Origin of the sequence: Rhodopseudomonas palustris, assembly GCF_007005445.1 — a bacterium.
Classification (GTDB): domain Bacteria; phylum Pseudomonadota; class Alphaproteobacteria; order Rhizobiales; family Xanthobacteraceae; genus Rhodopseudomonas; species Rhodopseudomonas palustris_G.
This window is the reverse complement of sequence record NZ_CP041387.1, coordinates 4989178-5042906: the sequence shown is the minus strand read 5'-3', so window position 1 is coordinate 5042906 and position 53729 is coordinate 4989178. Positions and strand designations below refer to the sequence as shown.

Annotated in this window: 47 protein-coding genes and 2 pseudogenes (1 of these 49 running past the window's edge); 24 read left to right on the top strand and 25 right to left on the bottom strand. The window is 65.2% G+C overall.

Translation table 11 applies throughout. The features are described 5' to 3' along the window. Window positions 1-112: 112 nt before the first annotated feature. On the bottom strand, window positions 113-355 hold the full coding sequence (locus FLL57_RS23220) for a helix-turn-helix domain-containing protein (RefSeq protein WP_142884136.1): 243 nt from the start codon (window positions 353-355) through the stop codon (window positions 113-115). Between the two features lie 82 nt (window positions 356-437). Here FLL57_RS23220 and FLL57_RS23215 point away from each other — a divergent pair, with 82 nt between their 5' ends. Next, window positions 438-770: a hypothetical protein gene (locus FLL57_RS23215; RefSeq protein ID WP_142884135.1), complete on the top strand. Its 333-nt coding sequence runs from the start codon at window positions 438-440 to the stop codon at window positions 768-770. Window positions 771-1253: 483 nt separating this feature from the next. On the opposite strand, the gene FLL57_RS23210 is transcribed toward FLL57_RS23215, so the two are convergent. The 9 genes and pseudogenes from FLL57_RS23210 to FLL57_RS23455 all read right to left on the bottom strand — a co-directional run bounded on the left by FLL57_RS23210 (window position 1254) and on the right by FLL57_RS23455 (window position 7938). After that, the gene (locus FLL57_RS23210; RefSeq protein WP_185966172.1) at window positions 1254-1838 is read right to left on the bottom strand and encodes an Arm DNA-binding domain-containing protein; all 585 of its coding nucleotides are present in this window, start codon (window positions 1836-1838) and stop codon (window positions 1254-1256) included. A gap of 63 nt (window positions 1839-1901) precedes the next feature. Continuing rightward, window positions 1902-2120: a hypothetical protein gene (locus FLL57_RS23205; protein ID WP_142884133.1), complete on the bottom strand. Its 219-nt coding sequence runs from the start codon at window positions 2118-2120 to the stop codon at window positions 1902-1904. 122 nt (window positions 2121-2242) lie between these two features. Next, the gene (locus FLL57_RS23200) at window positions 2243-2524 is read right to left on the bottom strand and encodes a DNA-binding protein (RefSeq protein ID WP_142884132.1); all 282 of its coding nucleotides are present in this window, start codon (window positions 2522-2524) and stop codon (window positions 2243-2245) included. A 105-nt stretch (window positions 2525-2629) separates the two neighbouring features. Further along, the gene (locus tag FLL57_RS23680) at window positions 2630-3634 is read right to left on the bottom strand and encodes a tyrosine-type recombinase/integrase (protein WP_433962625.1); all 1005 of its coding nucleotides are present in this window, start codon (window positions 3632-3634) and stop codon (window positions 2630-2632) included. Window positions 3635-3661: 27 nt separating this feature from the next. Beyond that, window positions 3662-3835, bottom strand: a pseudogene (locus FLL57_RS23715) (Arm DNA-binding domain-containing protein); the annotation flags it as partial. Window positions 3836-4272: 437 nt separating this feature from the next. Next, window positions 4273-5214, bottom strand: coding sequence for a sensor domain-containing diguanylate cyclase (locus FLL57_RS23190; RefSeq protein ID WP_142884130.1), 942 nt, complete (start codon window positions 5212-5214; stop codon window positions 4273-4275). A 177-nt stretch (window positions 5215-5391) separates the two neighbouring features. Then, window positions 5392-6810: a hypothetical protein gene (locus FLL57_RS23185; RefSeq protein WP_142884129.1), complete on the bottom strand. Its 1419-nt coding sequence runs from the start codon at window positions 6808-6810 to the stop codon at window positions 5392-5394. A gap of 158 nt (window positions 6811-6968) precedes the next feature. After that, on the bottom strand, window positions 6969-7673 hold the full coding sequence (locus FLL57_RS23180; protein WP_013500608.1) for a Crp/Fnr family transcriptional regulator: 705 nt from the start codon (window positions 7671-7673) through the stop codon (window positions 6969-6971). Between the two features lie 91 nt (window positions 7674-7764). Continuing rightward, the gene (locus FLL57_RS23455) at window positions 7765-7938 is read right to left on the bottom strand and encodes a hypothetical protein (protein ID WP_190273374.1); all 174 of its coding nucleotides are present in this window, start codon (window positions 7936-7938) and stop codon (window positions 7765-7767) included. A 131-nt stretch (window positions 7939-8069) separates the two neighbouring features. Here FLL57_RS23455 and FLL57_RS23175 point away from each other — a divergent pair, with 131 nt between their 5' ends. Together FLL57_RS23175 and FLL57_RS23170 are read left to right on the top strand one after the other, a co-directional pair. After that, entirely contained in the window at window positions 8070-10433 is a 2364-nt protein-coding gene (locus FLL57_RS23175; protein WP_142884271.1) for a TonB-dependent receptor family protein, read from the top strand. A 20-nt stretch (window positions 10434-10453) separates the two neighbouring features. Further along, window positions 10454-10888: a hypothetical protein gene (locus FLL57_RS23170; protein WP_142884128.1), complete on the top strand. Its 435-nt coding sequence runs from the start codon at window positions 10454-10456 to the stop codon at window positions 10886-10888. Between the two features lie 201 nt (window positions 10889-11089). On the opposite strand, the gene FLL57_RS23165 is transcribed toward FLL57_RS23170, so the two are convergent. Next, on the bottom strand, window positions 11090-12691 hold the full coding sequence (locus FLL57_RS23165) for an ABC transporter substrate-binding protein (RefSeq protein WP_142884127.1): 1602 nt from the start codon (window positions 12689-12691) through the stop codon (window positions 11090-11092). A gap of 187 nt (window positions 12692-12878) precedes the next feature. Here FLL57_RS23165 and FLL57_RS23160 point away from each other — a divergent pair, with 187 nt between their 5' ends. The 7 genes from FLL57_RS23160 to FLL57_RS23130 all read left to right on the top strand — a co-directional run bounded on the left by FLL57_RS23160 (window position 12879) and on the right by FLL57_RS23130 (window position 20258). Beyond that, window positions 12879-14540, top strand: a complete 1662-nt coding sequence (locus FLL57_RS23160; protein WP_142884126.1) for an ABC transporter substrate-binding protein — start codon at window positions 12879-12881, stop codon at window positions 14538-14540. A 196-nt stretch (window positions 14541-14736) separates the two neighbouring features. Beyond that, the gene (locus FLL57_RS23155) at window positions 14737-15690 is read left to right on the top strand and encodes an ABC transporter permease (protein ID WP_047309287.1); all 954 of its coding nucleotides are present in this window, start codon (window positions 14737-14739) and stop codon (window positions 15688-15690) included. Between the two features lie 19 nt (window positions 15691-15709). After that, the gene (locus FLL57_RS23150; protein WP_142884125.1) at window positions 15710-16600 is read left to right on the top strand and encodes an ABC transporter permease; all 891 of its coding nucleotides are present in this window, start codon (window positions 15710-15712) and stop codon (window positions 16598-16600) included. A 4-nt stretch (window positions 16601-16604) separates the two neighbouring features. Continuing rightward, a complete protein-coding gene (locus tag FLL57_RS23145) occupies window positions 16605-17663 on the top strand; it encodes an ABC transporter ATP-binding protein (protein WP_142884124.1) in 1059 nt (352 codons plus the stop codon). Between the two features lie 13 nt (window positions 17664-17676). Beyond that, the gene (locus FLL57_RS23140; RefSeq protein WP_013500600.1) at window positions 17677-17871 is read left to right on the top strand and encodes a hypothetical protein; all 195 of its coding nucleotides are present in this window, start codon (window positions 17677-17679) and stop codon (window positions 17869-17871) included. After that, window positions 17868-19280 (top strand): amidase, encoded by a 1413-nt coding sequence (locus FLL57_RS23135; RefSeq protein WP_142884123.1) that lies wholly within the window; start codon window positions 17868-17870, stop codon window positions 19278-19280. The genes FLL57_RS23140 and FLL57_RS23135 overlap by 4 nt, the downstream gene beginning before the upstream one ends. Beyond that, a complete protein-coding gene (locus tag FLL57_RS23130) occupies window positions 19281-20258 on the top strand; it encodes an ABC transporter ATP-binding protein (RefSeq protein ID WP_142884122.1) in 978 nt (325 codons plus the stop codon). 27 nt (window positions 20259-20285) lie between these two features. On the opposite strand, the gene cysC is transcribed toward FLL57_RS23130, so the two are convergent. Together cysC and cysD are read right to left on the bottom strand one after the other, a co-directional pair. Continuing rightward, entirely contained in the window at window positions 20286-22196 is a 1911-nt protein-coding gene (gene cysC / locus FLL57_RS23125) for an adenylyl-sulfate kinase (RefSeq protein ID WP_142884121.1), read from the bottom strand. A gap of 21 nt (window positions 22197-22217) precedes the next feature. Beyond that, the gene (cysD, locus tag FLL57_RS23120; RefSeq protein WP_142884120.1) at window positions 22218-23012 is read right to left on the bottom strand and encodes a sulfate adenylyltransferase subunit CysD; all 795 of its coding nucleotides are present in this window, start codon (window positions 23010-23012) and stop codon (window positions 22218-22220) included. A gap of 394 nt (window positions 23013-23406) precedes the next feature. Here cysD and FLL57_RS23115 point away from each other — a divergent pair, with 394 nt between their 5' ends. The 8 genes from FLL57_RS23115 to FLL57_RS23080 all read left to right on the top strand — a co-directional run bounded on the left by FLL57_RS23115 (window position 23407) and on the right by FLL57_RS23080 (window position 33539). Beyond that, the gene (locus FLL57_RS23115) at window positions 23407-24147 is read left to right on the top strand and encodes a phosphoadenylyl-sulfate reductase (protein WP_142884119.1); all 741 of its coding nucleotides are present in this window, start codon (window positions 23407-23409) and stop codon (window positions 24145-24147) included. Between the two features lie 124 nt (window positions 24148-24271). Next, window positions 24272-25261, top strand: a complete 990-nt coding sequence (locus FLL57_RS23110; protein ID WP_013500594.1) for a sulfate ABC transporter substrate-binding protein — start codon at window positions 24272-24274, stop codon at window positions 25259-25261. Between the two features lie 333 nt (window positions 25262-25594). Next, on the top strand, window positions 25595-26431 hold the full coding sequence (gene cysT / locus FLL57_RS23105) for a sulfate ABC transporter permease subunit CysT (protein WP_013500593.1): 837 nt from the start codon (window positions 25595-25597) through the stop codon (window positions 26429-26431). A gap of 4 nt (window positions 26432-26435) precedes the next feature. Continuing rightward, window positions 26436-27353: a sulfate ABC transporter permease subunit CysW gene (gene cysW / locus FLL57_RS23100; RefSeq protein WP_047309296.1), complete on the top strand. Its 918-nt coding sequence runs from the start codon at window positions 26436-26438 to the stop codon at window positions 27351-27353. Then, a complete protein-coding gene (locus FLL57_RS23095; protein ID WP_013500591.1) occupies window positions 27343-28389 on the top strand; it encodes a sulfate/molybdate ABC transporter ATP-binding protein in 1047 nt (348 codons plus the stop codon). The genes cysW and FLL57_RS23095 overlap by 11 nt, the downstream gene beginning before the upstream one ends. A 547-nt stretch (window positions 28390-28936) precedes the next feature. Beyond that, window positions 28937-30589 carry a DmsE family decaheme c-type cytochrome gene (locus FLL57_RS23090; protein ID WP_142884118.1) on the top strand — a complete coding sequence of 551 codons (1653 nt, stop codon included), beginning with the start codon at window positions 28937-28939 and terminating at the stop codon, window positions 30587-30589. Between the two features lie 96 nt (window positions 30590-30685). Continuing rightward, window positions 30686-33118, top strand: a complete 2433-nt coding sequence (locus FLL57_RS23085) for an MtrB/PioB family decaheme-associated outer membrane protein (protein WP_047309298.1) — start codon at window positions 30686-30688, stop codon at window positions 33116-33118. 139 nt (window positions 33119-33257) lie between these two features. Further along, entirely contained in the window at window positions 33258-33539 is a 282-nt protein-coding gene (locus FLL57_RS23080) for a hypothetical protein (RefSeq protein WP_013500588.1), read from the top strand. Window positions 33540-33627: 88 nt separating this feature from the next. Here FLL57_RS23080 and FLL57_RS23075 read toward each other — a convergent pair. The 11 genes and pseudogenes from FLL57_RS23075 to FLL57_RS23025 all read right to left on the bottom strand — a co-directional run. After that, window positions 33628-34452: pseudogene (locus FLL57_RS23075) on the bottom strand (AMP-binding protein); the annotation flags it as partial. A 206-nt stretch (window positions 34453-34658) separates the two neighbouring features. Beyond that, window positions 34659-35372, bottom strand: coding sequence for a phosphate regulon transcriptional regulator PhoB (gene phoB / locus FLL57_RS23070; protein ID WP_013504596.1), 714 nt, complete (start codon window positions 35370-35372; stop codon window positions 34659-34661). Window positions 35373-35445: 73 nt separating this feature from the next. Further along, window positions 35446-36162, bottom strand: a complete 717-nt coding sequence (gene phoU, locus FLL57_RS23065; protein ID WP_013504597.1) for a phosphate signaling complex protein PhoU — start codon at window positions 36160-36162, stop codon at window positions 35446-35448. A 23-nt stretch (window positions 36163-36185) separates the two neighbouring features. Next, window positions 36186-37010, bottom strand: a complete 825-nt coding sequence (gene pstB / locus FLL57_RS23060) for a phosphate ABC transporter ATP-binding protein PstB (RefSeq protein ID WP_013504598.1) — start codon at window positions 37008-37010, stop codon at window positions 36186-36188. After that, window positions 37007-37870 (bottom strand): phosphate ABC transporter permease PstA, encoded by an 864-nt coding sequence (pstA, locus tag FLL57_RS23055; RefSeq protein WP_142884117.1) that lies wholly within the window; start codon window positions 37868-37870, stop codon window positions 37007-37009. The genes pstB and pstA overlap by 4 nt, the downstream gene beginning before the upstream one ends. Continuing rightward, window positions 37871-38872, bottom strand: a complete 1002-nt coding sequence (gene pstC / locus FLL57_RS23050) for a phosphate ABC transporter permease subunit PstC (RefSeq protein WP_142884116.1) — start codon at window positions 38870-38872, stop codon at window positions 37871-37873. A gap of 220 nt (window positions 38873-39092) precedes the next feature. Further along, window positions 39093-40103: a phosphate ABC transporter substrate-binding protein PstS gene (pstS, locus tag FLL57_RS23045; RefSeq protein WP_142884115.1), complete on the bottom strand. Its 1011-nt coding sequence runs from the start codon at window positions 40101-40103 to the stop codon at window positions 39093-39095. Between the two features lie 132 nt (window positions 40104-40235). Beyond that, window positions 40236-41600: an ATP-binding protein gene (locus FLL57_RS23040; RefSeq protein ID WP_142884114.1), complete on the bottom strand. Its 1365-nt coding sequence runs from the start codon at window positions 41598-41600 to the stop codon at window positions 40236-40238. A 3-nt stretch (window positions 41601-41603) separates the two neighbouring features. Further along, window positions 41604-42638, bottom strand: coding sequence for a lysylphosphatidylglycerol synthase domain-containing protein (locus FLL57_RS23035; RefSeq protein WP_013504603.1), 1035 nt, complete (start codon window positions 42636-42638; stop codon window positions 41604-41606). 232 nt (window positions 42639-42870) lie between these two features. Further along, on the bottom strand, window positions 42871-43167 hold the full coding sequence (locus FLL57_RS23030) for a hypothetical protein (protein ID WP_013504604.1): 297 nt from the start codon (window positions 43165-43167) through the stop codon (window positions 42871-42873). A 3-nt stretch (window positions 43168-43170) separates the two neighbouring features. Then, complete coding sequence (locus tag FLL57_RS23025) at window positions 43171-44565, bottom strand: OmpA family protein (RefSeq protein WP_047306999.1); 1395 nt, start codon at window positions 44563-44565, stop codon at window positions 43171-43173. Window positions 44566-44719: 154 nt separating this feature from the next. Between FLL57_RS23025 and FLL57_RS23020 the strand changes: the two genes are divergently transcribed. The 3 genes from FLL57_RS23020 (at window position 44720) to FLL57_RS23010 (ending at window position 47785) form a co-directional block, all read left to right on the top strand. Further along, window positions 44720-45778 (top strand): polysaccharide deacetylase family protein, encoded by a 1059-nt coding sequence (locus FLL57_RS23020; protein WP_013504606.1) that lies wholly within the window; start codon window positions 44720-44722, stop codon window positions 45776-45778. A gap of 60 nt (window positions 45779-45838) precedes the next feature. Continuing rightward, entirely contained in the window at window positions 45839-46645 is an 807-nt protein-coding gene (locus FLL57_RS23015; RefSeq protein ID WP_142884113.1) for an SDR family oxidoreductase, read from the top strand. Between the two features lie 141 nt (window positions 46646-46786). Beyond that, on the top strand, window positions 46787-47785 hold the full coding sequence (locus tag FLL57_RS23010; protein ID WP_283811127.1) for a helix-turn-helix transcriptional regulator: 999 nt from the start codon (window positions 46787-46789) through the stop codon (window positions 47783-47785). A 7-nt stretch (window positions 47786-47792) separates the two neighbouring features. Here the strand turns inward: FLL57_RS23010 and ugpB are convergent, their stop codons facing one another. Further along, window positions 47793-49121, bottom strand: a complete 1329-nt coding sequence (gene ugpB / locus FLL57_RS23005; RefSeq protein ID WP_142884111.1) for a sn-glycerol-3-phosphate ABC transporter substrate-binding protein UgpB — start codon at window positions 49119-49121, stop codon at window positions 47793-47795. A 205-nt stretch (window positions 49122-49326) separates the two neighbouring features. Here ugpB and FLL57_RS23000 point away from each other — a divergent pair, with 205 nt between their 5' ends. The 3 genes in view from FLL57_RS23000 to FLL57_RS22990 are tightly spaced (each overlapping or abutting the next) and all read left to right on the top strand, a layout consistent with a single transcriptional unit that may run on beyond the window. After that, on the top strand, window positions 49327-51408 hold the full coding sequence (locus FLL57_RS23000) for a sensor histidine kinase (protein ID WP_013504610.1): 2082 nt from the start codon (window positions 49327-49329) through the stop codon (window positions 51406-51408). Beyond that, window positions 51378-53117, top strand: coding sequence for an ATP-binding response regulator (locus tag FLL57_RS22995; RefSeq protein WP_013504611.1), 1740 nt, complete (start codon window positions 51378-51380; stop codon window positions 53115-53117). The genes FLL57_RS23000 and FLL57_RS22995 overlap by 31 nt, the downstream gene beginning before the upstream one ends. Beyond that, window positions 53114-53729, top strand: partial view of a response regulator gene (locus tag FLL57_RS22990; RefSeq protein WP_013504612.1) — the 5' portion only. 125 nt of this gene lie beyond the right edge of the window; only the first 616 of its 741 coding nucleotides appear in the window; its start codon is at window positions 53114-53116; its stop codon lies beyond the right edge, outside the window. The genes FLL57_RS22995 and FLL57_RS22990 overlap by 4 nt, the downstream gene beginning before the upstream one ends.

Here is a 53729-nt window from a genome sequence, read left to right as displayed (position 1 = left end):
AGCTGGGTCTTTAGCTTTAGCTTGTGCGATTAGGTCCGTTAGTCGCGACACGTTTTGATTGCCCCTTAGCCACCATGCATGGATGGCAGTCCCCGCCGCAATGCGCGGCGATCTAGTTTCTACTTCCGACGATCTGCCGGATTGCCTTTGCCGGGTCGAAATTCAGCAATTCCGCCAACTCCAAGAACTCCACGACGTCCACCCTTCGCTGCCCGCTTTCCAGCCGCGCCACGAAGGACTGATATTCCCCCAGCTTCGCGGCCAGCTCGGTCTGCGTCAGCCCCGCCGCTTCGCGCTTCTCGACAAGCAGCGCGATCAGGGCTTTGTGCCGCTCCGTTCCGAGGGTCTTGACCACGAATCGCCCCACCTGGTGCCAGATGGGGGCTTCAGTTATATCTGATTTTCAGGTATCTTAAATTCAGATAATTGACGGCGGTTTGGGGCTGCTGGTGGAGCTTTCTGGCTGGATCATTGGCGGCATCGCCACTTCACCCATTTGGGGCACGTTGCTCTGGCACACATGGGAGCTGAGCATCCGGCCCCGGCTGATCCCGGTAGGTGATATCAAGGCGTTGGCTGACGATTTAATTGCCAAGTACGGCCCGCGTGCCGAGGAGATCGCCTTTATCGAAGAAGATCGGGCTTGGCGCTATTCCGAAACCTTCGAGCAAGGCAAGTGGCATCGGGTCCGGCGGGAGCTATGGCGGCGATACGAGACCGGGGAATGGGAAGGGCCCCAACAACTGGAGGCAGGAAGCCCTTCGCCCTGAAGTATCAACAGGTTGAAGGGCTATGCCGCTCTATTCTGGTCCGTTGTTTCTGCTTGGTTCCTGATTTTTAGCCAGACTATTAGATGTGTTTGCTTCCTACATTTTTGTTGGGAGAGAAAGACTTTGCTTTCTGAGTTTTCCTAGGTTGGGTTGTCGGAGTTCCCTCAGAAGGATAATCATTGGCCGCCGGGGATCCGACGTCGGCAGAAACAATGACTGAAGAGAGCAGTGCGGAAACTTCTCTCTTCAAGATACAGTCTTACAGACTCGATAACCGGCATCGAAATGCCGACTCCACGGCGGCGATGGCGCGTTTCACGGTGTCTCGCTGGCGTTTTGCCTCTGTTTCTCGTGTTTCATCTCCCCGTTTCAGCAGCTCGGCAGGTAAGAGCGTCACGGGGACTCGCTGGTGCGGTTCCGCGTTTCAGCGGCATTTCGCATGGCCGGGGTAACAAGGGGGAACCGGGCCGTGACGGAACCGGATCACTTCGCCCGGCGCAACAACTCGCCGCTCCTGTGCATCGGACGAGGATCGTTTCCCGCCAAGGCTTCCAATCTAGCCTCCTTAGCCATGCGTCTAGCGAGGTCGAATGAGAGGATGCCCGGTTTGCCAAGGCTGATCTTGCCTTGCCGACCACGCCCCCCAATGCGGAACATCACAATATAAGTTCTGACGCCTGTTGGCCGAACACGAAGACCAAATCCCGGCACTGCCTCCGACCACATCGTATATTCGGTGGAGCGGGGTGGTGCATTCAAGGCGATCTCTTCCGACAGGTCAGGCCGCACCACGACGGCCAGCTTCTGAATGTCCGCATTCATGTTCGGGACAAAGAGAAGGTCTGCGTCATCGATATCGGCAACGTATTCGCCTGATAGAGTGACCTTTTCCTTGTAGTATCGGGGCAGCATGTCCCGAAAAGCCCGGCGGGCGAATGCGTCGGAATAGCCCTGATGCCGCAATGCCCAGTAGGGATCGCGACGGACGCGGGGATCATGCGACGTGATAGGTTCCCGCTGCAATCGCCTTAAGAGCTGTTCGTCGGTGGGGTTGTTGCGGGCCTTCATGCGCCAGCCCTCCGGCAAGACCATGCACCATCGAGCGGACCCGATGGTGCATGGCGGTGCTGGTTACTCGCGGCGGATGTCCGCCACCTCCGCGCCGAGGTAGCGCGCGAGCTGGGGAATGGTCGCGGTCGTGTAAACGCTCGGCCCGGCTGCCAGATAGACGATTGCGCCATCCGCGCCATTCGCGCGTCCGCCCGCGATCTGGCTGCGACGCACCAGCGCGCCGCCGCCCGAAGCGGCAGGGATGAGAATGAAATTGTCGTCGGTGTCGAAGTCGGCCATGGGAATGGTCCTTTCAGTTGGCGTTGAAAGGGCGAGCCGTCCTCGCCCCTCCAATACAAACCAGACCCCCATATGGTGTCAACTAATTGATTTTCCCCAGAAAATTTTTCCTCGTGCATCTTTTAGGCCTCCTCGAATGGCAGGCCTTGGCCGCTCTTCAAATAAGAGAAAGCTCGAAGGTGCAAATGAGCCTCGCTTGAGGAGGCGAAGGGGCCAGTCATGCGACCGAACACCCATGCATCCAGGGCGTCAGCGCGATAACGGACGGCACGTCCCCATTTCCAATGCCTCGGGCCGCCGCCGACGACAACGAGCTTGGCCAGCCATTTGTAGGAACACGGCACGCCCCACATCTCTGTAACGTAGTGGGCGGCCTGCTTGCGATTGAGGTAGATAGATTTCATCCCGGTTCTCCTGATTGAAGAGCGCCGGGGCTGTTCCCCGACTGTGGTATATACAGTGGACGCTGGATTCTACCGGGTGTCCGGCGACGATGATCTACGGTGATTTTAAGGTTGTTGCTCTGAGGGCACACTTCCGATGGCGGCAGCGATGGTATTGGCAATCTCCTCCGATGCTCGCCGCAGCGGATCGTCGGCAAGATGCGCATAGCGCTGCGTTGTGGACGGATTGTTGTGACCGAGCAGCTTTCCGAGCGCTGGCAGTCCGATCCCGCTCGCCGCTCCGATAGAGGCGTAGGAATGGCGCAGATCATGAAGGCGTAGCCCATCAAGCTCCGCGTGCTTGATGATGCGTGCCCAGGGACGATGCAGATCGGCGCGTGGCTTCTCCGGATCGTTTCCGGCAATGACATAGACGCCGCTGCGTGGCAGGTCCGACAGGACCGCTAAGGCCGATCCGGCGAGCAGCACCTTTTTCTGGCCGGTCTTGCTGTCCGGCAAGTTCAACACGCCGCGTTCAAAGTCGATATCCTGCCAACGCAGATGCAAAATTTCGCGCAAGCGGCACCCGGTGAGCATCAAGAGCCGGATGGCGGCTGTGACGTATGGGGAAAAGACCTCGCGCTGGTTCTCGGGGCGAACGGGACGATGCTTGGCCTTCTTGCCTTCGTTGAAGGCCCAAGGCAGGCCTTCCGTTTCCGCAAGCGCCAACGTTTCGCCCAAGCGCCGGAACTCCTCGGTCGTCAAAAAGCGCTCGCCTTTGCGATCCTTGTAGAGCAGCATGTTCCGGCACGGGTTCTCTTTGAGATAGTCGCGGCGCACGGCGTAGGTGAACATGCCGCCGAGCAAGCGAACTGTCCGGGTGGCGGTGCCTCGCCCGCCTTTGACGCCGCTGCCACGCCGCCCGGGCTTTTTCGGGCGTGCAGTCTTTCCCGATGCAACATCGCGCAGGAATTTACTGATATCGCCGCGCGTCACCGCACCGATCCGTTTGGTGCCCAAGAGCGGACGGATATGGGCTTCGATCCGGCTTTTGTCGCTCTCGATGGTGGAGGCCTTTTTGTGATCCACGCCTTCGCGCAAATACTCGTCGCAGAGCTGCGAGATCGTCATTTCGGCTCGCACGCGGGCGCGCTCGACCGCGACATCTTCACCCAGCTCGGCCTTGGCGAGAACCTTGTTCGCCTCCTCCCGCGCCTGCTCGACGGTGATCTTCCCATAGGTGCCGATGGTGACTTTACGCGGTGTCGCGTTCCGTCCGCCAACCCGGTACATCACGATGAAGGATTTCGTGCCCGTCGAGCGCACCCGGCATCCGAAACCGGGTAGCTTGCCGCACCAGACGACATAGTCCCCGCCTGCGGGAGAAGACCGTCCACGACCTTCTTTGTCAGCTTCTCATTTGCCATCTCTTGATCGCTCCGGGTAGCACCGGGGTAGCACGGGGGCGGTAATCTCCAGGGTTCACCACACCGCCGTTCAATCAAGAGAAACAGCAATATTTCAAATAAATCAACTATTTAGGTATAGTCGAGCGACCACTGGAAATCTCGGGAAAACACAAGAAGTCACGCTCCGAAGGCAAAGGTCACACGTTCGAATCGTGTCGGGTGCGCCAGTCTGGCTTTGCGCAGACACGTTTGGCGACCTCCCAATCCCATCTCTGAACAACCGAGGCCGCGCGCGGCTGCGGATGCAAAGCGGCTCGTAGGCAAAGCGGCGCGTGTGGGCCCGGCCGACGCCGGCCGCCCCTAAGCCGCCCTGCTCTGCGCCTGATCCCCGATCAGGTGCACGCGATTCCGGCCCGCAGCTTTGGCCTGATACAGCGCGAGGTCGGCTTCTTCGAACAGGTCGGCGATCCGCCTGCGATGCGGGCGGCCGATCAGGGCGGCGCCGATTGAGGCGCTGACCGCGATCCGATGACCGTTCCAGAACAGCGGGCGGCTGAGCATCACGATGGTCCGCTGCAGCACCTCTGCGATCCGCGCCGGATCGGTCGGCGCCCGCAGGATAATGGAGAATTCGTCGCCGCCGAGACGGCTGATCAGACCGGCGTTGTGGAACGCCCGCCGCAGGCGCTGCGCGACCTCGCACAGACATGCGTCGCCGGCCAGATGACCGAGCGTGTCGTTGAGCTCCTTGAAGCCGTCGAGGTCGATCAGCACCAGCGCCGAGGCGAAGCCGTGATTGAGGCTGTCGTCCACCACCTCGCGATAGCGCGCCTGAAACATCGCGCGATTGGCGAGCCCGGTGAGCGGATCGGTTTCGGCCTGCCGCCGGAGCTGTTCGATCGACAGCCGGTCGGCGGTGACGTCCTGCTTGCAGCCGAACACCCGAACCGTCCGGCCGTTCTCTCGTGCCGCGTTGATCGACAACCGCATCCAGCGCGCTTCGCCGCGCCACGTCCTGATCTCGGTATCGAGCGTGATCGGGCAGCCGGTCCTGATCGCCTCGGCGCGGGCGAGCTCCATGTGGCGCCGGGATTCGTCGACATACAGATCGACGATGCTGGCGCGCCGCAGCGGATTGCCGACCGGATAGCCGAACAAGGCATAGACGCCCGACGTCCAGCTCAGGCGCTCGGTGTCGAGGTCGCACTCCCAGGCGCCGATCCGAGCGGCGTTCAGAGCCTCGTCATAGAGCCTTACGCGTGCTTCGTCTGGGAAAAGCGAGGCAGCAGGGTCTTTCCTCATCGGCGATCCGGCAGCATCTCACGACTTCATCTACCAACTTTAGGACTAGGACGGCGGTGTTAATGAACTCTATATGCCGGCCGGCATCGGTCCGAAACGGCGGCGGTCGAACGTTGGCGCGGCGCTGCCGGACGATCCGCGGCGTCGCCGATTTGGGCCGAGCAGGCGGAGCCCCGTTCATCGCCGCAGGTTTGCGACGCCCAATTCGGCCCAGAGCCAGCCGAAATCGTAATCCGCCATCGGACCATCGGATTTCGCCGTCCGATTTTCGATCAGCTTCAGCCAATCGACGACTTTCGCCCGCCCGCTTTCATCTTCGACAGCCTGTCTCGGCGTCTGTCCGTCGAGCATGGCGACGGGTTGATCGAGCACCTCGCGATAGTGCCGCTCCAGATGCTGGTGGACGACGGCGCGCCGCTCGTGTTCGGGGATCTCGTCGGGGGTCGGCATTGCGGCGCGGCTCGACTCCAGCATTTCCTCGACCGCCTCCGTCCTGATCAGAGGCAGGCCGACGCGGGGGCCGAGGATCTCGGTCAGCAGCGCGCAGCCACGGTTGCAACGCTGCTGCGAGTTGACGCAGAGCACCAGCGTGTCGTCCTCCAGCAGAAGTTCGCCGAGCTGAAGCATGCCGTCCTCCTGCAGGGTTTCGAACATCAGCGTTTCTTCAGGCGAGTCGTCGTCCGGGGCCGTACCGCCCCGCTCGCGCTGACCGACCCACGACCAGGAGGTCGCGCTGGTCGGACGAAACTCCGGGCGCGCCTGCAGGCATCGACCGATCTCGTCGCCGGTGATGCCGGTACCGAGCCGAAACGACACCTCGCACAGCAGCAGCTCGTCGCCTTCGGCGTTGCGCAGCTCGGGAAGCCGGGCCGACTCGATCCGGTCGATCGCGTCGATCAGCCAGAACGACGAGAACATCGGAGCGACCAGCCGCAGTCGTTCCGCAGGAGCCAGTGCCGCCAGTGCGGCCTCGCCGTCGAAGTCGTCGTCGAACTCCTCTCCGGCCTCCTCCGCCAGTTCCCTCTGCTCCTCGATGCTGAGAGTGCCTAACTGATTGAAGGCCGTGATCAAGGCCTCCGCGACCTCGCGTTCGAACGGCAGGACGCCGCCGCTGATCTGCATCTTCGACCCGACCTGAACGATGCGGGCGGCGATCCGATCCCAGCACTTCAGAGTTTGGGTCGCGCTCCGCTCGCTGACCAGAACCGGCTCGCCGCCGCGGATCAGATCGCGCGCGCGGAACGAAGTGTCACGGACGACGTCGCTCACCTCGTAGAGACTCATCGTCGAATCGCGCAGCGCCGCGATATAGGCGCGGACCGACGCCGTTTCCTTCCAGCCGCGGCGCTTGAGATAGTCGTCGACAACGTTGCCGCCGTCTTCGAAATCCCGGGTGAGGAAATCTTCGAACGCGCACGCCCATATGGTGCTCGCGAACAGATCCTGGCCGATGATCGACACCGCGTCGTCCAGATCGACACCGGCTTCCTCGCAGGCGGGCATGGTGTGGCTGGCGAGGACGACTTCGAACCGATCGACCCACGGATCGCGCAACGCATGCTTGATCAGTCCCCTGAGCATATGCTTGTCGGCCATGTTTCGACCCGCATCACGCAAGTTGCATCCAGGCGCGTTTCCACGCGTCGCACGCCAGTCTAGCAAGCGCGCGCCGCCGCCTCGACCCCGAACGTCGGCAGTCCTGGCGCAATCCTCGGAATATCAACGGTGTTCGAAGGCGAGGCCCTGCGTCCGGCTCACCCCCGGGCAGCCCGCGGCTCGGCGATCTCCGAAATCCGGGCCATGTCCAGGATCGTCAGGCGGTGGCGGCCGCTTCTGACCAGGCCCTGTTTCTGCCAGGCGCTCAGGGTGCGGCTCACGGTGAAATAAGTGACCCCGGCCATCGAGGCGAGATCGACCCGGGTCACCGGGGATTCGATATGGATGCCGTCCACGGTGGTAGTTCCGGCCTGGGCCGACAACCGCAGCAGCGAGGCGGCGATCCGCTGCGCGATGCACTTGCCGGTCATCTCGGTCGCGCGCTGCAGCATCTCGCGCGTACGATCGCCGGCGATACACACCACGTTGTCGGCAATCATGGGATGTTGCCGGGTTAGCGCCACGAACGAACCAATTCGCCACGCCAGCGCCGTGGTGTCCTTGATCGCGGTTGCGGTCGCCGGATAGGTCTCCTGGCGAAACGCCGCCACACAGCACAGATCGCCCGGCCGCATGATCCGCAGTGTGATCTGCTCGCCCTCACTGTTGATCTGGGTGATACGCACCAGTCCGGACACGATCTGAAACAGATATTCCGGGGCGTCGCCCTGATGAAACAGCACCTGACCCGGCTGAAACTGGCGCGGCGTCGACGCCGCCAGCAGCCGCGACGTCTCGGCCGCAGGCAACTGCGAGAACAGCGCGCTCCGCGTCGCGGCCGCGCGTAGGACACCCTTTTGCATCGTCGATCCGTGAATGTGCGGCGTTTGTCGTCGAGCGTTCCCTACGACGCTCTCCCTATCAGCACGGAGGCCGGCTGTGTTTTGAAGCCCTCTAATCGGCGCGTGAATAAATGTCACACTTGCAAGGATTTCCAGCTTCGCCGCGTGCGACGTCGCGCGTTGTTTGCTCGAAAGCAAACAGCGCCGCGGACGTGCTCGATATGGTCGAGGCCGATCGAGAAAGCCGGGTTGCCATCGAGATCACATCCGAAAGATCGCTCGTCATCGCCCCTCCTGTGCTGTTGCCGGCACGGGGGTCGGCTGGGACGGCCGGTCTTTCGTTCGCGAGGAGGGCGAGCACATCGCCGCTGCGCGCGTCGACACGACGGGCGATCATCGAATGGACGGGGCATGGGAATGAAAGCGGATGCACATCCGGAATTGCGCGGCTTGACCGAGGGGGTCGAGACGGGGGCACGACGGCGATCGGTGTCGACCATCGCGGTCGCGGCGCTGTTGACGTCGAGCAGCCAGCTTTGCTTTGCGCAATCGGCTACGCCCGGCGCCACCATCACGCTCGACACCATCGTGGTCGAGCAGCGCCGTGAAGCCGTCCGCAGCCCGGCACGTCCGCAATCGGTAGTGCGCCGCGCCGCGCCGGCCGCGACGCCCAGCACCGCGCCGGCGGCTTCCGCAACCCGGACCGTGGACCTGGTGCGCGAGCGCTTCAACGTGCTGGCGGGCGGCGTCGCGCTGGTGTCGCAGAAGGACATGCCGAACGCCGGCAACCCGACGCTGGCCAATACGCTGTCCGGCGTTCCCGGGCTGATCATCCAGAATTTCCTCGGCGCCAATGACCAGCCGCGGATCCAGATGCGCGGATCGGCACAGCAGAATCCGGCCGAGCGCGGCGTGCTGGTGCTGTACAACGGCCTGCCGATCAATCGCGCCGACGGCTCCTACATCGTCGGCTTCGCCAATCCGCGGCAAGCCGAGGCGATCGAAGTGTATCGCGGCTACATGGCCAACCGGCTCGGCGCCACCGTGCTGAGCGGCGCGATCAATTTCGTATCGCCGACCGGATCGAGCCAGCCCGGCGTGCAGATGTCGGTGAGCGGCGGCAGCTTCGGCCAGATCAACAGCAGCGCCCAGATCGGCACCAAGAAGGACAATGTCGACGCGTTCCTGCAGTTCGACACCACCCGCCGCGACGGATTCCGCGACTACAATGCGTCGGACCGCACCAGCCTCAACGCCAATGTCGGCATCGCGCTGTCGGAGAACGTCAAGACCCGGTTCTTCCTGGGCTACACCGATCTCGGATTCGACGTCGCCGGGCCGATCAACAAGGATGCGCTGTTCGCCAATCCGCGGCAGACCGCGACCGGCCCGACCGTGGTCAACGGCGTCGCGATCAATCCGGGGCCGAACGCGGTGCGCGACAAGCCGCGGCGCGACGCCAGCCAGTTCATGATCGGCAACCGCACCACCGCGACCTTCGATGCGCATCTGATCGATATCGCGCTCGGCTACACCTACACCGACGACACCTTCCGGTTTCCGATCTCTTCGGGGGTGCGCGCCACCAAGGGCGGCGACTTCACCGGCTTGGTGCGCTACGCCTACAACCCGGCCGACGCGCTGCTGCCGCTGTTCGAAACCACCGCGCAGTACAGCGTCGGCTCGGCGGATCGCGACTACTACCTCAATCAGAGCGGCATGACCGGCGCGCAGTTCGGCAGCAACCGGCTGGATGCGCAGACGCTGTCGCTCTACGCCGGCGCCAACGTGCCGGTCTGGCAGCAATGGACGGTGTCGCCGGCGATCTCCTACGCCTATGCGACGCGCGACAACGACGATCTCTACACCGCCGCGACGCGGCCGACCATCGCGTACAATCCGTCCAGGCCGAACGTGCTGCTGCCGAACGGAGCGGTGCCGACTCAGACCAACAGCTATGCGCGATCGTACTCGGGCTGGAATCCAAGTCTGGCACTGTCGTACCGGCCGGACTCGACCCAGACCTTCTTCATCGCCGGCAGCCACAGCTTCGAGCCGCCGACCCACGACGACCTGATCGCCACCATCAACGGCACGCCGAATTCGAGCCCCGGCCGCCCGACGCCACCCAGCCCGACTCTGGCGGCCGCGGCGTTCGCGACACCAAACCTGTCGGCACAGACCGCGGTCACGGTGGAGGGCGGCTGGCGCGGCCGCGCCGACCGGTTCTCGTGGGACGTCGTCACCTACTACTCCTGGATCGACAACGAACTGCTCAACCTGCGCGACGTCACCGGCGCCTCGCTCGGTGCGATCAACGCCGACCGCACCACGCATTTCGGCATCGAGCTCGGCGCCGGCATGAAGTTCACCGATCGGCTGTCGGGCCGACTCGCCTACACCTATCAGGACTTCCGTTTCGTCGACGATCCGCTGCGCGGCAACAACAGGCTCGGCGGCGCCGTGCCGCATCTGATCTACGCGCAGTTGCAATTGCAGGCGACCGACGCCTGGATGATGCAGGGCGCGGTGCGCTGGAGCCCGGCCAAGGTCGCGGTCGACAACATGAACACGCTGTATGCCGACCCTTACGCCGTGGTCGACCTGCGCAGCGAGTACCGGATCAACAAGACCTTCCGGGTGTTCGGCGAGATCACCAACCTGTTCGACAAGACCTATGCGGCGACCACGCTGGTGGTGGATCAGGCGCGCCCCGATCAGGCCGCCTTCCTGCCCGGCGACGGCCGCGGCTTCTACGCCGGCATCAAGGCGTCGTTCTGATCAACCAGCAAGGATACGATATGACCAAACGCCTTCTCGTGGCGGCCGTTGCGGCCGCTACGTTTCTCACGCCGGCGATCGCCGCGGACTCGGCCAGCCTGTCCCACTTCCTGGAACAATGGGACATCAACAATGACGGCGTCGTGACGCTGGACGAGATCCGGGAGGGACGCGCACAGCGGTTTTACGCCTTCGACGCCAATGCGGACGGTTCTCTCGACCGCGACGAATACGCCCGCTTCGACAAGGTGCGCGACGCCGGAATCGCGCGGTTCTCGCCTGCGGAGCAGGCCAAGATCCGGCAGATAGCCGACGGCCTGACTCTGCCGCGCAACGACGCCGACGGTGACGGCCGGGTGTCGCGCGCCGAGTTCATCGACGGCAGCGTCGGCTGGATGAAGGAGATCGACAAGGACGGCGACGGTCGGCTGACGGCCCGCGACTTCCCGGAGTGACAATTCACCGGATGCGCTCGAACGGATTCGGAATCGGGCCGCGCCAACATTAGGCAGATGCTGCCGCAATGTTGGGCGGGCATCCGGAAGCGATAAGACCAGCTTTGCACAAGCGATAAGCAACAATCTTCAGCGATAAGAAAAGGGCTGCGCACCATCATGCGCAGCCCTTATCGTCGTCGAGAATTTACGGACGCCCGACTACTGCAGGCCGATCGTCGTCAGATCCTGGAACCAGTGCTGGGCCTGGACGAAGCTCTTCACCTTCGGCGACAGCGCATGCGGATTGGTGTCGTGCACCACCCACACCAGCGCCGCATCGTCGACGATCTGGGCATGCGCTTGAGCCAGCAGCTCGTCCTGCTTCTTGTCGTCGAAGGTCTGCTTGGCCTCGTCAATCAACGCATCGACCTTCGGGTTCTTGTAGCCGCCCCAGTTGACGCCGACCGGCGCCACCTGACCGGAATGGAAGAACCGCACGATCGCATACAGCGGGTCGGAGGTGACGTAGGCGATGTTGTTGGCGGTGATGCCGGCGTTGGATTCGTCGGCCGCGCCCTTGCGCCAGGCGGTGTACAGCACTTCGAGTTCAACCACCTTGAACTCGACGTCGATCCCGATCTCCTTGAAGCTCTGCTGCAGGAACTCGTTCATCGGCAGCGACAGCATCTGGCCGGTGCCGCCGTTGGCGATGATGAAGGTGGTCTTGAGCGGCTTTTCCGGCGAATAGCCGGCTTCCTTCACCAGCTTCTTGGCTTCGGCCAGATCGTATTTGATCTTGAACGACGGATGACCGAACCACGGGCTCGACGGATCGACCTGACCGATCGCCGGCTTGGCGAGGCCGTTCATCAGCCCGACCACCGCCTCGCGATCGATCGCGAGATTGAGCGCCTTGCGCAGGCGAACGTCCGTCCACGGCGAGCCGGGCAGCACGCTAAGGTGATAGTTCCAGACGTGCGGCGTGACGTTGTCGACGATCTTCATGCCGGCGGCCTTGAGCTGCGGCACCGCGTCGGGCGCGGGCGTTTCGATCAGATCGACCTGCCCGGCCAGCAGCGCATTGGTGCGGGTCAGCGCCTCCGGCATCGGCACCAGCACCAGCTTGTCGGTCTTCGGTAGCCGCGACTTGTCCCAGTAATCGCTATTCTTCGTCAGCTCGGCGAGTTCGCGCGGCACCAGCTTGGTGAGCTTGAACGGACCGGTGCCGGACGGATTGGCGGCGAACTTGTCCCAATCCTTGCCGACCTTCTCGTACTGCGCCGGGCTCGACACCAGGAACCACAGCATCTGATACGGAAAGAACGAGTCGACCGTCTTGGTGGTGATCTCGACGGTGGAATCGTCGATCTTGGCGTAGCTCTTCACCGAGGGCAGCCGCGTCTTGACCTGCGCGCTCTGCCGCTTGTCGAATTGCGGCGCCTTGTCGTTGAGGACCTTGTCGAGATTCCAGATCACCGCGTCGGCGTTGAAGTCGCTGCCGTCGTGAAACTTGACGCCCTTCCGCAACGTGAAGCGCCACTTGGTCTTGTCGGCATCGTCGACCTTCCACTCGGTCGCCAGCCCCGGCACGAGTTTGCCCGGCCGATCGCCGACGTTCATCTCCCACGCCACCAGCGGATCGTAGATGGTGTAGCCGGTGAACTGATACGCGCCGGCGCCGCGATCCGGCTGACCGGTGGTCAGCGGAATGTCGGCCATCGAGATCCCGTAACGCACCACTGTTTCCGCACGCGCCGCACCGATTGCGCTCGCCGCGGCAAACAACGCGCCCAGCACCCATGAACTCTTAAGTCGCACCATCGCAACTGATCTCCTGATGACGATGGGCGAACCGCTTGCAACGGACGCGCCACGCCGGACCTGCAGTTTTGCATTGGGGGTCTGCGCGTCTTCTCCGGCGCGCCCCGCGGCCGACTGCCGCTTTGGATGGCACATGCATTGCATTGACCAGCCTGCCAATTAGTCACTGCATAGGGACTCTCGTCGAATGCGTAATTTTGGTCGTAACAACCGCCGTGCTGTGCTGCTCGCTCTGTCGATGGCAAGCGTCTTCATGGTGCCGTCGCTGGCATCCGCCGAATCCGTTCTGCGCATCGGCATGACGGCCGCGGACATTCCACGCACGCTCGGTCAGCCCGATCAGGGCTTCGAAGGTAATCGCTTCACGGGTCTGACGATGTATGACGGCCTGACGATGTGGGACCTGTCGTCGGCAACCAAAGCGAGTGTGGTCATCCCCGGCCTCGCCACCGAGTGGAAGGTGAAGGACGATGATCACACAAAGTGGATTTTCAAACTGCGTCCGGGCGTGAAGTTTCACGACGGCAGTGACTTCAACGCCGACGCTGTGGTGTGGAACGTCGACAAGGTGCTCAACAAAGATGCACCGCAATACGACCCCAGCCAGATCGGCGTGACAGCATCGCGGATGCCGACGCTGGTGTCGGCGAAGAAGATCGATGACCTGACCGTCGAGCTGACCACCAAGGAGCCCGACAGCTTCCTGCCGATCAACCTCACCAACCTGTTCATGGCGAGCCCGACCAAGTGGCAGGCGCTGTACGACAAGGCCGAGGGCGCCGACGCCAAGGCGAAGTCGACCGCCGCCTGGGCCGCCTTCGCCAAGGACGCGTCGGGCACCGGCCCGTGGAAGATGGCGAAGTTCACGCCGCGCGAACGGCTGGAGCTCACCAAGAACGACGGCTACTGGGACAAGAAGCGCGTCCCGCATGTCGACCGCATGGTGCTGCTGCCGATGCCGGAAGCCAATGCCCGCACCGCGGCGCTGCTGTCCGGCCAGGTCGACTGGGTCGAAGCGCCGGCGCCGGATGCGGTGAAGGAGATCGAGGCCCGCGGCTTCAAGATCGAGAAGAACGAGCAGCCGCACGTCTGGCCGTGGCAGTTCTCGCGAATCGAAGGCTCGCCGTGGAACGACATCCGCGTCCGTCGCGCCGCCAATCTGTGCATCGATCGCGAGGGCATGCGCGACGGCCTGCTCGCCGGCCTGATGGTGCCGGCGACCGGCACGTTCGAGCCCGGCCATCCCTGGCGCGGCAAGCCGCAGTTCCAGATCAAGTACGATCTGCCGGCGGCGCAGAAGCTGATGAAGGAAGCCGGCTACGGCCCGAACAAGAAACTCACCGTCAAGGTGCAGACCTCGGCGTCCGGCTCGGGCCAGATGCTGCCGCTGCCGATGAACGAGTATCTGCAGCAGGCGCTGGCGGAGTGTTACTTCGACGTCAAGCTCGACGTGATCGAATGGAACACGCTGTTCACCAACTGGCGCCGCGGCGTCAAGGATCCGTCGGCGAACGGCTCGGATGCGATCAACGTCACCTACGCGGCGATGGATCCGTTCTTCGCGCTGGTGCGCTTCCTGCAGTCGTCGATGGCGCCGCCGGTGTCGAACAACTGGGGCTACATCAACAATCCGAAGTTCGACGAACTGGTGAAGAAGGCGCGCACCACCTTCACCGACAAGGAGCGTGATGAAGTCCTCGCCGAGCTGAACGCCGCCTCGATCGACGACGCCGCGTTCCTCTACGTCGCCCACGACGTCGGGCCCCGCGCGATGAGCCAGAAGGTCAAGGGCTTCGTGCAGCCGAAGAGCTGGTTCGTCGACTTCTCCCCGGTGTCGATCGCACCGTAGGAGACGGCTTCCCTCTCCCCTTGTGGGAGAGGGTGGATGCGCGCCGCCAGGCGCGCAGACGGGTGAGGGGTAGACGCGGTGACGCACCTCTCCCGCCTCGCCCCCTCATCCGGCGCGGACTTCGTCCGCGCCACCTTCTCCCACGAGGGGAGAAGGGCAAGGAAGTCGTCCTGATCTGCTGAATCGAAGGTGCACCGTGCTCGCCTATATCGCCCGCCGCATCGTCTATGTCGTTCCGATCGTCCTCAGCGTCGCGCTGGTGTGTTTCCTGCTGGTGCACATCACGCCCGGCGACCCACTGGTCGCCGTGCTGCCGGCGGACGCGTCGCAGGAACTCGCGGCGCAGCTCCGCGCCGCCTACGGCTTCGACCGGCCGTTGCCGGTGCAGTTCGGGCTGTGGCTGTGGAAGGCGGTGCACGGCGATCTCGGCACCTCGATCGCCACCGGCCGGCCGGTGCTGGCCGAGGTGATGCGCGCCGTCAGCAACACCGTGATGCTGGCGATCGCCGCCGCGATCATCGGATTCTCGTTCGGACTGCTGTTCGGCCTGATCGCCGGCTACTTCCGCGACACCTGGATCGACAAGCTCGCCACCGGCATCGCCATCGCCGGCGTCTCGGTGCCGCATTACTGGCTCGGCATGGTGCTGGTGATCGTGTTCTCGGTGCAGCTCAACTGGCTGCCCGCGGTCGGCGCCGGTCCCGGCGGCTCCGGACAATGGGCCTGGGACTGGGAGCACCTGCGCTATCTGATCCTGCCGGCGATCACCACATCCGTCATTCCGATGGGCATCGTCACCCGCACGGTGCGGGCGCTGACCGGCGATACCCTGTCGCAGGATTTCGTCGAGGCGCTGCGCGCCAAGGGCCTGCGTGAGACCGGCGTGTTCGGTCACGTCATCAAGAACGCGGCGCCGACCGCGCTCGCGGTGATGGGCCTTCAGTTGGGTTACATGCTCGGCGGCTCGATCCTGGTCGAGACGGTGTTCTCCTGGCCTGGCTCCGGCCTGCTGCTCAACTCGGCGATCTTCCAGCGCGACCTGCCGCTGCTGCAGGGCACGATCCTGGTGTTGGCGCTGTTCTTCGTGCTGCTCAATCTCTCGGTCGACATCGCCCAGGCGCTGATCGATCCGCGGATCAAGCGGGCCTGACGTCATGGGAGCACCGACGATGAGTTTGACCGCTGCCGACGCCGCACCGCAGACCGCCCCCGCCGGCAAAGCGCGCGGCTATTGGGCCAATGTCGGCCGGCGCCTGATCCGCGACAAGATCGCGATGACTTGCGGCGTCATCCTGCTGCTGATCGTGCTGGCGGCCGTGTTCGCACCTTGGCTGCACCTCGCCGACCCGTATCAGGGCTCGATGATCCGAAGGCTGAAGCCGATCGGCACCGCCAACTATCCGCTCGGCACCGACGAGCTCGGCCGCGACATGCTGGCCCGGCTGGTCTATGGCGGCCGGCTGTCGCTGTTCATCGGCGTGCTGCCGGTGATCTTCGCCTTCATGATCGGCACCTCGCTCGGCCTCGTCGCCGGCTATGTCGGCGGCAAGGTCAACACCGCGATCATGCGGACGATCGACGTGTTCTACGCCTTCCCCTCGGTGCTGCTGGCGATCGCGATCTCCGGTGCGCTCGGCGCCGGCATCACCAACTCGATCGTGTCGCTGACCGTGGTGTTCGTGCCGCAGATCACCCGCGTCGCCGAGAGCGTCACCACCAGCGTCCGCAACATGGACTTCGTCGAAGCCGCACGCGCCTCCGGCGCCGGCGCCTTCACCATCATGCGGGTGCACATGCTCGGCAACGTGCTCGGACCGATCTTCGTCTACGCCACCGGCCTGATCTCGGTGTCGATGATCCTCGCCGCCGGCCTGTCGTTTCTCGGCCTCGGCACCAAGCCGCCGGAGCCGGAATGGGGCCTGATGCTGAACACGCTGCGCACCGCGATCTACGTCAATCCCTGGGTGGCGGCGCTGCCCGGCGTGATGATCTTCGCGGTGTCGATCTGCTTCAACCTGCTGAGCGACTCGATGCGCAGCGCCATGGACATCAGGAACTGACGCGATGAGCAAAGCAGTCTCCGCAATCGCAGAAGTCGAAAAGTTCGAGCCGATCGAAGACATCGGCGGCGCCGCCCAGCCGCTGCTGCAGGTCAACGGTCTCACCAAGCACTTCCCGGTGCGCGGCACCGGACTGTTCGGCGGCGCCAAAACGGTGCGGGCGGTCGATGACGTCACCTTCTCGATCGCAAAGGGCGAGACGCTGGGCATCGTCGGCGAATCCGGCTGCGGCAAATCGACCACCGCGCGGCTGTTGATGCACCTGATGCCGGTGACGGCCGGCGAGATCATCTTCGACGCCCGGCAGGTCGGGCGCGAGCTGAGCTTGCGCGAGCTGCGCCGCGGCATGCAGATGGTGTTTCAGGACAGCTATGCCTCGCTCAATCCGCGGCTGACGATCGAGGACTCGATCGCGTTCGGTCCCAAGGTCCACGGCATGAGCGATACAAGCGCCCGTGCGCTGGCGCGCGAACTGCTCGGCAAGGTCGGGCTGCGACCCGAGAACTTCGCGCATCGCTATCCGCACGAAGTCTCCGGCGGCCAGCGTCAGCGCGTCAACATCGCACGCGCGCTGGCGCTGTCGCCGCGGCTGGTGATCCTCGACGAGTCGGTCTCCGCACTCGACAAATCGGTTGAGGCGCAGGTGCTGAACCTGCTCGCTGACCTGAAGCGCGAGTTCGGCCTGACCTATCTGTTCATCAGCCACGATCTCAACGTGGTGCGCTACATCTCCGACCGCGTGCTGGTGATGTATCTCGGCGAAGTCGTCGAACTCGGCCCGGTCGACGAAGTGTGGGACGCGCCGGCGCATCCGTACACGCGGGCGCTGCTCGCGGCGATGCCGTCGTCCGATCCGGATCGCCGCACCGACGTTCCGCCGATCACCGGCGATCCGCCGAACCCGATCGATCCACCGGCCGGCTGTCGTTTTCACCCGCGCTGTCCGTTCGCCGAGGCGCTATGCTCGCAGGCCAAGCCGAAGCTGTCGCCGATCGGCGACAGCGGTCATCAGGCCGCGTGCTTCATGTCGATCCCCGGCTCGGGACACAGCCGCGCCCCGTAAGGAGAAATCAGCAGTGATCAAGCCAGATCCCGCAACCATCAAGGCCATGGCGGAGATCACCGGGCTTCCGGTCGACGACGACGTCGCGAAGCGAATCGCCAATTCGATCGGCCCGGCCTTCGAAGGGTTCATGCCGGTCGCGGGCAAATTGCCGTTCGACCTCGAGCCCTCGACCTACGTCGTCGCGCAGAACGAGGCTGCACGATGAGCCTGAGCAATCCGGCATTGCTGACGCTGACCGAAGTCGCCGAAGCCATCGCGTCCAAGGAGCTGTCCTCGCGCGAGGTCACCGAGGCCTGCCTCGATCGCATCGTCCTGGCGCAGCCGAAGCTGAACGCGTTCATGGCGATCGAGCCGGACAGCGCGCTCGCCGCAGCGAACGCAGCCGACGCCGCACTGGCGAAGGGTGAACGCAAAGGACCGCTGCACGGCGTGCCGCTGGCGCACAAGGACATGTACTACGAGACCGGCTTCGTCGTGACCTGCGGCTCCAAGGTCCGCCGCGATTTCGTCGCCACCACGACCTCGACCGCGCTGCAGCGGCTGAAGGACGCCGGCCAGGTGCGGCTCGGCAGCCTGCAGATGTCGGAGTTCGCCTACGGCCCGACCGGCCACAACGCGCATTACGGCGCGGTGCGTAATCCGTGGGGGCTCGACCACATCACCGGCGGCTCGTCGTCGGGCTCCGGTTCGGCAGTCGCCGCGCGGCTGACGTTTGCGGCGCTCGGCTCCGACACCGGCGGATCGATCCGGATGCCGGCGCATTTCTGCGGCGTCACCGGGCTGAAGACGACCGTAGGGCTGGTCAGCCGCGCCGGCGCGATGCCGCTATCGCATTCGCTCGACACCGTCGGGCCGCTCGCTCGGACTGCCCAGGATTGCGCCCTGCTCACCGGGCTGATGGCCGGCGCCGATCCCGCCGACCCGACCGCCTCGCACCGCCCGGTGCCGGACTATCTGGCCGCCACCAAACAACCGCTGCAGGGCATCAGCATCGGCATTCCGAAATCGTTCTATGTCGACGATCTCGATGCCGAGGTCGCTCGCGTGCTCGACGACACCAAGGCCGCACTGGTGCGCGAAGGCGTGCGTGTCATCGAAGTCGAACTGCCGGATCAGCGCCAGCTCAGCGCCGCCGCACAGCTCGTGCTCGCGGTCGAAGCCGCCGGCTTCCATGGCCAGTGGATGCGGGACCAGCCGCAGGACTACGGCCCGCAGGTGCTGATGCGGCTGCAGAACGCGCTGGCGATTCCGGCCGTCACTTATCTGGAAGCGATGCGCTGGCGCGGCGTCGCGCTCGCCGAATTCGTCGCAGCCGTGGCCGGTGTCGACGCGGTGCTGGCGCCGGTGTCGCCGGTGCCTGCGCCGACGATCGCCGAGAGCGACGTCGGCAACAGCCTGAACGCCGAGACCGTGATCCAGCGGCTGACCCGCTTCACCCGGCCGATCAACTATCTCGGCCTGCCGTCGCTGGCGCTGCCGTGCGGCTTCTCGAATGCCGGCCTGCCGATCGGCCTGCAACTGATCGGCCGCCCGTTCGACGAAGCGATGCTGCTGCGGATCGGCGCAGGCTGGCAGCGCACCACCGACTTCCATCGACAATGTCCGGAGCTGTAGATGAGCAACCTGGTCGACATCCGCGATCTCAACGTCCGCTTCACCGGCGAGCGGACCGTGTACGCCATCAACGATCTCAACCTGTCGCTCGGCCAGGGCGAGGTGCTGGGCCTGCTCGGCGAGTCCGGCTCGGGCAAAAGCGTGACGCTGCGCGCCCTGATGCGGCTGCTGCCGAAGAAGCGCACAGGGATCACCGGCAGCATCCGGGTCGCCGGCCAGGACGTGCTGGCGCTCGATGACGAGGCGCTGTCGACCTTCCGCGGCCAGACCGTGTCGATGATCTTCCAGGAGCCGGCGCTGGCGCTCGATCCGGTCTACACGGTCGGCCAACAGATCGCCGAGTCGGTGATGCGCCACGAAGGCAAGAGCAAGCGCGAGGCGATGGCCCGCGCGCTGGAGATGCTGGAGGTGGTCCGGATTCCCTCGGCGAAGCGGCGGCTCGACGCCTATCCGCACGAGATGAGCGGCGGCATGCGGCAGCGCGCGATGATCGCGCTGGCGCTCGCCTGCAAGCCGAAGATCCTGCTCGCCGACGAGCCGACCACAGCGCTCGACGCCACCGTGCAGATCCAGATCCTGCTGCTGCTGCGTGAACTGCAGCGCGAATTCGGCATGTCGGTGATCTTCGTCACTCACGACATCGGCGTCGCGATCGAGATCTGCGACCGCGTCGCCGTGATGTATGCCGGTCAGACGATCGAGCAGGGTTCGTTGCGCGATATCGTACGCGAGCCGCAGCATCCTTACGCGCAGGGACTGCTCGCCTCGACGGTGCATGGCGCCAAACGCGGCGCGCGGCTGGAAACCATTCCGGGTGCGCCACCATCGCTCGACGCTAAGCCGGTCGCCTGCTCGTTCGCGCCGCGCTGCGCCCATGCCCAGCCACGCTGCTCCGCCGGCCTGCCGCCCGAAGTCGCACTCGGCCCGGGCCGGATGGCGCGCTGCATCCTGGCCGAGCCGGCCGCACTGGTCGGCTGAGCGCGCAGCCGGCCGCCGGCTTGTGCTTCAGATGTGCGCCGCGAGGTCGGCCAGGTCTTCGATCAGCACGTCGGTCTGCGCCAGCATTGTCTCTACCTGCCCCACGGCTTCGCTGACCGACAGACCCGCGGTGTCGAGCACCAGTTCGCTGGCGGTCGGCGGCTGATAGTCATTGCCGATGCCGGTGAAGTTCGGCAACCCGCCGGCACGCGCCTTGGCGTAGTGCCCCTTCGGGTCGCGCTGCTCGCAGACGTCAGCCGAGGTCGCGACATAGATCTCGCGGAAGCGATCACCGGCGATGCGCCGTGCCGCGGCGCGGTCGGCGAGCGCCGGCGATACTGCCGCAACGATCGCAACATGGCCATTGGCGGCCAGATGCGCGGCGAGCTCGGCGAGGCGGCGGATGTTCTCCGCCCGATCCGCCGGCGAGAAGCCGAGGTCATTGTTCAGTCCGGCGCGTAGCGTGTCGCCGTCGAGCAGGATCGGCGAGCCGCCGCGATCGAACAGCCGACGCTCGAGCGCTCGCGCGATCGTGGTCTTGCCGGAGCCCGGCAGCCCGGTGAACCACAACACCGCGCCGTTGTGGCGATAGCGCGCGGCGCGTTCGCCCGGCAGCAGCGCGGACTCCACCGGGACGATATCGGCGGTCGCGGCGCGCTGGCCGCTATCGACGCTGAGCACCAGACCGCCGCCCGCAATCCGGCCGTTGATTTCGATCACCAGCCGCCCGGTGCGCGGATTGCTATCGGCCGGATCGGCCGCGACCGGCTGCGACAGCGACAGATCGATTTCGCCGACATGGTTGCGTTTGATCTCGGATGCGGCCTCGCTGGCGAGATCGCCGGGATCGACCGCCTTCTCGATCGCCACGACGTTGGCGCGGGTCTCGCGGGTGCCGAGCCGCACCAGCACCGAGGCGCCGGCGGTGAGCGGCTGATCGTGCAGCCAGAAAATCCGCGCGCGCAGCCGGCGGGTATCGCGCGGCGCGGTGCCGGCATGGCCGATCACGTCGCCGCGTTCGACGAACAGCTCACGGTCGAGCGTGATGCCGACCGAACGGCCGGCGCCGAACGAACCTGCAAGCGGCGTCACCGGCCAACCTTCGACGGTCTTGATCTTGGCGATCTTGCCGGCCGGCATGATGACGATGTCGTCGCCCGCCCGCAGATGCCCGGATTCGATACGGCCGGCGACGATGCGGCGATCGTCGAATTTGTAGATCGCCTGCACGGCGAGGCGCAGCGGCAACGCGTCGAGCGGCTGCGCCGGCGTCAGCTTGTCGATCGCCTCGACCACGGTCGGGCCGTCGTACCAGGCGATATTGTCGGTGCGCGCCGCCACGCCGTCGCCCTCACGGGCCGAGATCGGAATCACGGCGGTCGGCGTCACGCCGAGCGAGGTCAGATGTGCGGTGATCTCGTTGCTGATGTCACCGAACCGCGCCGCCGAAAACTCGACGCGGTCCATCTTGTTGACCACCACGGCGACCTGCTTGATGCCGAGCAGTTGCAGCAGATAGCCGTGACGCCGGGTCTGATCGCGCACGCCTTCGAGCGCGTCGATGATCAGCACCGCGCCGTCGGCCTGCGAGGCGCCGGTGATCATGTTGCGCAGGAATTCGGCGTGGCCGGGCGCGTCGATCAGCACCACGTCGCGCGACGGCGTGCGGAAGCGGATCTGGGTGGTGTCGATGGTGATGCCCTGGTCGCGCTCGGTCTGCAGCGCATCGAGCAGGAACGACCACTCGAACGGCATGCCGCGGCGGGCACTGACCGCCTTCAGCATCTCGAGCTTGCCTTCGGGCAGCGAACCGGTTTCGTGCAGCAGGCGGCCGACCAGCGTCGACTTGCCGTGGTCGACGTGGCCGACGATGACGATGCGCACCAGCGGACGAACGGCGTCGGCGGCGAGCGAGGCGGGCGGAACGGCGATGGTCATGGCGTCACTCACGGGTGCGGATCACAGATAGCCGGCGACACGAAGCCGCTCGAACGCGTCCTCTGTTTCGTGGTCGAGCGCACGGCCGGCGCGCTCCGGCACCTTGGTGGTCTCGAGTTCGAGCAAAATCTCGTCGATCGAGGCGGCGTTCGAGTCCACCGGGAAGGTGATGTCCTGGTCGCCGAGCGAGCGGTAGCGCTTGCCGTCCTGCGCCAGATACAGCGGAATGATCGGGATACCTTCGCGCTTGGTGTAGGCCCAGATGTCGGCCTCGGTCCAATGCAGGATCGGATGAATGCGCAGATGCGCGCCGGGCGGCGGCGAGGCGTTGAACTGATCCCAGAATTCCGGCGGCTGATCACGGACGTCCCATCCGCCCTCGGTGCCGCGCGGCGAGAACACCCGCTCCTTGGCGCGAGTGGCTTCTTCGTCGCGACGGATGCCGGCGATCAGTCCGTCGAAGCCGTATTTGGCCAGCGCAAGCTTGAGGCCTTCGGTCTTGCGGGCAGCGGAGCGCGCAGCCGGCGGCAGTGTCGGATCGACGCTGTCGATCGGCGGGCATGGATCGACGCGCAGATCGAGATCCCATTCCTTCGCGTAGGTATCGCGGAAGGCGTACATCTCGGGAAATTTCTTGCCGGTATCGACGTGGAGCGCCGGGAACGGGACGCGGCCGAAAAACGCTTTCCGTGCCAGCCAGATCATCACGTTGGAGTCTTTGCCGAGCGACCACAGCAGCGCCAGCTTCTTCAGTCGGGCGAACGCCTCGCGCAAAATGAAAATGCTCTGCGCCTCCAAGGCGTCGAGGTGATCCATCGCGCGGAGCTGATCCTCCAAAGGCGGCTCAGGGACCAAGCCCCGCGCAGGGACCAAGCCCCGGTCCGGGACCAGGGCCAGTGCGGCGGTTTCTCGCGCAGCGAGCGTCATGACAAGCTCCAGAATTAGCGGTCCCGATCAGCATCGGGCCAGTCGTGACTGCGGGTTCGCAATGCCGCCCGACGGGGGAGGAGAACGGGCATCTCTGGAACGCGCAGAACGGAGGTGAAATTTCTATTTCGAACGCCGCATTTAGAAAGAATAATTTTCTATTTTGGCGCTTGCACGATACTTAGATAGAAAATATTTCTAGTCAATCCTTCTTCGTGGATCAGCGCGTCGCTGAGCCGCGCAAGCAACGCGATCGATAGTGACGATCTGGACGCGGTGATCGATGACCGAACTGGCGCAGCCTCTTTCCTCCCCCACTACCGGCCCTGCCGGCCTGGAGTTGCGCGCGCAGGCGCTCGACGCCGCGTTGCGCGCCGCCTCGCCGGCCGAAGTAATCGCAGCAGCGCTGCGCGAGATCGGCCGCGACAAGCTGGCGCTGGTGTCGTCGTTCGGCACCGAGTCGGCCGCGCTGCTCAAAGTGATGGCCGATGTCGATTCAGCGATCCCGGTGGTATTTCTCGACACCGGCTGGCTGTTCGAAGAGACGCTGGCGTATCGCGATACACTCACCGCAACGCTCGGCCTGCGCGACGTGCGTTCGATCCGGCCGCTCGACACTGATCTCGACCGCGATGATGTGTCGCGCGAATTGTGGTTCTCCGATCCGGACAAATGCTGTCTGATCCGCAAGGTCGAGCCGCTGCGCCGCGCTCTCGCGCCGTTCGACGGCTGGATCAATGGCCGCAAGCGCTTTCAGGGCGGCGCGCGCGCCGACATTCCGGTGGTCGAGGCCGATGGCGCGCGGCTGAAGTTCAATCCGTTCGCCAACGTCACGCCTGCCGACATCTCGGCGATCTACGCGACCGCCAGGCTGCCGCAGCATCCGCTGCTGGCTGCTGGATTCCTGTCGGTCGGTTGCATGCCGTGTACCAGCCGCGCCGAAGTCGGCGAGGATGCGCGCGCCGGCCGCTGGCGCGGGCGCGGCAAGACAGAATGCGGCATTCACACGACGAAGACTTCATAGAACACTGCGGTCGCAACTAAGCGAACAATGAAATGCCGTTTCGTTGACTTGGCGCGCTTTGTTCGTGACCTTCGGCCCTCCGCGCAGACGACAACGACGTCGTCAGGCACAATGGAGACAATCGATGATCCGCCGCTTATTCCCCATCCTCGCCGGCTTGTTGGCGGCGACCGCCGCGAATGCCGCCGACATATCGCTGCTGAACGTATCGTATGATCCGACCCGCGAGCTGTACGCCGATTTCAACAAGTCGTTCGCCGCGGACTATCGGAAAGAATCCGGCAACACCGCCACCATCAAGCAGTCGCACGGCGGCTCCGGTGCGCAGGCGCGTTCGGTGATCGACGGTCTGCAGGCCGATGTCGTCACACTGGCGCTCGCCTACGACATCGACGCCATCGCCAGCAGAGGGCTGCTCGCCAAGGACTGGCAGAAGCGATTGCCGCAGAATTCGTCGCCCTACACCTCGACCATCGTGTTCCTGGTGCGCAAGGGCAACCCGAAGGGCATCAGGGATTGGGACGATCTGCTCAAGCCCGGCGTCAGCGTGATCACGCCGAACCCCAAGACCTCGGGCGGCGCGCGCTGGAACTACCTCGCGGCCTGGGGCTATGCCTTGAAGAAGTCCGGTTCGCCCGAGGCGGCGCGGGATTTCGTCGCCAAGCTGTACAAGCAGGTTCCGGTCCTCGATACCGGCGCGCGCGGCTCCACCGTCACCTTCGTCGAACGCGGCGTCGGCGACGTGCTGCTGGCGTGGGAGAACGAGGCGTATCTCGCCGTCAAGGAATTCGGCGCCGACAAGTTCGAGATCGTCGCCCCCTCGCTCTCGATCCTCGCCGAGCCTCCGGTCACCGTCGTCGACAGCGTCGTCGACAAGAAGGGCACCCGCGCCGCAGCGGAATCCTATCTGAAGCACCTCTACTCGAAACAGGGCCAGGAAATCGCCGCAAGGCATTTCTACCGTCCGCGCGATCCTGACGTCGCCAAGGCGCACGAAGGCGCGTTCGCCAAGGTCGAATTGTTCACGATCGACGACGTGTTCGGCGGCTGGACCAAGGCACAGTCCGAACACTTCGCCGAGGGCGGCGTGTTCGATAAGATCTACAAGAACTGAGCGGCGTCATCGCGATCCGTGCCATGCGGCCGCGATTCGCAAGATTGGGGGCAGTATGCTTAGCACCGACAGCAACGCGCTCCCCTTCTGCGCGCAGTTTCATCGCATGTGGATCGCATGTTTAGCCGCTGCATCGACAACGAGTCGTCCCCGCGCAGGCGGGGCCCCCTATCCCCTGGCTTCGCCAGTGAAGGAAGGCGTCTGCCGTTGGGCTTCAACCGAAACGCTGCGGAGTATGGGTCCCCGCCTGCGCGGGGACGACCCGCGGACAACCGAGGCACCACTCGCTGATGGCTTCCGCGCGTCAGCTCAGACGCATCCACAGGTGTCGCCATGACCAGCGCTGGGCGTCGCCGCTCCTTGCCCGGCTTCGGACTGACCATGGGGCTGACGATCACCTGGCTGTCGCTGCTGATCCTGATCCCGCTCGCCGGCCTATTCGTGAAGACTGCCGAACTCAGCCCTGCGGAATTCTGGGCGATCGTTACAGCACCGCGGACCCTGCATGCGCTGAAGATCTCGTTCGGGCTCGCCTTTGCGGCGGCCTGCGTCAATCTGATCGCCGGCCTGGTGATCGTGTGGGCGCTGGTGCGCTATCGTTTCCCCGGTCGCCGGATCTTCGACGCGATCGTCGATATTCCGTTCGCGCTGCCGACCGCGGTCGCGGGCATCGCGCTGACGACGCTGTTCGCGCAAAAGGGCTGGCTCGGCGCACCGCTCGCCGAACTGGGCATCAAGGTGGCGTTCACGCCGCTCGGCATCTTCCTGGCGATGATTTTCATCGGCATTCCGTTCGTGGTTCGCACTGTACAGCCTGTGCTGATCGATCTCGACGTCGAGATCGAGGAAGCCGCCGAGTCGCTCGGCGCCTCGCGCTGGCAGACGATCCGCCGCGTCATCCTGCCGAGCCTGGTGCCGGCGGCGCTGACCGGATTTGCCCTCGCCTTCGCTCGCGCCGTCGGCGAATACGGCTCGGTGATCTTCATCGCCGGCAATCTGCCCAATGTTTCGGAGATCGCGCCCTTGCTGATCGTGATCCGACTGTCGGAGTTCCGCTATTCCGACGCGACCGCGATTGCGGTCGTGATGCTGGTGTTTTCGTTCCTGATCATCTTCGTTCTCAACCGGATCCAGCATTGGGCGCAGTCCCGGTCGCTGGCCACGGCGTGATATCATGACGATGGTCGCAACCAGTCAAGTGAGGCGCCCCGTGCGCAGATCGGCCGACACGGCCGCGGCCCCCGCGGCTGCAACACGGCGCGCCGCGCACACCGAGCCGGCGTGGGTCCGGCTGCTGATCATCGGCTTTGCGGTCGCGTTCCTCACCGTCTTCGTCGTGCTGCCGCTGGTTCTGGTGTTCTCCGAGGCCCTCTCGAAGGGCGTCGGCTTCTACCTCTCGTCGCTGGCGAACGACGAGGCCCTGGCGGCGATCAAGCTGACGCTGATCGCGGCGGCGATTTCGGTCGGTCTCAATCTGGTGTTCGGCGTGATCGCCGCCTGGTCGATCGCGAAGTTCGAGTTCCCCGGCAAGACGCTACTGATCACGCTGATCGACCTGCCGTTCTCGGTCTCCCCGGTGATCTCCGGCCTCGTCTTCGTGCTGCTGTTCGGCGCGCAAGGGTTCCTGGGCCCCTGGCTGCAAGCCCACGGCATCCAGATTCTGTTCGCTGTGCCCGCGATCGTGCTGGCAACCACTTTCGTAACCTTCCCGTTCGTAGCGCGCGAACTGATTCCGCTGATGCAGGAACAGGGACCGCTGGAGGAAGAGGCCGCGATCTCGCTCGGCGCCGGCGGCTGGACCACGTTCTGGCGCGTCACGCTGCCGAACGTCAAATGGGGACTGCTGTACGGCGTGCTGCTGTGCAATGCCCGGGCGATGGGCGAATTCGGCGCGGTGTCGGTCGTCTCCGGTCACATCCGCGGCGAGACCAACACCATGCCGCTCCTGGTGGAAATTCTCTACAACGAATACCAGATGGTCGCTGCGTTCTCGATCGCCTCGCTGCTGGCGCTGCTGGCGCTGGTGACGTTGATCGTCAAGACCGTCCTGGAAGGCCGGATCGAACAAGGGCTACATCCCGATGACCATTGAAGTTCGCAACATCGTCAAGAATTTCGGCAGTTTCCGTGCGCTCGACGATGTCGATCTGCGGGTCGAGTCCGGCGAGCTGATGGCGCTGCTCGGCCCGTCCGGCTCCGGCAAGACCACGCTGCTGCGGATCATCGCCGGGCTGGAATGGCCGGATTCCGGCGCGGTCACGATCGACGGCGAAGACGCGTTGGCGCGCGGCGCAGCGGAGCGCCATGTCGGATTCGTATTCCAGCACTATGCGCTGTTCCGGCACATGAACGTGTTCGAGAACGTTGCGTTCGGGCTGCGGGTGCAGCCGCGCAAAATCCGCAAGCGGGAGGCCGAAATCAAGAAACGGGTCGGCGATCTGCTCGATCTGGTGCAGCTCGGCTGGCTCGCCGATCGCTACCCGAACCAGCTCTCCGGCGGACAGCGCCAGCGCATCGCGCTCGCCCGCGCGCTGGCCATCGAGCCGCGGATCCTGTTGCTCGACGAGCCGTTCGGCGCGCTCGACGCCAAGGTCCGCAAAGAGCTGCGCGCCTGGCTGCGCAATCTGCATGAGGAAATTCACGTCACTTCGATCTTCGTCACCCACGACCAGGAGGAGGCGCTCGAGGTCGCCAACCGCGTGGTGGTAATGGACAAAGGCCGCATCGAACAGATCGGATCGCCCGGCGACGTCTACGAGCGGCCGGCGTCGGCCTTCGTGCACGGCTTCATCGGCGAGTCGATCGTGCTGCCGGTCGAGGTCCAGAACGGTCGCGTCCGGCTCGGCGGCCGCGAGCTGGAGCTCGCAGCGGAGGACGCCGCTGCCGGTCCGTCGAAATTGTTCGTGCGACGCCACGACATCGCGGTTGGCCCGAGCGGTAGCGGCGTGTTCGAAGGCGCCGTGAAAGCTGTGCGCGCGTTCGGCCCGATGCAGCGCGCCGATATCGTGCTGAGCGGCGTCGCGGGCGACACGCTGATCGAGATCGACGCGCCGCGCGACCACTCGCTGAAGGCAGGCGATCGCGTCGGACTGCAGCCGCAGCGCTACCGGATCTTCGCCGACCGCTGACGCCTTCAATCGAAGCAATTAGCAACGATTTGCAGATGACGCCCGCCCCCGGCGGAGCGGGCACGCAACTAATGACCTCGTAGCGTCATGATGCACCGGAGATGTCCGATCTCGGGATCTCACCGGACGTAGGACCTCGTACAATCCATGCGACAGAACGACGCAACAACCCTCGATCAGGAACCCTGAATTACCTTGTTGCGGCACCGCGTCACCGTAAAATTGATTAGTTCTAATGAAGAGTTAGCGCTCGAATCGAACTCGACTCCAAGGCACCCGAGTACGCCGTCTTGCTGCATATGCTAACTACCTGTCACATTTGATTTCGATCAAATACGAAGTTCCAAGCCGCGTGTTACGCTTAGTTCAACGATAACTAATCGTCTCCGGCAACGTCCGGCAATTTTCGCGATGCAGGAAACGCCTGCACCATCGGACTCTTTCAAACTACCATTGATCTTCGAACCGACGTCGTTCGCCATTCGCGGACGCCGATCGCGGCTGGCTTGACGAATTTATTGTGCCACGAGCACATGCGGGGGACGGAATGGGGGGCTCTGGGGGGGCAGCGGCGGCGCGCGGCCGGAATCGGCGCGGCCGCCGCGGGTGGCTTTCATCGCTGTTCGTGTCGATAGCGCTGGCCTGCGCGACGTGGCCGGCCGGCGCCGAGCCGGAACGCAGCGCCGCGTCGGACGGTCAGGTCGGCGCGGTCGACCCGTCCGTCAACGCACTGGTCGATTTCGTGCGCGGCCTGCAAGGGGCCGGCAAGACCGAACCGAACTTCACGCCGCTGCCCGGCCATGGCTTCGCCGGCGCAGCCGCAGCCCATGCCGGCATCGTCCTCGGCAACGGACATGGCAGCGGCGCCGGCCACGGCGCCTCTCCCCATGGTGCCTCGCCCCACGGCGCTTCGCCGCACGGCGCAGCGTCGGCATCGGGCGGACCGCGCTTCGACACCCGCTATGCCGGACACGGGCTGACCAGCGCGGCGCTGCCGCTGCCGCCGATCGACGGCGCCTCCCAGTTCGAACAGACGCTGCGGCTGGCCGGTACGCTCCGCCTCGCCAGCATCACCGAGCGGCGCATCCTGCGTTCGCACGAGACCCGGCGCACCCTGGCGGCGCGGCTTGCCCGCGAGCCCGACTACGTGGCGCAGATGCCGGAGCTGATCCGCGATGCCGCCATGGTGACGACCTGGGTGGCGCTGGAGAATTTCGACGACGCCGTCGAGCCGCCGAAGCAGTTTGGCTTCATCGAGATCCTCGCCGCCAAGGCGGACTCGTCCCGTCCCGTCCTGATGGTCGCCAAGCGCGAACCAAAGGCTGAGGCTGCGGGACGGGCCCCGATGGTGGCGCCGGCGCCGGGCGATCCGGACGGCCGCTACTTCGTCGGCTCCAAGCCGTGCGAGACCTGCCACGCCGGCCTGTTCGACGAATTCCAGCAGACCGTGATGGGCCGCAACATCAAGTCCGGCAAGATCACGCCGCAGGGCAAGATGGAATGCGAGACCTGCCACGGCCCCGGCTCCGCCCATGTCAACGGCGGCGGCGGCCGCGAGAAAGGCGGCATCCGCTCGTTCCGCCCCACCGACAGCCGCGGCTTCGATGTCGCCGAGGCCAACAGCGTCTGCCTGAGCTGCCACGAGAAGGGCGACCAGACCTACTGGCAGGGCTCGCAACACGAGTCTCGCGGACTGGCCTGCGTCAACTGCCACACCGTGATGCGCAAAGTGTCGCCGCGCAATCAGCTCAAGACCGCGCAGGTGATGGACACCTGTTTCCAGTGCCACAAGGACCGCAAGGCCCAGGTGCAGCGCACCTCGCACATGCCGATCCGCGAAACCAAAATCACCTGCGTCAACTGTCACAACCCGCACGGCAGCGCCACCGAAAAGCTGCTCAAGGAAGCGACAGTCAACGACACCTGCTACACCTGCCACGCCGACAAGCGCGGACCGTTCCTGTTCGAACACCCGCCGGTGCGCGAAAACTGCCTGAACTGCCACGAACCGCACGGCTCCAATCACGAGTCGCTGCTGATCGTCGCGCGGCAGCGGCTGTGCCAGCAGTGCCATACCAACCCGCACAACCAGCCGGGCCTGCCGACGGCGGCACGCTGGGCGGTCGGTAACGCCTGCCAGAACTGCCACAACAACATTCACGGCTCGAACTCCCCGTCCGGATCGCGATGGCACCGATAGCCGGCGGCAACAGCGACGGCTGCGGCCGCCGTCGCTGGTCACTCCGACAAGCCGCAGAGGGTGATGGAACGACTCGCGCAAAGGGGGGCCTTTGAAATGACGTTCAAGCAATTGCTGCTGACGTCGGCGGCTGTATCGGTGGCGACCGCAATGCCGCTGAGTGTGACCGCTGAGCCGGTAGCGAAGGAAGAGACGGCACGCTCGGTTTCGGATTTCGATGCGGCGCACGGCGGCTGGTCGTATTCGGGCGAATTCGAAGCCGGCTGGCGTTCGTTCATCCAGCGTCCGCCGAAGTCGGCGACGCCGTGGGTGTCGCCGACCAATCCGTTCGGCGGCGGCGCTCGCAACAACCGATCCAAATTCGAGGAGTACGGCCGGATCGCACCGGGCCTGTACGCCGAATATCTGCAGATGACGCTGCAGACCAAGGACGGCACCTATTGGAACGAACTGCGCGCCGACAACATCGGCAACAACAATCAGCGCTACGTGTTCGACTTTTCCAAGGCCGGCGAACACTACCTGACCCTGGGGTGGGACGAGATCCCGCATCTCTACACCACCAGCGCACTCAGCATCTGGAACGGCGTCGGTACCGCCAACCTGACCACCCCGGTCACGATCCCCGGCAGCGCATTGTCGGTGGTCGCCCCGGCCACCACGACGAGCCCGGCCCAGCGCGCCGCGGTGAGCAACGCCCTGGCTGGCAAGACCAACCTGATCGACGTCGGCATCGACCGCCGCAAAGGTTCGGCCGCGTATCGCTGGACGCCGGATCCAAACTGGGACGTCAAGGCGGCGTACTCGCATGAAAAACGCGAAGGCACCCAGATCGCCGGCTTCCCGATCGGCGGCCTCGCCGGAACTTCGTTGCAGCAGATGCAGGCGCCGCGGCCGATCGACGACACCACGCAGATCGGCAAGCTGAGCGGCCAGTATTTCGGCGCGACGCCGTGGGGCGGCCGCTACAACGTCCAGGTCGGCGGCGGCTTCTCGCTGTACGACAACAGCTTCGATTCGTTCACGGTGCAGAATCCGTTCTACGACGCCGGCAACCCTCGGGTCTTCTCACCGGCGGCGCGGATCAGCCTGATGCCGAGCAATCAGGCGTACAACACCGGGGTGACCAGCGGCATCGATCTGCCATTCAAGACCCGCTGGAACAGCACCTTCCAGTATTCGACGATGCGGCAGAACGAGTCATTCATTCCGTTCACGGCGAATCCGAACGTCAGGACGTCGCCGCTGCCGGCATCGAGCCTCAACGGTGAAGTCAACACCGCGCTGTACAACACCACCGCGACCACCCAGTGGACGCCGGAATTCCGTACCACCACGCGTTATCGCTATTACGACAACGACAATCAGACGCCCGAATTGCTGATGCCGAACTATGTGGTGGAGGATTCGTCCGCCACCGGCATCGCCGCCGGCGTCCCGCGGCGGTCGCTGTCGATGTCCTACACCAAGCAGAATGCCAGCGGCGAAATGCAGTGGCGTCCCGCCAAGTGGGTGACGCTCGGCAGCAGCTTCGGGTGGGAGCAATGGGACCGCACCCGTCGCGACGCCAACGTCACCAACGAGTTCATCGGCAAGCTGACCGCCGACTTCAAGGTTCACGACATCGCGACGCTGCGCACCAGCGGCCAGTATTCGGAACGGCGCTACGACAATTACGACGGCTTGGCGATGGCGCGCGAGACCTACTACAGCGCCACCGCCAACAACGGTACCAACATGCTGCTGCGCAAGTTCGACATGGCGAACCGCAACCAGACCAAGGCCAATGCGTTCCTCGACATTTCCGGCCCGAGCGGCAGCATTTTCCGCGATTTCGTGGTGTCTCCCACCGCCGGCCTGCGGTTTGAGGATTACCCGGACGATCCGTTGTTCTTCGGCTTGAAGAAGAACAACACCTGGAACGCCGGCGTCGACGTCACCTATACCTTCACACCCGGATCGTCGATCCAGGCGTCGTATCTGTACGAAACCTACGACCGCTTCCAGGTCGGCAGCGGCACGCTGACCAATTCGGCCGCCGGCAGGCCCAACGCCACGCCGATCAACGCATTCGGCAGCAACACGCTCGAGAAGGTGCAGACGATCCTGATCGCCAGCACGCTGGAGCTGGTCCCCGGCGTGCTGGATTTCAAGCTCGGCTACGCGATCTCGTTCTCGCACGAGGATTGGGACTACGGGCCCTACAACGGCTACGCGATGCTGGCGAATGCCGGCGGCGCCGTGTACCGGCCGTTCCCGACGGTGTCGACCAACTATCAGCGGCTCGACGCCTCGCTCAAACACACCATCGACCCATCGATCGTGGCGAAGCTGGGCTGGACCGGAGAGGTCTATCTCAAGGCCCGCTACATCTGGGAGCGCAACAGCGTCGACAATTGGCAGCAGGATCTGATGTCGCCCTATCTGTATCTGGTCGACACCACGCTGGCGCGGATGATCGACATGGGCGCGACCAATCCGAACTACGACGCACAATACGTCCAGGTGTCGCTGAACGCCAAGTGGTGAGCGGTGCGGACGGTCGACGCCGTCGCACCGCGTCCAACCAATCGCCCGCACGCCTTCGGGCGCGCGGGTTCGCAGCCGGCGGCGAAGACGTGGCCGCCGGTCACAGCAAACAACGTCAACAACGGGAGGACTACCGACGATGGACCACAATCCCAAGGATCAGCCGCTGTCGCGGAGGAAGATGCTGATGGCCGGAGCCGGCGTTGCCGGCGTCGCGGCGCTGCTCGGCGCCGGCGTCGCGACGGCGACCGCGCAGGTCACCAAGAAGGCATCGCACAAGGATTCCGGCTACCAGGAGTCGCCGAGCGGAGCCAAGCGCTGCGGCACCTGCCGGCAGTTCAGGCCGCCGAACGCTTGCGTGACGGTCGAAAGTCCGATCAGCGAGAACGGCTGGTGCCGGCTCTACGTCGCCAAGGGATGACCCGAACGGTGCGCCGGAGATCCGGCGCACCGGCTGCGTCACCGCGGCCCGGATCACGGTGGCTCCGCCGGCACAACGAGACAGCCCCTCATGCGTCGGCCGGCTCGCGCGCCAGAATGCGCTCCCGCAAGGTCGGCTTGTGCACCTTGCCGGTTGCGTTGCGCGGCAACGCTTCGACAAACGTGACACGCTGCGGACATTTGAAGCGCGCCAGCCGCTCGCGGCAATGCGACAGCAGCTTCGCCTCGCTCAGCTCATGGCCCGGCTTCAGCGCCACCACCGCGACGCCGGTCTCGCCCCATTGCGGATCGGGCGCGCCGATCACCGCCGCCTCGGCGATCTCCGGCAGTTGATACAGCACGTCCTCGACCTCGGCCGGATACACGTTCTCGCCGCCGGAGATGTACATGTCCTTGGTGCGGTCGACGATGTAGTAGAATCCCTCGTCGTCGACCCGCGCCGCGTCGCCGGTGTGCAGCCAGCCGTCGGTGAACGAGCTGCGGTTGGCATCCGGCCGGTTCCAATAGCCGGGGGTGATATTCGGCCCCTTGACCCAGAGTTCGCCCATCTCGCCCGGCTTCACCGGCTCGCCGTCAGGGCCGACGATCTTCAGATCCGCGTGCAGCACCGGCTTGCCGGCAGAGCCGGCCTTGCGGGCCGCATCGTCGGCATCGAGCATCAGCACCGCCGGGCTGGTCTCGGTCATGCCGTAGCCTTGCACCAGAGCGCAGCCGCGGTCCTGCCAGATCTTCAGAAGCGGCACCGGCATCGGCGCGCCGCCGACGCCGGCGATCTGCAGCCGCGACAGGTCGGTCGCCGCAAACGCCGGATGCTGGCACATGAACTGATAGATCGACGGCACGCCGAAGAAATGCGTCAGCCCGACCGACGGATCGCCGATGATCGACAGCGCCGCATCCTCCGCCTGCGCGGAGGATGACGCTGCGATGTTGGGCTGAGGCCGCGGCTGAACGATCGCAACAGCGGTCGGGTCGGCAAGGGCGCGTAGCGCCGTGCCCACGGGTCACAAAATCACGTTCACTGTCATCGCTGTTTGAAACGAGGGATTTGGTGGGCACGCTTCGCCTTGCCAACCCTCCGCCGCAAACCTGCTAACAACTACGATGGGCTGCCTTCCACCTTGGCGAAGCGGTCGTCGAGGGCGTAGCCGGCGCCGCGGACGGTGCGGATCGGATCCTGTTCGCGGCCGATATTCAGCAGCTTGCGCAGGCGCCCGATGTGGACGTCGACAGTGCGCTCGTCGATGTAGATGTCGCGGCCCCACACGCCGTCGAGCAGTTGCTCGCGGCTGAATACCCGGCCGGGATGTTCGAGGAAGAACTCGAGCAGCCGATATTCGGTCGGTCCGAGATCGATCGGCCGGCCGGAACGCGCCACCCGGCGCTTGTCGCGGTCGAGTTCGAGATCGCCGTAGGCCAGCACGGTGGCGAGCCGTTCCGGCGCCGCCCGGCGCAGCAAACCCTTCACCCGCGCCAACAGTTCCGGCACCGAGAACGGCTTGACGATGTAGTCGTCGGCACCGGTCGCGAGCCCGCGGACGCGCTCGCTTTCTTCGCCGCGCGCCGTCAGCATGATGATCGGCAGTTGCTTGGTTTCCGGGCGGGCCCGCAGCCGGCGGCACAGCTCGATGCCGGACAGGCCCGGCAGCATCCAGTCCAGCACCACCAGATCGGGAATCCGCTCTTTCATCCGAGTGTCTGCGTCGTCGCCGCGCGCCACCGCCTCGACCTCGTAGCCTTCGGATTCCAGATTGTATCGCAGCAGCGTCGTCAGCGCTTCCTCGTCTTCGACCACCAGAATGCGCGCAGCCATCGTCGTCCTCGTCTTAGTCCTCGTCCCGGTTCGTGCACCGCCGGCGGCCCGGGAGCCGGCGGCGGGATCGACGTCAGTTGCCCGGCGTCGCGTTCGCGAAGGTCGTCGTGTCGCCCTTGGGGCGCTTGTCCATGATCTGCTGCCCCTCGATCATGTAGAATACCGTCTCGGCGATGTTGGTGGCGTGATCGCCGATCCGCTCGATGTTCTTGGCGCAGAACATCAGATGGATGCAGAACGAGATGTTGCGCGGATCTTCCATCATGTAGGTGAGCAGCTCGCGGAACAGCGAGGTGCAGATCGCGTCGACTTCCTCGTCACCGTTCCACACCACCATCGCGGCCGGCAGATCGTGGGCCGTGTAGGCGTCGAGCACCGCCTTGACCTGCGACTGCACCAGATCGGTCATGTGCTCCAGTCCGCGGATCAGCTTCAGCGGATGAAAGTCGCTGTCGATGGCATTGACGCGCTTGGCGATGTTCTTCGACAGATCGCCGATCCGCTCCAGATCGGTCGCGACCCGCATCGCCCCGACGATCTCGCGCAGGTCGATCGCCATCGGCTGCCGCCGGGCGATCGTGAGCACCGCGCGCTCTTCGATGCTGCGTTGCATCTGGTCGATCTCGGCATCGGCCGCAACCACGCGCGAGGCCAGCGCGACATCGCGCCTAATCAACGCGTCGACCGAGTCGACGATCTGGCGTTCGGCGAGGCCGCCCATTTCGGCGACCAACCGCGTCAACTCCTGCAGATCGCCGTCGAACGCCTTGGTGGTGTGCTCGAATCCCATGTCCGTTCTCCTCGCCCGCGGCGTCAGCCGAACCGGCCGGTGATGTAATCCTGGGTGCGCCGATCGTTCGGCGAGGTGAAGATCTTGTTGGTCGGCCCGAACTCGATCAGCTCCCCGAGATACATGAAGGCGGTCGATTCCGACACGCGGGCCGCCTGCTGCATGTTGTGAGTGACGATCGCGATCGTGTACTGCTCCTTGAGCTCGTCGATCAGTTCCTCGATCTTGGCGGTCGAGATCGGGTCGAGCGCCGAGCACGGCTCGTCGAACAGGATCACTTCGGGCCGCACCGCGATGGTCCGGGCGATGCACAGCCGCTGCTGCTGACCGCCCGACAGGCTGAGGCCGGAGGCGCTGAGCTTGTCCTTGACCTCGTTCCACAACGCGGCGCCGCGCAGCGCCTTCTCGACCCGGCCGTCCATCTCCGACTTGGAAATCTTCTCGTACAGACGGACGCCGAACGCGATGTTGTCGTAGATCGTCATCGGGAACGGCGTCGGCTTCTGGAACACCATGCCGACCCGGGCGCGCAGCAGATTGAGGTCGAGCTTGGGGTCGAGGATGTTGGTGTTGTCGAGCAGCACCTGGCCGTCGGCCCGCTGGCCCGGATACAGATCGTACATCCGGTTGAAGATCCGCAGCAAGGTCGACTTGCCGCAACCCGACGGGCCGATGAAGGCGGTGACCCGGTTGGCGGCGAGCGCGAGGTTGATGTGCTTCAGCGCGTGGTTCTGGCCGTAGTAGAAATTCAGATCCCGCACGGTCATCTTGGGCGGACCGTCCGGCTGGGCGCCGATCGGCGGCATCGCCGCTGAGGGAACATTGGTCGCGATCGAGATCTCGGTCATTTCGGGGTCCTCTCCGCGCCGATGATACGCGCGCCGATGTTGAGGGCGAGAACGGTCAGGGTGATCAGCAGCGCGCCGGTCCAGGCGAGCTGCTTCCAGTAGTCGTAGGGGCTCTGCACGAAGTTGTTGATGGTCACCGGCAGGTTGGCCATCGTGCGGCTGAGGTCCAGGCTGAAGAACTGGTTGCTGAGCGCGGTGAACAGCAGCGGCGCGGTTTCACCGGCGACGCGCGCGGTGGCGAGCAGAATGCCGGTGATCAGACCGGCGCGAGCGGCCCGATAGGCGATCCGGCGGATCACCAGCGAGCGCGGCAGCCCGAGCGCGGACGCCGCTTCGCGAAGCGAACTCGGAACCAGCAGCAGCATGTCCTCGGTTGTCCGCACCACCACCGGAATCACGATCACCGCGAGCGCCAGCGCGCCGGCGAGCGCGGAGAATCGCCCCATCGTCACCACCACCGCGCCGTAGATGAACAGGCCGATGATGATCGACGGCGCGCTGAGCAGGATGTCGTTGATGAAACGGATCACCGAGGTCAGCTTGTCGTACTTGCCGTATTCGGCCAGGTAGGTGCCGGCGAACAGGCCGAGCGGCGCACCGATGCCGACGCCGAGCACCGTCATGATCACGGAGCCGACGATGGCGTTGAGCAGGCCGCCGTCGGTCGACCCGGGAGGCGGCGTGCTCTTGGTGAACACGCCGAGATCGAGACCGGCGAGGCCATTCCAGAACAGCGTGAACAGGATCAGCGCCAGCCAGGTGACGCCGAACACGGCGGCGATGGAGCACAGCACCTTGACGACCACGTCGCTGCGATGCCGGCGGACATAGATCGGATTGTTGTGCGCGTTGAGGGACATTTACTTTCCCGCCTTCATTTCGAGACGCATCAGCAACAGCCGCGCCGCAGCCAGCACCATGAAAGTGAGGATGAACAGCAGCAGGCCGAGCAGGATCAGGCCGGACTGATGCAAACCGTCGCTTTCGGCGAATTCCGAGGCGATCGCCGCCGAGATCGTGGTGCCGGGCGAGAAGATCGATCCGGTGATCCTGAACGAGTTTCCGATAATGAAGGTGACCGCCATGGTCTCGCCGAGCGCGCGGCCGAGCGCCAGCATGATGCCGCCGATCACGCCGACCCGGGTGTAGGGGATCACGACGCTGCGCACGACTTCCCAGGTGGTGCAGCCGACGCCGTAGGCGGCCTCTTTCAGCACCGGCGGCACGGTCTTGAACACGTCGACCGAGATCGCGGTGATGAACGGCAACACCATGATGGCCAGGATCAGCGAGGCGTTGAACAGGCTGAGATAGGACGGCGGTCCCGCGAAGATGTCGCCGAGCACCGGCACGCCCTCGAACAGCGCGATCATCGCCGGCTGGAAATGATTGGCCAGGAACGGCCCGAGCACGAAGAAGCCCCACATGCCGTAGATGATCGACGGAATGCCGGCCAGCAGTTCGATGGCGAGGCCGATCGGGCGGCGCAGCCACATCGGGCACAGCTCGGTGAGGAAGATCGCGATGCCGAGACCGACCGGGATGGCGATCATCATCGCGATCAGCGACGTCACAAGCGTGCCGTAGATCGGGCCGAGCGCGCCGAGTACCGGCGGGTCGTTGGCCGGCGCCCAGCGCGCGGTGGTCAGGAACGACAGGCCGAATTCCTGGATCGCCGGCCAGGCACCGACGAACAGCGACAGGATGATGCCGCCGAGGATCAGCAGGACCGAGATCGCGCAGGCGCGCGTGGCCCAATAGAATGTCTTGTCACCCAGCTTGAAGGCGCTCAGCGCCTTGGCGCGATCGAAAGGTCCGGCAGCCGCTTGCAACCCTGTAGTGTCCACCGCCATGTCCGCCACGCCATTTCCCCTTGTGCCGGTGCAGGTTACGACTTTCCGCGCCGCGTAGCCTGGAGATTTCAGTTTGTCAGGAATTGCCACGATCGCTCATCGTGGCTCGCTGCGAACGTGATCGCGTTCGCGAAGACCGAGCCGGAACTCAACCCGAAGGCTCGAGTTCCGGCGCGGCCGGCGGCGGCGCGATCCGCTGTCGGAACCGCGCCGCCTGGTCGTTCTGCGATCAGCTCTTGATCTCGGAGGCCCAGGTCTTCTCGACCTGCTTGACGACCGAGTCCGGCATCGGGACGTAGTCGAGTTCTTCGGCCATCTTGCCGCCCTTCTCGAACGCCCACTTGAAGAACTTCAGGGCTTCGGTCGAGGCCGCCTTGTCGGTCGCGTCCTTGTGCATCAGGATGAAGGTCGCGGCGGCGATCGGCCAGGACGCGTCGCCAGGCTGATTGGTGAGGATCAGGTAGTAACCCGGAGCCTTCGCCCAATCCGCGTTGGCAGCGGCGGCCTGGAACGACGCCATGGTCGGCTGCACGGTCTTGCCGGCGCTGTTGATCATCGACGCGTAGGTCAGCTTGTTCTGCTTGGCGTAGGCGTACTCGACGTAGCCGATCGAGTTCTTGGTCTGGCTGATGTTGCCGGCAACGCCTTCGTTACCCTTGGCGCCGACACCGACCGGCCATTCGACCGCGGTGCCCGAGCCGACCTTCGACTTCCAGTCGGCGCTCACCTTCGACAGATAGTCGGTGAAGTTGAACGTGGTGCCCGAGCCGTCCGAGCGGCGCACGACGGCGATCGCGTCGGTCGGCAGCTTCAGCTTCGGGTTCAGCTTGGCGATCGCCGGATCGTTCCAGGCCTTGATCTCACCGAGATAGATCTTGGCGAGGGTGTTGCCGTCGAGCACCATTTCGCCGGGCTTGATGCCTTCGATATTCATGACGGGGACGATCGCGCCCATCACCATCGGCCACTGCGCCAGGCCTTCCTTCTCGAGCTGCTCGGGCTTCAGCGGAGCGTCAGTGGCGCCGAACGTCACGGTCTTGGCGATGATCTGCTTGATGCCGGCGCCCGAACCGATCGACTGGTAGTTCAGACCGTTGCCGGTTTCCTTCTTATAGGCATCGGCCCACTTCGAATAGATCGGGAAAGGAAAGCTCGCACCCGCGCCGGTGATGTCGGCGGCGAAGGCCGACGTCGACGCCGCAACCATGCCGGCCGCGACGATTGCCTTGATGAAATTCATGGGGAAGGTTCTCCATCTGTAAGCGAAGCGCTCCGCGCGCCCGACTGCGCTTACCCCGCCCCGTCTACGGGCGGTCGGTTGACCTTTTATGAGGGTTTGATGACAGTCATGTGACTTCACTAACCAAATGAATTAATTGACTTTTTCAACTACGACCTGGGGCTTTCCCCGAGGCAGACAGACGGTGAAAGTCGCACCTTTTTTCAGCACGCTTTCGATCAAAAGCCGGCCGCGATGGCGGTTAACAATATGTTTCACCAAGGATAATCCTAGCCCGGTACCGCCTTGGGATCGACTGTCGCCGACATCGACCCGGTAGAAGCGCTCGGTCAGCCGCGGCAGGTGCTCCGGGGCGATACCCGGTCCGAAATCGCGGACCAGCGCACGATACTCCGGCACGCCGTCGCCCGAGACCGAAGCCGTCACCGAAACGACGACGCGTCCGCCGGAGGCGCCGTATTTCAGCGCGTTCTCGATCAGGTTCTCGAACAGCCGCAACAGTTCTTCGCGGTCGCCCGCGATCGTCACCGGCTCCTCGGGCAGATCCAGATCGATCACCACCTGGCGCTCCTTCGCCAGCGGCTCGAGGCCGTCGGTGACCTGCTTGATCAGCGGCCGCAGGTCGATCAGAGCGTCGGGCCGGACGTGCACACTGAGCTCGACCCGCGATAGCGACAGCAGATCGTCGATCAGACGCGCCATCCGGGTCGCCTGGGCGTGCATGATTCCGAGGAAACGTTCGCGCGCTTTCGGATCGTCGCGCGCCTGCCCCTGCAGCGTGTCGATGAAACCCGATAACGCGGCGAGCGGCGTGCGCAGTTCGTGGCTGGCGTTGGCGACGAAATCGGCGCGCATCTCCTCGACCCGGCGTAGCGGAGTGAGATCGTGGAACGTCATCAACATGCACTGATCGGTACCGCCGAACGCGGTCGGCACCTCCACCGGGGCGATGATCAGTTCGAGCCAGCGCTCGATCGAGCCGTGATCGAGATAGGAGACGCGGCGCGGCTCGGAGGTGGCGATCGCCTCGCGCAGCGCGGTGACTATCTCGGGGCTGCGCAGTGCGAACTGCGCCAATTCACGCACCCGCAGCGCCGGCGCCAGTTGCGCGGCCGCGGCGTTGAGATGAATGACGCGGCCGGCACGATCGAGCAGCACCGCCGGGTCCGGCATGCCGCCGACGATGGCACTCACCACCGGCATTTCCACCGGACTGATGCCGAGAGTGTCGTCGATCGCATTGGCGCCGTCGTGCAGACGCCACGGCACCAGCGCCGCCGCGACGAGGCCGACGAAGGCGGCGAGCGCCGGCACGACCGCGAGGTCCGCGAACAGCACCAGCGCGGTGAGCGCCAGCACCGCGGCCAGCAGGATGATCGCCGCATGACGGAGCCGGTCAGACCAATGCGTCAGCAGCGAAGCCGGCGCGGCCGGCGCCGCGAATACGAGATCACGACCGGGGCGGGCTTGCTCGTCGGGCGCGGGGGCGGTGGTCATGGCTCAACCTGGTGAGGGATCTCCGCGCACCGGCTTCGGCTCCAGCGCTTCGCCCAGCGGGCGGACCCGCTTCGGCCTCGCACCGAGCACGATCTCCCGGATCGCGAGTACGAGGATCGATATCACGAACGGCACGATGTAGTACAGCAGACGGAACAGCAGCATGCCGGCGAGCAGCTCTTCTTTGTCCATCTGCCAAAGGCCGACCAGCATCGCAGCGTCGAACACGCCGAGACCGCCGGGCGAGTGGCTGGCGAAGCCGAGCAGAGTCGCCGACACGAAGATCACCGCGACCACGACGAAGCCGACATGCGGCTCTTCGGGCGTCAGCACGTACATCGCCAGCGCACAGAAGCTGAGGTCGACGATGCCGATCCCGATCTGCAGCAGCGTCAGCTTGCCGCCGGGCAGCGTCACCGTCCAACTGCCGCGCCCGACGCAGCGCGGCTTGATCGACACCCAGGCGACGTAGACCGCCAGCCCGGCGATGATCAGCAGCGCAAGAACCCGATTGACCTCAGGCGGCAATTGATCGACCGCCGAGGCCGCTTCCGGATGATACGCCACGCCGAGGCCAAGCACTGCGGCATTGCCGAGCCAGAACGTCAGGCCGGCGAGAAAGCAAACCTTGGCGACGTCGATCGCATCGAGTCCCCAGGCCGAGTAGATCCGGTAGCGCACCGCACCGCCGGTCAGCGCGCTGGCGCCGACATTGTGACCGATCGAATAGCTGGTGAAGGCGGCGAGCGCGTTGACCCGGTAAGGCACGTCGTCGCGCCCGATCGCACGGACGGCAAACAGATCGTAGAACGTCAGGGTGAAATAGCCGGCGGCGACGAACACCGCGGCGAGCGCAATCGAGCTCGGGTCGGTCTGGCTCATCGCATCGAGCACCCGGTCGGTGTCGATGCCACGGAGAATGTGATACAGAACATAGCAGGCGGCTGCGATGATCGCGATGCTGACCGCAACACCGAGTTTGTGCAGGATTTGCTTCTCGCGCAGAACTTTGATCGTCCTGCGTATTGCGATCCGCATCGAGACCTCGATCCCCTTCGCCGCGATCTACCCCTGGTGTTCCGGCACGTGTGCCGAACTGAGGCCGGCCGCCGGTCGTTGGTAGCGTGTTTTCCGGCCGAGTGGAATTCGGTCGACCCCCGAGGGCAGCTTTCGGCGTCTCGAATCCGGTTCGGCCGTCGGCTGCGACTTCGCCGTTATTGGCTTTCGCTGCAGCGCGGGACCTATCGTCGCAGCGACGCCGGTCACCAGCTCAGGACCGCTGCGATTGCCGCGCCACCACCCAATAGCGGAGCCACGAGCCGATGGCACAACCGATCAGATAGGCAGCCAGCATGGCCAGGAAAAGGTCGAGCCAGTAGCCGGCCCGGCCCGGAACCAGCCGCGCCAGCGAGAGCCCGAGCAGCACCGCAGCGATGCCGCCGATCCCCAGCAAGGCGTTCTTCGACAGGTCGGGTCCGCGATGCACCACCGAGATCCAGCCGACCGCGAAGCCGAGCAGCAGCGATCCGATCAGCCAGCCCCAGAAGAAATCCGCCAAAGCCACCATGCGTCACCTGACCACGAAGTCGATCCGGCGATTCTTCGCCTTGCCGGCGTCGGAATCGTTCCCGGAGAGCGGAATCTTGCTGCCGTAGCCGAACGCTTGAAGACGCTCGGGCGTCACGCCGGCCCGCACCATGTAGTCGACCACCGCGCGCGCGCGCTTTTCCGACAGCGACTGGTTGAAGGCGTCGTCGCCGTCGCTGTCGGTGTGGCCGGCGATCTCGATCCTGGCGTTGGGACAGCGCATCGCGGTCTCGATCAGCCGGTCCAGCAGACCGGCGGAATCCTTGGAAATCCCGGCGCTGGCGGAATCGAACTGCACGGTGGTCTTGGCCAGCAGGCCATTGAACAATTGCTGGCACACCGAGGCGTCCACCGGCGCCGCCGCCGGCTTTACCGAGAGGTCGGCCTTCACCGTCCAGCCCTGCGGCAGTTCCTTGTTGAGCCCGCCGCGGATCTGGCTCGCCGCGGCCTCGTAAAGCGCATCGCCGGACAGATGGATCTCCCGGTCCGACAGTACCAGGGTGCCGGTCGACAGCCGTGACAGCGCGCCCAGCGCCGTCACCGCGGCGTCGAGAAAGCCCTTCGGGGCGCCGACGCTGGCCTTGAGGTTATCGACCACCTTCTCGCCGAAGAACTTGCGGCCGGTGGCGGCGGCGAGCGCGGCATGCACGGCGTTGTCCGGAACATAGCCGTCGAGCGCGACCTGCCCGGCGACCGGATCCTTATAGGCGCGGAACACGTAAGGCGGTGCTTCGATCTCGTTGTCGCCGATCGTGTAACCATCGGGCAGGTTGCGCAGTGCCGCGGCGATCGACTCCCGGCCGCCGATATCCCTGGCCATCCCCTTCAGCGCAACTTGCGTGCCCGTCAGGGTGATCCTGCCCTGCTTCAACTTGCCGATCTGGTCGATCAGCAGCATCGCGGCGGCGTCGAACCGCTGCGGGGCGCCGCGCGCCAGCGCCATCCGGTCGATCACCTCGACACCGCCGACCACCGACCGCGCGCCGTCGACCAGCCGGGTACGGCTCGCCGGCAGCGGCGCACTGCCGGTCAGTGTCACCCGCACCACATCGCGCTCGATCGACCAGACATAAGGAGAGGCTTCCGGAACCAGTCTGGTCCGGTCGTTCACCAGACGAAGCCCCGGCACAGCCTCGACCGCGGACACCGCGGCGCGGCGCCCCTCCTCGGAGAACGCCTCGGCGGCCAGCGTGATGTCGCGGCCCGCTGCGGTGATTCTCGTCTTGTCGAGAACGGTGTCCTTGAGCACGGCCGTGGCGCGAGCGCCAAGGTCGGCTTCCACGGCCGGCATCGTCGTCCAAGCGGCGATCGCCCAGAGAATGACCAGCGGAATGGCGCCGGGCCACCATTTACCGCTGGAGCTGTAGAGTCCGCGCATTCCGCTTCCCGTGGATCAGAAGCAGAGAGAAATCAAACCGTTGGAAGGCTGTCAAACCCAATTCAAGGAAACAGCGCCCAAAGTTGCGCTTCCCATAACCGTTTCTTCAACCGTCGGCACCTATCATCGTGCGGAAATTGAGTAGCCGGGTTCGATGAAGCACTTCCGCCACAGCATGATCCGCGCCGGGCTCGAGGCCCTTTATTACACCGGCGCGCATCGGGTGCTGCGGCCGATCTTTTCGGGAATCGGCACGATCTTCATGCTGCACAACGTTCGTCCGGCTCGCGACGATCCGTTTCAGCCCAATCGCCACCTCGAAGTCACGCCGGACTTCCTCCGTGCCACACTGGCGCACCTACGGCAGCTCGAGGTCGACCTCGTCACCATGGACGAACTGTACCGGCGGCTCGACGCGCGGGATTTCAGCCGACGATTCGCCTGCATCACGCTGGACGACGGCTATCGCGACAACCGCGACTTCGCGCTGCCGGTCTTCGAGGAGTTCGGCGCCCCCTTCACGGTGTTCGTCACCTGCGACTTCGCCGAAGGCACCGGACGATTGTGGTGGGTGACGCTGGAGCGGCTGATCGCCGCCCAAAGCCGGCTCGAAGTATCGATCGGCGGCCACGAGTTGCGCCTCGACACCGAAACGCCCGAGGCCAAGCAGGCGGCTTTCGACCGGCTGCACGATCTGCTGCGCAGCCTGCCGAATGGCAGCGATCTCGACGCTGCGATGACCGCGCTGTGCCTGCGCTACGACATCGACGAAACCGCTACGTCGCGTGAACTCTGCCTGCCTTGGGAGGAACTGCGCCGCTTCGCCGCGCACCCGCTGGTGACGATCGGCGCTCACGGCATCACCCACTGCATGCTGCGCCGACAGAGCGAACTGGTCGCGGCCCACGAATTGACCGGCAGCCGCGCCCGGATCCAGGACGAGTTGCAGCAAACGGTCGATCATCTCGCCTATCCGTACGGCGACAAAGCCGCAGCGGGGCCCCGTGAATTCGCGCTGGCCAAGGCGGCCGGCTTCAAGACCGCCGTGACGACCAGGCCCGGCATGATGTTCGCCGAATGCGCCGACCGCCTCACCGCGCTGCCACGCGTCTCGCTCAACGGTCTTTATCAGGACGACCGGTTGTTGCCGGTGCTGACTTCCGGCGCCGCCACCGCAATGTGGAACGGCTTCCGCCGCGTCGCTGCGGCGTGATTTCTTGACTCGCCCTCCCCGTCACCGCAAACAGGCGGCCAAACACCCGAGGGAGGCGTCATGTTCAAGGATCTGTTCTCGCTGCAAGGCCGCGTCGCCTTGGTGACCGGCGGCTCGCGCGGCATCGGCAAGATGATCGCGGCGGGCTTTCTCGCCTACGGCGCGACCCGGGTGTACATCACCGCGCGCAAGGCGGCGGTCTGCCAGGCGACTGCCGACGAACTCACCGAAATGTATCCCGGCGAGTGCATCGCGCTGCCGATCGACATCTCGACGATGGCCGGCATCGACACGCTGGCTGCGGAGATCAAGCGCCGCGAAACCAAGCTCGACATTCTGGTCAACAACGCCGGAGCCGCCTGGGCGGCCGACTTCGACGAATTCCCGGAGAGCGGCTGGGACAAGGTGATGGACCTCAACGTCAAAACCCCGTTCTTCCTCACCAAGGCGCTGGCCCAGCAGCTTCGCGCCGCCGCAAGCGCCGAGCAGCCCGGCAAGGTGATCAACATCGCCTCGATCGACGGCATCTTCGTCAATCCGCTCGAGACCTATCCTTACGCTGCGTCGAAGGCCGGGCTGATCCATCTGACCCGGCGGATGGCGGTGCGGCTGATCAAGGACCACATCGTGGTCACCGCGATCGCGCCCGGGCCGTTCGCCTCCGACATGAACAAGGCCGCGCGGGACGAAGCCGATGCGGTCGCCAAGCGCGTGCCGGCCGGCCGGATCGGCACCGACGAGGACATGGCCGGCACCGCCGTATTCCTCGCCTCGCGCGCCGGCGACTACGTGGTCGGATCGACCGTGACGGTGGACGGCGGCGTCGCTTTCGCCAACCCCGGCATCAAGGGCGACGGCTGGGCGTAAGCCGCCTCGCCTCGTCTCCCGCTGGGCGTGGCGGGAGAGGTCGCCTCCGATAGGGCTCCGCTGCTCCCCTGCGCGCTGACGCGCGCAGGACCAGCATTCCGCGATGTTCCGTCCCACCCACGAAATTCTCCTTGTACTATAATGCATCGAACGGCAATCCATCGGATTGCTGGCGCTTTCGGCCGGCACTATCATTCCCCAAACAGCAGTGAATGGACCGAGATGGCCGAGCCAGACGATACCGACGCGAGCTTTCTGCTCGACCTCGGCCGCCATGTCCGAACCATGCGCGGGCGACGCGGGATGTCGCGCAAGGTGCTGGCCAAGGTCTCCGGCATCTCGGAGCGCTACATCGCGCAGCTCGAAAGCGGCAAGGGCAACGTGTCGATCATGCTGCTGCGCCGGATCTCCGAAGCGCTGGCGACACCGCTGGAAGACCTGCTGCCGTCCAATGAAACGTCGGCCGACTGGCCGGTGATCCGCGATCTGGTGCGGCGCGCCACCCCGGTGCAGATCGCGCATGCCAAGGACGTGCTGTCCGGTCTCGGCCGGTTCGGCAGCGGTCCGGAGCGGAACGCGACCTTCCACGGCATCGCGCTGATCGGTCTGCGCGGCGCCGGCAAATCGACGCTGGGCAAGATGCTGGCCGACAGCATCGGCTGGAGCTTCGTCGAGTTGAACCGCGAGATCGAGCGTCAGAACGGGCTCTCGGTATCGGAGATCATCGCGCTCTACGGACAGGAAGGCTTCCGGCGCATGGAGCAGACCGCGCTGTCGCGGCTGCTCGCCCGCAACGAGCCGATCGTGCTGGCGACCGGCGGCGGCATCGTCTCCGAGCCGATCACCTTCGACCAGATTCTGACCTCGTTCTACACGCTGTGGCTCAAGGCCGAGCCCGAGGAACACATGGCGCGCGTGCGCGGCCAGGGAGATTTGCGGCCGATGGCCGACGACCGCGCCGCGATGCAGGAGCTGCGCACCATTCTGCAAAGCCGCGAGCCATTATACGCACGCGCGGCCGGCGTGCTCGACACTGCCGGGCTGACGATCGAGGCAGCCGCGCAGAAACTGGTCGCGATGGTGGCCCCGGTGTTGAACCGCGACTCCAATGTGTTCGGCTTGCGCAAGCCGGCGTCTTAGCTGGACTTCAAGGCTTCGTGCGCTCGAACTGCCGCAGCAGCTTGTTGCCGCGCTCCACCGCCGCATCCATCGCCGCCTGCGCGCTCTTGAGGCCGCGCACCGCCTGCTCGAACTCGTCTTCGATCGCCGCCCGCACCAGCACGAACGACCCCAGTCGCAGCCCGCGCGAATGCTCGGTCGGCGGCTTCGATGTCATCTGCTCGATCGAGATCGCGGTACCCGGATTGCGGTCGTAGAACCCCTGCGCGCGGGTGAGATCATAGGCTGCCTTGGTGATCGGCAGATAACCGGTGTGCTGGTGCCACGCCGCCTGAATCTCCGGCTTCGACAGGTAAGCGAAGAACTTGGCGGCGCCCTTGTATTCCCCCGCCGAACGGCCACGCAGTACCCACAGGGTCGCGCCGCCGATGATGGTGTTTTGCGGCGCATCGGCGACGTCCGGCCAATACGGCAGCCGGCCGTAGCCGACCTCGAACTGCGCATTGGCGAGGATGTCGGCGCGGGTCGCCGACGAGCCGATGAAGATGCCGCAATCGCCCTGCTGGAATCGTGGTTCGGCGGCGGTGGCGCGACCGCCATAGTCGTAGATCCTGGTCTTCTGCCAATCGGCGAGCTGCGCGACATGACGCACCACTACCGGATTGTTGAACACCAGGACGGCATCCAATCCGCCGAGGCCGTTCGACCGCGTCGCCAGCGGCAGGTTGTGATAGGCGGAGAAATTCTCGACCTGGACCCAGGACGGCCACGAGGTCGTAAAGCCGCACGCCGCGCCGGCCTCGACCAGCCGCTCCGCCATGGCGGCGAGCTCCGGCCAAGTGGTCGGCGCCGTCTCCGGATCGAGCCCGGCGCGCCTGAACAGCGTCTTGTTATAATACAGAATCGGCGTCGAGGCGTTGAACGGAAACGACAGCATATTGCCGCCGAGATCGGTGTAGTAGCCGGTGACGGCCGGCAGATAATCCGCGGGCGAGAATGCTTCGCGCTCGTCGCGCATCAATTCGTAGACCGGATAGACCGCCCCCTTCGCCGCCATCATGGTGGCGGTCGCGATCTCGTTGACCTGCACGATCGTCGGCTGACTGGAGGAGCGGAACGCGAAGATCGCCGCGGTGACGGTCTGGGTGTAGTTGCCCTTGTAGGTCGGGACCACGCGGTAGTCGGACTGCGACGCATTGAAATCCGCCGCCAGCTTTTCGAGCTGCCGGCCGAGCTGGCCGGACATCGCATGCCACCAGGCGATCTCCGTGACGGCGCTGGCAGGGGCGATACCGGCGGCGGCCCAAACCAGTCCGGCGGTAGCGAGCTGCGCGAGTCTTCCCAGGATTCCGGCCATCGCCCGACGCACTCACTCCCGATAGCCATCGCCCAGGCTGATCTGCTAGCTTGGCAGGACTTCTCCGGTCCCGGCGATCGGGTCAACTGTATGGGATTGAACTTGCCGCTGTCCAGCCGAGCCGAGGTCCCGCGCGCCGCCCCTGCACGCCCCCTGACGCGGCGGTCGGGGCATCCGGTCGTTGATCGGCACGAGGTCGACTGAGTTGGATCCGCTCGCCCCGCCCCTCTCGGAAGCCGAGCCGCGGCCGGACCGGCGCGGGCGCACCGGCCTCGTCGGCCTGGTGCGAGCGGTGCCGATCCGCTGGCGCATCCTGTCGATTGCGGCGCTGAATTCCCTGGTCGTGCTGGTACTCGTCAGCATGATCTGGAGCGGCACACGAGTGCTGCGCACCGCCTGGGATGACGTCCGCCAGGTGAGGGAATCCGACAAGATCCTGGCGCTGCTGGAAAGCGAAACCGGCCGGCTACAGAACCTCATCCACCGCTACATCAATCAGCCCAGCCCCGAACTGTTCGCCGAAATCCTGCTGCTGCGCGAAGCGGTGCTCGGGACGCTGACCAATCGCGCCTCGACCGATCCGATGCTGTCCGGCTCGGTGGAAGAGCTGGAGCGGGCCACCGAGCGCTTCCTCGGCGGCTTCGGCGATCTACGGGCGCTGCAGACCACGATCAAGGCGACCTACGAGAACCAGATCCAGGCTCCGGCACGCGACATCGCCGCCCTGTTCGCGGTGATCGGCGGCGCCACCGGCCAGCGCGACGCGCTGATCCTGCCGCCGCTCGGCCGTGCCCGCGAGGCGTTCACTGCCATGCTGGTCGCGGCGAACTCCTACTATCTGTCGCTGTCGCCGCAGGCCGCCGAGGACGCGCGACAGAATACCGAGACGATCGTCCGCACGATTCCGGTCATGACCGAGCTCGCCGACAACGATCTGCAGAAGATGGCGCTACAGAAGCTCGATCTGCGCACCGCGGCGCTGAGCGACGGTTTGCAGGAATTGACCGATCAGCTCGCCAAGCGCAGCGATCTGTTGCGCAACTCGATCGATGCCAGTCAGGCCGCCACCATCGCGGCGATCGACGCGCTGTCGGTGAAGATGCGTCAGCGCGAGCAGAAGGCCCAGGAGACGTTCGACCGCACCCTGACCGGAATATCGCGCAAGGTGCTGTCGATTGCGCTGATTTTCCTCGGCGTGATCATCACTGCCGGAATCGTCATCGCGCTCAGCATCCGCCTGCCGCTGCAGCAGATCCTGGCCGCGATGCACGCCATCACCTCGGGCAACTACGATCGCCGCGTCGCCGGGACCGAGGCGAGGGACGAGATCGGCGCGATGGCGCGCGCGGTCGAAGTGTTCCGCGAGAACGCCATCGACAAGCGAAAGGCCGAGAACGATCTGCGCGAGTCCAAGGAGAAGGCGGAGAGCGCGCTGCTCGAACTGAAGACCGCGCAGCAGAACTTGATCGACGCCGAACGGCTGGCCGCGCTCGGCAGTCTGGTCGCCGGCGTCGCTCACGAGGTCAACAACCCGATCGGCATCAGCCTGACGGTGGCATCGAGCTTCGCCCGCAGGGCGACGACGTTCGAGAGCGAGCTGAAGGGAGACACCCCGCTGCGCCGCTCACAGCTCGACGAATTCGTGCGCTCGACGCGCGACGCCGCCCAGCAACTCGTCGGCAACCTGCAGCGCGCCGCCGAACTGATCCAGTCCTTCAAGCAGGTGGCGGTCGACCGGTCGCACGCCGAGCGCCGGCACTTCAACCTGCACGAGGCCACCGACCAGATCGTCGCCAGCCTGAAGCCGGTGCTCAAGCGCTCGCCGATCCGGATCGAGATCGACGTGCCGGACGGGCTGACGATCGACGGCTATCCCGGCGCCTACGGACAGATCCTGACCAATTTGTTCCTGAATGCCGCCAACCACGCCTTCCCCGACGGTCGGGCCGGATCGATCACCATCACGGCCCGGTCGCGCGGCGCCGATGACGTCGAGGTGATCTTCACCGATGACGGCGCCGGCATGACCCCGGACGTGCAGCGCCAGGCGTTCGATCCGTTCTTCACCACCCGCCGCAACGAGGGTGGCACCGGGCTCGGGCTGCACATCGTTTACAATCTGGTGACCCAGCAGCTCGGCGGCCGGATGATGCTGGAATCAAGACTAGGACAAGGCACGACTTTTCGCATTATCATGCCCAAAACCGCCACCGGCGGCGCGGCGCCCACCGACCCGCCCATCGACGGAAACCTGCAATGGCCGACCAGGACGATATCCTCGAGCTGATCGAAGACAGCGATTCGGCGCCGGAGGCATCGGACACGCGGAAATGGAAGATCGCGGTGATCGACGACGATCTCGCGGTTCACGACGGTACCCGCTTCGCGCTGAGCGACTACAGCCTCAACGGCCAGGGGCTGGAAATCCTGTCGGCCTATTCGGGCGCCGAGGGCCGCGACCTGATGCGGGCCAATCCGGACATCGCCGCGGTGCTGCTCGACGTCATCATGGAGACCGACGCGGCCGGGCTCGACCTGGTCGAATTCATCCGCAACGAACTGAAGAACGAGACCGTCCGCATCATCCTGCGGACCGGCCAGCCCGGCCAGGCGCCGGAGCGCCGCGTCATCGTCGACTACGACATCAACGACTACAAGGCCAAGACCGAGCTGACCGCCGACAAGCTGTTCACGTCGCTGACCGCGGCGCTGCGCAGCTATCAGCAGCTCGAACGGATGGTGCAGACCCGGCGCGGCCTGGAGATCATCATCGACGCCGCCTCGACGCTGTACGACTTCAAGTCGATGCAGCGGCTCGCCGAGGGCGTGCTGACCCAGCTCGCCTCGCTGCTCAATGTCGATTGCGCCGGTATTTTGGTGCTCAGGGATTGCGGCGAGGATCTGTCGGTGCTGGCCGGCTCGGGGTGCTACAGCCGCTTCATCGGCACCACGCGCAACAGCAATGCGCTCGATCCGGATCTGCGCCAGATGGTCGAGGAGGCGTTCCGCCGCCGCAAGCACGAATTCGCCGACCATCGCACCGTGCTCTACATACGCACCGGCAGCGGCCGCGAAGTGGTGGTGCTGTTGCAGGCCGAGCGCGAACTGTCCGACACCGACCGCTCGCTGGTCGAGATCTTCGGAAGCCGGCTGTCGATCGCGTTCGACAACGTCATTCTGTATCGGCAGTTGCACGAGGCCAACACCCAGCTCGAAGATCGGGTGGCGCAGCGCACCCGGGCGCTGACCCAGGCCAACCGCCGGCTGTCGACGCAGTGGCTGCGGCTGCAGCGCGCCAATGCGTTCAAGAACGAGATCCTCGGCACCGTCGCCCACGATCTGAAGAACCCGCTCGGCGTCATCCTCGGCCGCACCGAGATGCTGACCGAGCTGATCGGAGCCGAAGCCTCCAAGGATCACGTCATCGCCCAGGTCGACCACATCCGCGACGCCACACGGCGGCTGACGCTGATGGTCGATCATCTGATCTCGGACGCCATGGCGGATGCGTTCGACATCTCGATCCGGCGCGAGGCGGTCGACATCGCCGCGCTGGTCGGCGAGGTCGCCGAAGCCAACCGGCCGATGGCCCAGAACAAGCAGCAGGTGATTTCGGTATCGACGCCAGAGGCGTGCACCACGATGTGCGACTCCGACCGGATGCGCGAGGCGATCGACAATCTGGTCAGCAACGCCATCAAATACAGTCCGATCGGCGGCAACATCGCCCTGCAGGTCGACAGCGACGACGACGGCACCGTGATCCGCGTGACCGACGAGGGCGCCGGCCTGTCGCCGGAAGATCTCGGCCGGCTGTTCGGCCGGTTCCAGCGGCTGTCCGCCAAGCCGACCGCCGGGGAGAGCTCGACCGGGCTCGGATTGTCGATCGTCAAGAAGATCGTCGACATGCATGGCGGCGAGATCGTCGCCGAAAGCCCCGGCCCGAGCCAGGGCGCGACCTTCACCATCATCCTGCCCGCAGCGTCGATGTCATGAGCCAGAATCCGCACATCATCGTCGTCGACGACGAAGCTCCAGCCCGCGAAATGGTCGGCGACTATCTGAAGATGCACGGCTTCGCCGTGACGCTGTGCGACGGCGGCAGGAGCCTGCGCGCCGAGATCGCCGTCAAGCTGCCGGACCTGGTGGTGCTCGACCTCAACATGCCGGAGGAGGACGGTCTGTCGATCATCCGCGACCTCAAGGCCAAGTCCAACGTGCCGGTGATCATGCTGACCGCCACGGCCAGTCCGATCGACCGCGTCGTCGGTCTCGAGCTCGGCGCCGACGACTACGTCGCCAAGCCGTGCGAGCTGCGCGAATTGATGGCCCGCATCCGCTCGGTGCTGCGCCGCGCGGCGCCGCCCAAGCCGGCCGCCGCAGAACCGGCGAGCGCGCCCAAACCGGACACCACCCAGCTCGTCCGGTTCGGCACCAAATGGCTTGATCTCGAGGCGCAGGCGCTGCGCGACGACGATGGCAACGAGCATCCGCTGACGGCGTCGGAATTCGGGCTGCTCAAAGTGTTCGCCGCCAATCCGAAACGGGTGCTGTCGCGCGAGCGCCTGCTGGAGCTGGCGAATGCCCGCGATGCCGAGGCGTTCGACC

What these genes read in the sequence shown, in the direction of transcription:
- FLL57_RS23085 (WP_047309298.1), top strand. Translation starts at nt 30,686, where the DNA reads ATGACGTTCAAGCAATTGCTGCTGACGTCGGCGGCTGTATCGGTGGCG.
- ugpB (WP_142884111.1), bottom strand. Translation starts at nt 49,121, where the DNA reads ATGGCCGGAATCCTGGGAAGACTCGCGCAGCTCGCTACCGCCGGACTG.
- phoU (WP_013504597.1), bottom strand. Translation starts at nt 36,162, where the DNA reads ATGGGATTCGAGCACACCACCAAGGCGTTCGACGGCGATCTGCAGGAG.
- FLL57_RS23170 (WP_142884128.1), top strand. Translation starts at nt 10,454, where the DNA reads ATGACCAAACGCCTTCTCGTGGCGGCCGTTGCGGCCGCTACGTTTCTC.
- FLL57_RS23205 (WP_142884133.1), bottom strand. Translation starts at nt 2,120, where the DNA reads ATGGCCGACTTCGACACCGACGACAATTTCATTCTCATCCCTGCCGCT.
- FLL57_RS23135 (WP_142884123.1), top strand. Translation starts at nt 17,868, where the DNA reads ATGAGCCTGAGCAATCCGGCATTGCTGACGCTGACCGAAGTCGCCGAA.
- pstA (WP_142884117.1), bottom strand. Translation starts at nt 37,870, where the DNA reads ATGTCCCTCAACGCGCACAACAATCCGATCTATGTCCGCCGGCATCGC.
- FLL57_RS23095 (WP_013500591.1), top strand. Translation starts at nt 27,343, where the DNA reads ATGACCATTGAAGTTCGCAACATCGTCAAGAATTTCGGCAGTTTCCGT.
- FLL57_RS23010 (WP_283811127.1), top strand. Translation starts at nt 46,787, where the DNA reads ATGCATCGAACGGCAATCCATCGGATTGCTGGCGCTTTCGGCCGGCAC.
- FLL57_RS23020 (WP_013504606.1), top strand. Translation starts at nt 44,720, where the DNA reads ATGAAGCACTTCCGCCACAGCATGATCCGCGCCGGGCTCGAGGCCCTT.
- FLL57_RS22995 (WP_013504611.1), top strand. Translation starts at nt 51,378, where the DNA reads ATGGCCGACCAGGACGATATCCTCGAGCTGATCGAAGACAGCGATTCG.
- FLL57_RS23025 (WP_047306999.1), bottom strand. Translation starts at nt 44,565, where the DNA reads ATGCGCGGACTCTACAGCTCCAGCGGTAAATGGTGGCCCGGCGCCATT.
- FLL57_RS23030 (WP_013504604.1), bottom strand. Translation starts at nt 43,167, where the DNA reads ATGGTGGCTTTGGCGGATTTCTTCTGGGGCTGGCTGATCGGATCGCTG.
- FLL57_RS23040 (WP_142884114.1), bottom strand. Translation starts at nt 41,600, where the DNA reads ATGACCACCGCCCCCGCGCCCGACGAGCAAGCCCGCCCCGGTCGTGAT.
- FLL57_RS23035 (WP_013504603.1), bottom strand. Translation starts at nt 42,638, where the DNA reads ATGCGGATCGCAATACGCAGGACGATCAAAGTTCTGCGCGAGAAGCAA.
- FLL57_RS23115 (WP_142884119.1), top strand. Translation starts at nt 23,407, where the DNA reads ATGACCGAACTGGCGCAGCCTCTTTCCTCCCCCACTACCGGCCCTGCC.
- FLL57_RS23680 (WP_433962625.1), bottom strand. Translation starts at nt 3,634, where the DNA reads ATGACGATCTCGCAGCTCTGCGACGAGTATTTGCGCGAAGGCGTGGAT.
- FLL57_RS23200 (WP_142884132.1), bottom strand. Translation starts at nt 2,524, where the DNA reads ATGAAATCTATCTACCTCAATCGCAAGCAGGCCGCCCACTACGTTACA.
- FLL57_RS23455 (WP_190273374.1), bottom strand. Translation starts at nt 7,938, where the DNA reads ATGACGAGCGATCTTTCGGATGTGATCTCGATGGCAACCCGGCTTTCT.
- FLL57_RS23150 (WP_142884125.1), top strand. Translation starts at nt 15,710, where the DNA reads ATGAGTTTGACCGCTGCCGACGCCGCACCGCAGACCGCCCCCGCCGGC.
- FLL57_RS23165 (WP_142884127.1), bottom strand. Translation starts at nt 12,691, where the DNA reads ATGGTGCGACTTAAGAGTTCATGGGTGCTGGGCGCGTTGTTTGCCGCG.
- FLL57_RS23080 (WP_013500588.1), top strand. Translation starts at nt 33,258, where the DNA reads ATGGACCACAATCCCAAGGATCAGCCGCTGTCGCGGAGGAAGATGCTG.
- FLL57_RS23090 (WP_142884118.1), top strand. Translation starts at nt 28,937, where the DNA reads ATGGGGGGCTCTGGGGGGGCAGCGGCGGCGCGCGGCCGGAATCGGCGC.
- FLL57_RS23130 (WP_142884122.1), top strand. Translation starts at nt 19,281, where the DNA reads ATGAGCAACCTGGTCGACATCCGCGATCTCAACGTCCGCTTCACCGGC.
- FLL57_RS23145 (WP_142884124.1), top strand. Translation starts at nt 16,605, where the DNA reads ATGAGCAAAGCAGTCTCCGCAATCGCAGAAGTCGAAAAGTTCGAGCCG.
- FLL57_RS23180 (WP_013500608.1), bottom strand. Translation starts at nt 7,673, where the DNA reads ATGCAAAAGGGTGTCCTACGCGCGGCCGCGACGCGGAGCGCGCTGTTC.
- pstB (WP_013504598.1), bottom strand. Translation starts at nt 37,010, where the DNA reads ATGACCGAGATCTCGATCGCGACCAATGTTCCCTCAGCGGCGATGCCG.
- FLL57_RS23110 (WP_013500594.1), top strand. Translation starts at nt 24,272, where the DNA reads ATGATCCGCCGCTTATTCCCCATCCTCGCCGGCTTGTTGGCGGCGACC.
- FLL57_RS23185 (WP_142884129.1), bottom strand. Translation starts at nt 6,810, where the DNA reads ATGGCCGACAAGCATATGCTCAGGGGACTGATCAAGCATGCGTTGCGC.
- cysC (WP_142884121.1), bottom strand. Translation starts at nt 22,196, where the DNA reads ATGACCATCGCCGTTCCGCCCGCCTCGCTCGCCGCCGACGCCGTTCGT.
- cysW (WP_047309296.1), top strand. Translation starts at nt 26,436, where the DNA reads ATGACGATGGTCGCAACCAGTCAAGTGAGGCGCCCCGTGCGCAGATCG.
- cysT (WP_013500593.1), top strand. Translation starts at nt 25,595, where the DNA reads ATGACCAGCGCTGGGCGTCGCCGCTCCTTGCCCGGCTTCGGACTGACC.
- FLL57_RS23190 (WP_142884130.1), bottom strand. Translation starts at nt 5,214, where the DNA reads ATGAGGAAAGACCCTGCTGCCTCGCTTTTCCCAGACGAAGCACGCGTA.
- FLL57_RS23210 (WP_185966172.1), bottom strand. Translation starts at nt 1,838, where the DNA reads ATGAAGGCCCGCAACAACCCCACCGACGAACAGCTCTTAAGGCGATTG.
- FLL57_RS23175 (WP_142884271.1), top strand. Translation starts at nt 8,070, where the DNA reads ATGAAAGCGGATGCACATCCGGAATTGCGCGGCTTGACCGAGGGGGTC.
- FLL57_RS23160 (WP_142884126.1), top strand. Translation starts at nt 12,879, where the DNA reads ATGCGTAATTTTGGTCGTAACAACCGCCGTGCTGTGCTGCTCGCTCTG.
- FLL57_RS23015 (WP_142884113.1), top strand. Translation starts at nt 45,839, where the DNA reads ATGTTCAAGGATCTGTTCTCGCTGCAAGGCCGCGTCGCCTTGGTGACC.
- cysD (WP_142884120.1), bottom strand. Translation starts at nt 23,012, where the DNA reads ATGGATCACCTCGACGCCTTGGAGGCGCAGAGCATTTTCATTTTGCGC.
- pstS (WP_142884115.1), bottom strand. Translation starts at nt 40,103, where the DNA reads ATGAATTTCATCAAGGCAATCGTCGCGGCCGGCATGGTTGCGGCGTCG.
- phoB (WP_013504596.1), bottom strand. Translation starts at nt 35,372, where the DNA reads ATGGCTGCGCGCATTCTGGTGGTCGAAGACGAGGAAGCGCTGACGACG.